The following is a 54,523-nucleotide window of genomic DNA, read 5'->3' as shown; positions in this document are numbered from 1 at the left end:
TCAGGCCGGCGTCGGAGAGGGCGCGGTTCAGGGCGGCGCTGCCGTGGAGGATGATCGGGCCGCCCTCGGTCTCCTTCAGCGCGGCGACCTCGTCGAGCGAGCGCAGGATGGTGGTCTCGCCCCAGTTCGACACCAGGTCGTCCTCGGTGAGGGTGGTGGAGACGACGTACTTCGGCAGCGCCTTGTAGCGGGCGAACTCCGCCATGTCCGGCCACACCGGGCTGAACGCCTGGTAGCTGACCCGGCCGAGCAGCATCGCGGTGGCCTCCTCCTGCTCCCGCCCCTTGATCTCGAACGCCTCGGGGAGGAACTCGATGTCCTTGAAGGTCCAGCCGGAGTTCCGGTAGCCGGGTTCGCCGCCGGGGCCCTCGACGACGCCGTCGAGCGAGATGAAGGCAGTGCTGATCAGGGTGCGCATGAGTGGTTCCTCGGTTCTCTCGCGGGTCTGGGACGTGGGGCTGGGATGTGGGGCTGAGTCCGGGTCGGGATCGGGTCTGTCGAGCCGAAGGCCCGAAGGCATGACGGCCCGAAGGCATGAAGGCTCGAAGGCGCAGGTCAGGCGAGGGCCTCGGCCAGCCACTGCTGCCAGGCGGCCTCGGCCACGGCCCCGTCCGGAACCGGGCCGAAGAGGTGGTGGAACAGCAGCACCAGGCCGGAGCCGTGGTGGAAGGTGTAGAGCCCGTCGGCGGTGCGGACCTCGACGCGCTCGTCGTCCGCCCAGACCACGTCGCCGTCCAGCGGCGGCAGGCCCGCGGGTTCCCCGTGGACCCGCGTGCCCGTGGTGACCGGGAGCGGCAGTGACAGGGCGTGGGCGAGGAGGGCCCGGACCTCCGGTTCCGGTCGCCCGGCCGACGGCGCGGCGGCGAAGACGGGGACGGCGGTGCGTCCGGGGAAGTGGGTGAGGTACTCGCGGAGCGTGTGGAGGTGGAAGGGCCAGCCGCGGCGCAGCGCGTCGTACTCGTCCTGCCAGTCGTCGCCGAGCAGGCCGCTGTGGACGACGCGGAGGACGGTGGCGCCGCCGTCCCGGCCCTCGATCAGGTACTCGAAGGCCATGAACCGGCCGTCCTCGCCGGTGGCCGTACGGGTGGCCAGGCGCTTGCCGGGCTCGTAGGCGGTGACGACCGCCTCCTCGCGGTGGCCCCCGGTCTCCATGACGGCGGTGCCGCCCTCGCGCGGGTCCAGCTCGTTGCGGCCCATGAACCAGGAGTCGATTCCCGGCCCGGTGGCGATCGCCTCCCAGACCTGTTCCGGGCTCGCCGGCAGGGAGGTCTCCAGCTCGATCTCGAACGGGTGGGTCATCGCGGGTCCTCCTGGTTCGGTGTGCTCCCGGCCTCGTCCGCCGCAGCGGCGATGTTCCCGGCCGCCATCTCGGCCCCGGCCGGTTCCGTCCCCGTTCCGGCCCCGGCCGGTTCCGTCCCCGCTCCGGCCCCGGCTCCGGCCTCGGCCTCGGGGAGTGCGGCGGGGATCTGGTGGAGTCCGACGACCACCCGGTGGCTGCGGCCCCCGGGCGCGGACTCGTCGTGGTAGCGGCTGACGAGGGTGGCCACGGACTGGGCCAGCTCCTCGGCGAAGGCGGCCCGGTCGGCGGCGGAGGCGAACCGCACCTGGGCGTCGATGCCGAAGCTGGCGACCCGCCGGTGGGCCCGGGAGGCTCCGGTCAGCAGGGCCCCGACCTCCTGCACCAGCCGGGAGCCGAGCGCCAGCAGCCAGCGGGCGGAGAGCTGGTCGGGGGAGCGGGCGGGGTCCGGACTCACGGCGGCCAGGACGCTGGGGGAGATCACGTAGGAGGCCGCGGCGGCGCGGTACACCCGTTCGGTGACGTTGCCCTTGCGGCGCTCCTCGGCGAGTTCGACGAGGCCGTGCCGCTCCAGTTCCTTCAGGTGGTAGTTGACCTTCTGCCGGGGGAGTCCCAGCCGGGCGGCCAGCATGGCGGCCGAGGCGGGCTCGGTCAGGGCGGCGAGGAGGCGTGACCGCATCGGGTCCAGCGAGGCCTCGGCCGCGGCGGGTTCTTCGATCACGGCGACTTCCAGCACCGTTCCAGCTTCTATACCGACAAAAAAATTTGTCAAGGAAAAAACACTTGCCGGTAGTCCGGCCGGGCGAGCACCGTCACCCGTCCGGCGTCACCTGTCCGGCATCGTCACCCGACGGCGCAACGGCGCCGACATACTTCCGGACCCGTCCTCCCGGTGCTCGCCGATGGCCGGCGACGGTCAGCCTGCACTGGCCGTCCTCGCAGGAGCGCTGGAGGCGGCCCCGCGAGATCGTCTGCATCAGGCCGATCGTCCAGCAGGTCGGGCAGCCGCGCAGGGCGAGCAGGCCGACCGGCAGGAGGGTCAGGGCGGCCGGCCCGACCGCCGGGATGAGGGCGACCGAGCCGACCAGCGCGCCGAAACCCACCACGCCGCGCACGACGTGTTCGGGCAGGGACCCGCTCGCGAAGTCGGGGCCGCCGGGTCCAGCGGCGGACCCGGGCTTCGTCCAACCCTTCGTACCGCCCTTCGTACCGCCCTTCGTCCTGCCCGTCGTTCCAGTCATCGTTCCCTCCGTCCGGATTCAGGTGGTGGCCCGCAGGGCCTGTTGGACCGCGGTGCGGGCCCGGTGCAGGCGCGACTTCATCGCCGCCGTGCTGAGGCCCAGCGCGTCGGCGACCGCGCGGCCGCTGTGGCCCTGGATGTCCCGCATGACCAGCACGCGGCGCTGGTCCGGGGGCAGGGCGGCGACCGCGGCCGCCACCGTGCCCGCCTCCAGGCTCCGCAGGACCTGGTCCTCGGCCGAGGCCACGGCGGTGTCCTGCCGCAACGGCACGCTGTGGTCCCGCAGTTGGGCGCGTGCGCGCCGGAGGCACTCGTTGCGGACGATGCGGAACATCCACGACGCCAGAGCGCCGGAGGCCCGCAGCATCCCGATCTTGCGGTACAGGATGATCAGGGCCTCCTGCGCCGCGTCCTCCGCGTCCTCCGGGGTGGCGCAGAGGGAACGGGCGAACCGCTGCACGTTGGGGTGCGAGCCCGACACCAGCGCGGCGATCGAGTCGATGTCACCACCCTGCGCGGCGGCGATCAGCCGCGCGCCGGGCCAGGTCGATTCAGCCACGTCCGGCTCGCCTGCGCTTCACGACCACCATGCAGGTGCAGAGCAGCACCAGGGCGACGGCGATGCCGATTCCGACGATCATCACTACCTCCGGATCCCGTGCCGGACGTTCGTCGGCACGTCTATAAGAGGTGCGCGCCGCCTCGAAGGATTCGGCCGTACCGCGGAAAAAGTCGCCCGCGTTCCCGGTGGATCGCCGTCGGCCGTGCCCCGTACCGACCTAAGGCCAAGTCCGCCGACCTGGGGCCAAGCCCACCGGCCTGAGGCCGGGCCTCGGTGGGGCCGGTTGCGGAGAGTGGCGAGTGAGGTGACCTGGGCGGACTTGAATCTTTGCGAACGAATGTTCGATCCTGGGGTTGTGCCCGTTTTCGAATCTGTTTTCGAATCCACCGCCGAGCAGCCCGCACGTCCCGTGCTCCGCCCGGTGGTGTCCCCGGCTGCCGTGCCGGGGGGGCAAGGGGAACGAGAGGGACGGGGGACGCCGGGTACCTGGCAGACGGTGGCGGGGTCCCGGGGGCTGGTGCCGGTGCCGTCCGCGCTGCGGGAGGTGCTGCCCGACGCCGGGCTGCGCCGGGGGACGGCGGTGTCGGTGGCGGGCGGAGACGCCGGGCTGCTGCTGGCGCTGGCCGCCGGGGTGAAGGAGACCGAGGGTGGCTGGGCCGCGGCGGTCGGACTACCGGACCTGGGGTTGGCCGCCGCCGAGGGGTACGGGCTGGACCTGCGACGGCTGCTGGTCGTGGACGACCCGGGGGCGCACTGGGCCGAGGTGGTCTCGGTGCTGGCCGGTGCGGTCGAGCTGATCATGCTGCGCCCGGACGGGCCGGTGCCGCCGAAGCTGGCGGCCCGGCTGGCGGCGGTGCTGCGGCGCAGCGGCTGCGTGCTGCTGGTCGCCGGACCGTGGCCGGGTGCGGCACTACGGCTGGGGGTGCGCTCGGGGCGCTGGTTCGGGCTGGGCGACGGCCACGGGCAGCTCGTCGGCCGACAGGTGGAGGTGGTGGCCGAGGGTCGCGGCTCGGCGGTGCACGGCCGGACGGCCCGGCTCTGGCTGCCGGACGAGCACGGCGCGGTGCGCCCGCTCCAGGAACAGCCGCTCCAGGAGCAGCCACAACCGGCGGCAGGTCCGGCGATCCCGGTGCTCCCGGTGCTCCCGGCGATTCCGGTGATACCGGCGGCGGAGCCGATGGCCCCCCGCGTGGCGGCGGTGGTCTGAGATGGCGGACGACAGAACCCCCCGGGTGCTGGTGGTCTGGTGTCCGGACTGGCCGGTGGTGGCCCTCACCGGCGACGACCCGGTCGCGGTGACCGAGGGCGGGCGGATCCTCGCCTGCTCGGCGGGCGCCCGGGAGGCCGGGGTGCGGCAGGGGCAGCGGCTCAAGCTGGCTCAACGGCTCTGCCCGTCGCTGGAACTGCGTGACCGCGACCCGGAGGCGGAGACTCGCCGCTTCGAGCCGGTGGTCGCGGCGGTGGAGGCGTTCACGCCCCGGGTGGAGGTGATCCGCCCGGGCCTGTGCGCGATTCCGGTGAAGGGCCCGGGCCGTTACTTCGGCGGTGAGGAGGCGCTGGCCGCCAAGGTCGGCAGAGCGGTGGCGGACGCCCTCGGGCAGCCGCTTGTCCCGGACGCCGTCCCGGGTGCGGTGGCCGTCCCGGTCGCGGTGCCCGTCGAGGCCCGCCCCGTTGAGGCCCGCCCCGTTGAGGCTCGACCGGTCGAGGTTCGACCGGTGGAGGCCCGACCGGTGGAGGCCCGACCCATCGAAGCCCGACCCGTCGAGGCCCGACCGGCAACCGCCCCGCAGGCCCAGGTCGGCGTCGCCGACGGCCTGTTCGCCGCCGTGCTCGCCGCCCGGGCCGGGGTGCTGGTCCCGGCGGGCCGGACGGCGGAGTTCCTCGCCCCGTACCCGGTGAGCGCGCTGGGCGACGAGGCGCTGGCCGAGCTGCTCGGGCGGCTCGGCCTGCCCACCGTCGGGGCCTTCGCCGCGCTGCCGGCCGAGTCGGTCGCGGACCGCTTCGGCCCGTCCGGGGCGGTCGCGCACCGGCTGGCCCGAGGCTTGCAGCCGCGCCCGCTGGTGCCACGTGAGGAGGAACCGGACCTCGCCGTCGAGCAGCGCTTCGACCCGCCGGAGCCGCTGGCCGAGCCACTGGTGTTCGTCGCCCGCGCGCTGGCCGAGCAGCTGCACCAGCGGCTCGCCGGGGCCGGGCTGACCTGCCGCAGGGTGGCCGTCGAGGTGGCCTGCGCGGACGGCCGGACGGCCTCCCGGCTGTGGCGGCACGAGGGCCGGCTGTCCGCGACGGCACTGGCCGAGCGGGTCCGCTGGCAGCTCCAGGCCTGGCAGGGCGCGGGCACCTTCGCGGGCACCTCCGAGGGCACCTCGGCGAGCAACGACCAGAGCAGTGACCCGAGCGGCGCCCGGGGCAGCGACCCGGGCGCCCAGGCCGGCTTCACCCTGCTCCGGCTGGCCCCCGACGGCCTCTCCCCGGACCAGGGCCGCCAGCTCGCGCTGTGGGGCCAGGCCGTCGCGGACGACCGGGTGGAGCGCGCGGTCGCCCGGGTGCAGGCGGTGCTCGGGCACGCCGGGCTGCGCCGGATCGAGCCGGCCGGCGGCCGCGGCCCGGGCGAGCAGGTGGTCAAGGTGCCGTGGGGCGAGCCGTACGAGGCGGCGGCGCCGGCCGGCGCGCCCTGGCCGGGGCGGCTTCCGGAGGTGTGGCCCGCCGTGGTGCTGCGGGAGCCGGCGCCGGTGCGGGTGCTGGACGGGGCCGGGCGGCCGGTCACGGTGGACGGCCGGGCGGGGGTGTCGGCCCGGCCGGCCCTGGTCGTGGTCCGGGGCCGGGAGGAGCGGGTGGACGGCTGGACCGGGCCCTGGCCGGCGGTCGAGTACTGGTGGGACCAGTCGCTGGCCCGGCGCCGGGCGCGGTTCCAGGTCGTGGTGGGCGGCGGCCGGGCGCTGCTGCTCACCGTGGAGGGGGGTGCCTGGTACCTGGAGGCCGGCTACGACTAGCGGCTCCGGAACCCAGTGGGAGGGGGGAGCAGGACGAGCACGAGAGCGACGAAGGCGACCCCGATGGGCTTCACCAGCCACCCCACCGTTCCCTGGAGCGAGCTGCACCGCAGGCTGTCCGGCGCGGCGCCGGACCGTGCGGTCGTCCCGCTGCGCGGTCCCCGTCTCGTTCCCCAGGAGCCCCCGACCCCGGGACCTGGAGCCGAACCCGAATCCGCACCCGAACCCGGCCCCGAACCCTGGGCCGAACTGCACGTCCACTCCGCCTTCAGCTTCCTCGATGGCGCCAGCGACCCGGAGGACCTGGTCGCGGAGGCGGTCCGGCTGGGCGTGGAGACCCTCGCGATCACCGACCACGACGGCCTGTACGGCGCCGTCCGGCTCGCCGAGGCGGCCCGGGGCACGGGCCTGGCCACCGCATTCGGCGCCGAACTGACGATCCGTCATGAAAAGGCGACGGAGCACCTGTTGGTCCTCGCTCGCGACCCGGCAGGCTACCGCCGCCTCTCCGCCGCGATCGCCGCCGCCCAGCTGGCCGGCGGCGCCAAGGGCAACCCGGTGTACGACCTCGAGGCGCTCGCCGGGGCGCACGACGGCCACTGGGCGGTGCTCACCGGCTGCCGCCTCGGCCGGGTCCCCGCCGCGCTGGCCGACCCGCCCACCGCCCAAGGCGCCACCCTGGGCGGCGCCCAAGGCTCCACCCAGGGCACGACCCCGGGCCCCGCCCGGAACGCCACCCCGCCCGCCACCCCGCCCGCCACCCGGAGCGAGGCCGAGCACCGGCTCCGCACCCTCACCGAGGCGTTCGGCCGCGAGAACGTGCACGTCGAGCTGATCGACCAGTGGCTGCCCGGCGACGACCGGCGCAACGACGCCCTCGCCGCCCTCGCGGCGAAGGCGGGTCTCCCCGTCGTCGCCTCCACCAACGCCCACCACGCCGGCCCCGCCCAGGGCCGCCTCGCGCAGAGCCTCGCCGCGCTGCACGGGCGCCGCACCCTCCAGGACGCGGTCGGCTGGACCCGGGCGGCCGGCACCGCGCACCTGCGCTCGGGCCGCGAGATGGCCGGCCGGCTGGCCCGCTTCCCCGGGGTGCAGCGGGCCACCGTCGAACTCGGCCGGGCCTGCGCCTTCGACTTCGCCCGGCTGGACCCGGAGCTGCCCGGCTTCCCCGTCCCCGCGGGCGAGACCGAGATCAGCCACCTGCGCGCCCTGGTCGCGGCCGGCGGCCCGGCCCGGTTCGGCCCCGGCAACGCCGCCGCCCGCCGCCAGCTCGCCAAGGAGCTGGACGTGATCGAGGACCTCGACCTGGCCGGCTACTTCCTGATCGTGCACGACATCGTGGACTTCTGCCGGAGCCGGGACATCTGGTGCCAGGGTCGCGGCTCGGCCGCCAACTCGGCGGTCTGCTACGCCCTCGGGATCACCGCCGTCGACCCGATCCACTACAAGCTGCTGTTCGAACGCTTCCTCTCCACCGCCCGGGACGGGCCGCCCGACATCGACCTGGACATCGAGAACCGCCGCCGCGAGGAGGTCATCCAGTACGTCTACGGCCGCTACGGGCGCGAGCACGCAGCCCAGGTCGCCAACGTGATCACCTACCGGCCCCGGCTGGCGATCCGCGACGCCGCCCGGGTGCTCGGCTACCCGCAGGGGCAGGTGGACGCGTTCAGCCGGCAGACCGACTTCCGCTCCGCCCCCGGCGCGGACGCCGTCATCCCCGCCGACGTGCTCCAGCTCGCCACCCAGCTCCACGGCCTGCCCCGCCACCTGGGCATCCACTCGGGCGGCATGGTGCTCACCCGGGAGCCGATCGGCGAGATCTGCCCCACCGAGTGGGCCCGGATGCCCGGGCGCTCCGTGCTCCAGTGGGACAAGGAGTCCACCGCCGGCGCCGGACTGGTGAAGATCGACCTGCTCGGCCTCGGCATGCTCGCGGCCCTGCACGACGCCTGCGACCTGGTCGCGGAGCACCACGGCCTGCGCTACGACCTGGCCACCATCCCGGATGACGACGAGGGCGTGTACGCGATGCTGCGCCGGGCCGACACCGTCGGGGTGTTCCAGGTCGAGTCCCGGGCGCAGATGGCGACCCTGCCCCGGCTCAAGCCGGACCACTTCTACGACCTGGTGGTCGAGGTCGCGCTGATCCGGCCCGGCCCGATCCAGGGCGGATCCGTCCACCCGTACCTGCGCCGCCGCGCCGGTGCGGAGCCGCCCGGCTGCCCGCACCCGCTGATGGAGAACGCGCTCGGCAAGACCCTGGGGGTGCCGCTGTTCCAGGAGCAGATGATGCAACTCGCCATCGACTGCGCCGGGTTCACCCCCGCGGAGGCCGACCGGCTGCGCCAGGCGATGGGCGCCAAGCGCTCGCACGAACGGGTCGCCCGGCTGCGCGAGCGGCTGCTGGGCGGGATGGCCGAGCGCGGCATCCCGCCCGAGGTGGCCGAGGACGTCTACGGCAAGATCGAGGCCTTCTCCAACTACGGCTTCCCGGAGAGCCATGCGATCAGCTTCGCCTACCTGGTGTACGCCAGCGCCTGGCTCAAGTACCACTTCCCGGCGGCCTTCACCTGCGCCCTGCTGGCCAACCAGCCGATGGGCTTCTACTCGCCGCTCAGCCTGGTCGCGGACGTCCGGCGGCACGGCGTGCGGGTGCGCGGGGTGGACGTCAACGCCAGCGGGGCGCGGCCCTCCCTGGAGCCGTACCGGGGGCCGACCCCCAAGCCGCCGCTGACCGCCGGGCGCCCGCAGCCGGCCATCCGGCTCGGCCTGGAGACGGTGCGCGGCATCGGCACCCCGCAGGCCGAGACGATCGTGGCCGGGCAGCCGTACGCCGACCTGGAGGACTTCGCCCGCCGCACCGGCCTGCCGGGGCCCGTCCTGGAGGCGCTGGCGACGGCCGGGGCCTTCGACTGTTTCGGGCTGACGAGACGTCAGGCACTGTGGGCGGCAGGGGCGTTCGCCGGGATCTCGGCCGAGCTGATCCCCGGCACCACTCCCGGCACCGAGGCGCCGGAGCTGCCCGGCATGAGCCCGGTCGAGGAGACCATCGCCGACCTGTGGGCCACCGGCACCTCCGCCACCAGTCATCCGCTCCAGCACCTGCGCGCCCAGCTGGAACGCGGCGGCGCCCTCTCCGCCGACCGGCTCCCGGACGTGCCGCCGGGGACGGCCGTGGTGGTCGGCGGCCTGGTCACCCACCGGCAGCGGCCGCCGACGGCCGGCGGGGTGCTCTTCCTCAGCCTGGAGGACGAGACCGGGCTGATCAACGTGATCTGCAACCGTCCGGTCTGGGAGTCCCAGCGCCGCACCGCCCTGGACCGGGCCGGGCTGCTGGTCCACGGGCACATCGAGCGCGACCGGGGCGCCACCAACCTGATCGCCACCCGGCTCACCCCCCTGCGGATCGGCCTGTGATCAGCCGACCGGGTAGCCGATCTCCGCGAGGTCCTCGGCGAGCTCCTCCAGGTCGGTGTCCGGGTTGAGCGCCGCCACCACGGCCGGGGTGAGCGGGCGCAGCGCCAGGACGTGCCCGATCGCGGCCGGGTCCAGCTCGTGCTCCGGCTCGAAGTACTCCTCGGCCCACGCCAGGTAGGCCTCCGCGGAACCGTCCAGCAGCAGCTCGAAGAGGCCCTCCGCGCCCCGCTCGGCGGCCGCGCCGTGCCAGGCGGCGTCCTGCGGCGCGCGCCAGAAGCAGACCGTCACGACCGGGCCGTCCTCGTCCTGGAAGGCGGGCTCCTCGGCGAAGCGGCGGAACTCCTCGGGGACGGCCGCGAGCAGCTCCGGACTGTTCGCGGCCCCGTGGCCGAAGCCCCGCCCGTAGACGCCGGTGGGGGAGAACACCATGAACCAGTCGGACCCCTCGCCGTCGCGCATCGAGGCCATCTCCTCGTCCTCGCCCCAGGCGGAGTCGAAGGAGTAGTACCGCGCCTCCCAGTCGTCCGGGCAGATGATCGCGTCGAGCATGGCCAGGGCGCGGCAGCGGTCGCGCAGGTCGGAGATCGCGGGCAGGGCGCTGAGCAGGGCGTTCATGCCGTCATTCAACCCCGGGGGTCCGACAGCGCCGCGCCCGGGGCCCGCGCGCCCTACGACCCGGGCTGCCGCCCCTTGCCCGGCGCCCCGGCGAAGGCCTGGGCGATCGGGAGCCAGGCGGTCGCGACCGGCCCGGTGGCGGTGAGGGCGAGGTCGTCCCGGTGGCGGCGCTGGGTCACCAGCAGACAGAAGTCCAGGGCCGGCCCGGCCACCACGTCCTGCGCCCCGGCCGGGCCGATGGACCAGGTTTCGCCGTCGGGCGCGGCCAGTTCGAGCCGGACCGGGCGCTCCGGCGCGGGCAGCCCGTGCAGGGTGAAGGCGAAGCCCAGGGTGCGCAGCCCCAGGTGGGCGATGTGCCGCAGCCGGTCGGTGGGCTCGCGGGTGGTGCCGAGCGCGTCCGCGACGTCCTGGCCGTGCGCCCAGGTCTCCATCAGCCGCGCGGTCGCCATCGAGGGGGGCTTCATCGGTGGGCCGAACCAGGGCAGCCGGACGTCGGCCGGGGCCGCGCCGAGCGCGGCCAGCACCTCCGTGCGCCCGGTCCGCCAGCGGGCGAGCAGCGCCGCGGGCGCGGCGGCCGCACCGGCGCGGGCGCCCTCCTCGACCGGGTCGGCGCCGGCCGCCGACAGCTCGGCGAAACGCCCGCCGAGCGAGGCTCCGAAGCCCTCCGGATCGCGCGCGGCCAACGCCGTCCAGTCGTCCGTCCAGGCCAGGTGGGCGATCTGGTGGGCCACCGTCCAGCCCTCGGCGGGCGTCGGGCGGGCCCAGTCCTCGGCCGGCAGTCCGGCGACCAGGTCGTCCAGCACCGCGCTCTCGGCTCGCAGGTCCGCCAGCAGCCCGCCCAGGACGTCGTCCGGGGCCTTCGGCTCGGTCATCGGTTCCCCTTCTTCCCTCAAGGCGGTTGCCGTCGTTGGCCGCCACCCGCTGCCGCCGGTGCTCACCACCCGCTGCCGTCGTTGGCCATCACCCGCTGCCGCCGGTGTTCGCTACCCGCCGGTAGCGCACGGGCGCACCCTACGCCCGGGTAGTTGCCGGCGTCCGCGACTCCACGAAACACGCATGTCAGGACTCTCGCCACCGGCTCCACCGCGTGTGACAATTCCGCGATGACCAGGGCTGCGGACCCCCACCTTGCGCAACCCCTCGACGACGCTGCGCAACCCGACGATCCCCAACTCGCCGCGCGCGCCGCCGAGCTGGTGCGGGACGCCGTGCTCGGCGACCTCGCCCGCCGGGTGGTGGCGGAGTGCGGCGTCGACGTCGGCCTGGTCGGCGTGCCCGAGTCGCTGGCCGGCAGCGGCCCCGACGCCGAGGGCATGGTGCTGCGGCACTGGGCCGGCACCCGGGCCGACCTGCTGCACGACGTGCCCGTCCCGGCGGGACTCGGCCTCGGCGGTCGGGCGCTCGCCGAGCGCGCGCCCACCTGGGTGCCCGACTACCGTGCGGCGACGACCATTTCGCACCACTACGACGCGGCCGTGGCCGCCGACGACCTGTACGCGATGCTCACCGTCCCGCTGATGGACGGCGGCACCGTGCACGGCGTGGTGTACGCCTCGCTGCGCACCGTCGTCCCGTTCGGGGACGTGCGGATCTCCGCGGTCGGCACGCTGGCGAAGGCGGCGACCCGGGCGCTCGCCGGGGCCGCCGCCTGGAGCCGGGAGCGGCCCCGGAGGGCCTCCGCCGTACCGTCGTTGACCCCGCGCGAGCACGAGGTGCTGCGCTGGGCGGCGACCGGCCGGACCAACCCGGAGATCGCCGCCCGACTGGGCCTGACCTGCAACACGGTGACGGGCTACCTCAAGTCCGCGATGCACAAGCTCGGGGTCCGCAACCGGACCGAACTCGCCCTCGCGGCACGGGAGTCGGGGCTCGTCAGTTGACCTGGCGGTCCCGCCCGGACCAGTACGGCTCGCGCAGCCGGAACTTCTGCAGCTTCCCGGTGGCGGTGCGCGGCAGGGAGTCCCGGAACTCCACCGTGGTGGGCGACTTGTAGCCGGCCAGCCGCTGCTTGCAGTGCGCGATCAACTCGGCCTCGGTGACCGCCTCGTGGCCCTCCCGGAGCACCACCAGCGCCTTCACCGTCTCGCCCCACTTCTCGTGCGGCACTCCGATCACCGCCGTCTCGGCGACCGCCGGGTGGTCGTACAGGCAGTCCTCCACCTCGATCGAGGAGACGTTCTCCCCGCCGCTGATGATGACGTCCTTCTTGCGGTCCGAGATGGTCAGCAGGCCGTCCGTGAGGGTGCCGCCGTCGCCGGTGTGGAACCAGCCGTCGCGCAGCGCCTCGGCGCTCGCCTCGGGCTGCCGCCAGTAGCCGTCCAGCACGGTGTTGGAGCGCACCAGCACCTCGCCGGAGGGGTCCACCCGCAGTCGGGTGCCGAGTGACGGGGCGCCCGCCCGCACCAGCTTCTCGGCCCGCTCGGCGGCCGGGAGCGTGTCCCACTCGGTCCGCGAGCGGTTGACCGTGACCACCGGGGAGGTCTCGGTCAGGCCGTAGAGCTGCATGAACTCCCAGCCCAGCTGCTCCTCGACCTGCTGGATCACCGAGGTCGGCGGCGGGGCGCCGGCCACGATCATCCGCACCCGGTCCCGGCCGGGCACCGGGCCGTCCCAGTCGGCGGCGGCGTCCAGCACCATCTGGACCACGGCGGGCGCGCCGGACAGGAAGGTCACCCCGTGCCGCTCGACCCGGCGCAGGATCTCCGCGCCGTCCACCTTGCGCAGCACGATGTGCCGGGCGCCCAGGCCGGTGAGCGAGAACGGCAGGCCCCAGCCGTTGGCGTGGAACATCGGCAGGGTGTGCAGGTAGACGTCCCGGTCGCCGGCGCCGTAGTGCAGGGCCATCACCGTCGCGTTCAACCAGATGTTGCGGTGGGTGAGCTGAACGCCCTTGGGGCGGGCGGTGGTTCCGCTGGTGTAGTTGATGGTGGCGGTGTCGTTCTCGTCCACCGCGTAGCGCCGCGGGGTGCCGTCGAAGTCGTACAGCACGGCGTCGCTGTCCGCGCCGAGCACGAACTTGTGCTTGGCCACCACCCCGCTCAGCGAGTCCGCGACCTCGGGGTCGACCAGCAGCACGGAGGCGCCGCTCTGCTCGACGATGTACGACACCTCCTCGGCCTTCAGTCGGAAGTTCACCGGCACCAGCACCCGGCCGTACCCGCTCACCCCGAAGAAGGAGGTCAGCAGCCGGGCCGAGTTGTGCGAGACGATCGCGACCCGCTCGCCCGGCCCGACGCCGAGCCGGTCCAGTCCGGCGGCCTGGGCCCGGGCCAGTTCGGCGACCCTGCGGTAGCTCAGCTCGCCCCAGGATTCGGCCGGCTGCACCGGCTCGTCGACGATGCCGACCCGGTCGCCGTAGACCAGCTCGGCCCGGTCGAGGAAGTCCATCACGGAGAGTGGAATCTGCATGGGGCCCACTGTCCTCCCCAGCCCGCACCCTGCACACCCCCGATCGGGGGTGTCACCCGTCCGGTGGGTACCGCGGTGCGGTCCCGCCGGGCATCGGCGCGCCTGCCACCCGCTGCCGGCCGCCTGCCGCCCGCCGCCGGGCCGGGCAGCTGGAGCCCGTCCCTCCGCTTGCTGAGCCCGGCGCGAACAGCGGGCTCACAGTGCCTCCGTCCGCGCCCTCCGCCTGCTAGGAAGGCCACAACGCACGGTTCACCCACGGGGAGCACACCTTGAACGACCACCGGCCCGGCACGCTCTACGAGGCCGTCGGCGGCATCGACGTCCTGCGGCGGCTCAGCCGCACCTTCTACCGGGGCGCCCTCGCCGACCCCCTGCTCGCCCCGGTCTTCGCCGACTTCACCCCCACCCACATCGAGCACGTCGCGGTCTGGCTGGCCGAGGTCTTCGGCGGCCCGACCGGCTACACCGACGACCTCGGCGGCCACCAGTCGCTGCTCCGCGCCCACCTGGGCCTGGCCATCACCGAGGCGCAACGGCTGCGCTGGATGGAGCTGATGGCCGAGGCCGTCCGCGCCGAGCTGCCCGAGGACGAGCTGCTCCGCCGCCGGGTGCTGGAGTACTTCGACTGGGGCACCAGGATCGCGGAGGACGTCTCCGGTTCCCCGGCCGGCACCGACCTCGGCGACCCGGGCCCGACCCCGCGCTGGGGCTGGGAGGGCCTCAAGTGACCGCCACCGCGGCCATCTCGGCCGACGGCCTGGTGCTGCGGCCCTTCGAGGACGCCGACGCGCCCGCCCTGATCGAGGCCTACCGCGACGAGACCCTGCGCCGCTACATCCGCACCCCGGTGGACGACGCCGAACAGGCCGCGCACTGGCTGCGGCTCCAGTACGACGGCCGGGCGGCCGGCACCCGGTACTCCTTCGCCGTCCTGGAGGCCGGCGAGCTGGTCGGCAACGTCGTGCTCAAGCGCGGCACCCCGGGCGGGGAGAGGGCCGAGGTGGGGTACTGGACGACCGGCCCGGCCCGCGGCCGGGGGGTGGCGCCGCGCGCGGTGGAGGCCCTCACCGCCTGGGCCTTCGCCACCTTCGCCGCCGGCGGCCTGCGCCGGATCGACCTGCTGCACGAGGGCGACAACCACGCCTCCTGCCGGGTCGCGGAGAAGAGCGGCTACACCTTCACGGAGATCGTCCCGGCCTTCCCGCCGTACCCGCTGGACGGCCACCGGCACTCCCGGAATTGGCTGGACGGATCCGATCGGCGCACTTCAGAGTAGGCCCATGGCTTCTCTGGTACGACATGTGACGATTGACTGCGCCGACCCGTACGCCCTGGCCGGCTTCTGGGTCGAGGCGCTGGAAGGCACCCTGGGTGCGGACGACAACCCCGGTGACGAGATGGCCGTGGTGGAGTCCGCCGGCGCCTCGCTGCTCTTCATCCGGGTGCCCGAGGGCAAGTCGGTGAAGAACCGGATCCACCTCGACCTCCAGCCGCAGGACCGCGGCCGGGACGAGGAGGTGGAGCGCCTGGTCGCCCTGGGCGCCACCGTCCTGGAGGACCACCGCCGCCCGGACGGCAAGGGCTGGGTCACCCTGTCCGACCCGGAGGGCAACGAGCTGTGCGTCGAGCGCAGCCGGGCCGAGAAGGCCGCCACCGGCGACGCCTGACCGACCGACCGCCCGGATCAGTCCGGCCACTCGCCGATGGCCGCCCGCCAGGTCCACGAGGACCTGCGCGGGCGGCCGTTCAGTTCCCCGCGCCCGGTGCACCAGAGCAGGACCTCCGCCGGGTGGGCGGCCGGCTCCTGCGGCGCGTGCGGGAAGAGCCGGTCGAGCGCGAAGCGGCACAGGTCGGCGGGAGGCTGCCAGGGCAGGCCGAGGCCGCCGGTGATGTCGTGGGTGTGCAGCAGCGTCTCGGCGACGCCCATCGCGGCGAAGCCGAGCGGATCGCAGGGCCCGTGGTGGTAGGCGCGCAGCTCGGGCGGGGCGGCGTCCAGGGCGGTGGCGAGGAGGTGTCCGGCGGCGGTGACCACGGTGAGCACCTGGGCCGGGTCGGCCCCGGGCCGGACGGTGAGGTCCAGCGGGAGGTAGCGGTCCCTGGGCCGGGCGGCGAGCTGGCCGGCGTAGGCGAGCAGGTCGTGGGCGATGTGGGCGGCGGTGTCGCGGCAGCTCCACTCCAGGAGTCCGGCGGGCACGTCCCAGTCGCGGTCCCCGGTGTGCGGGGAGAGGACTGCCAGCGAGGCGTCCAGGGCGGTTCGTACGGCGTCGCCGCTGCGCATGATCGTTCCTTCGGCTTCGACGTCGACTTCGGGTCCGACTTCGACGGAACGTCACACGATAGGCCCAGCGCCCCGGCCCGCGCCGGGAGTTGATCCGATGACCGGTCCGCTCCCCGGCGAGGGCCGCGACAGCCGGGCGGGTGGGGCCGCGGCGATCTCGCGGCTCAGCCCAGCTGGATCGAGCGCTTGGCCAGGCCCATCCAGAACCCGTCGATGACGCTGCGCTGGCTGTCCAGGTCGGCCTCGCCGGCGCCGAGGGTGACGAACAGCGGGGCGAAGTGCTCGGTGCGCGGGTGGGCCAGGCGCCCGGCCGGGGCCTTGTGCTCGAAGTCGAGCAGCGCGTCCAGGTCCTGGGCCGCCAGGGCGCGCCGGCCCCAGTCGTCGAACTCGGCCATCACCGAGGTGACCCGGCCGTCCCTGCTGAGCGCCCGCAGGTTGTGGGTGAAGAAGCCGCTGCCGACGATCAGTACGCCCTCGTCGCGCAGCGGGGCGAGCTTGCGGCCGATCTCCATCAGTCGCTGCGGGTCGAGGGTGGGCAGCGAGACCTGGAGCACCGGGACGTCGGCGTCCGGGTACATCTCCACCAGCGGGACGTACGCGCCGTGGTCGAGTCCGCGGTCGGGGATGTCCTGGACGGGCGTGCCGGGGGCGCGCAACAGCTTGCGCACGCGTTCGGCGAGTTCCGGTGCGCCGGGGGCGGCGTACTGGACCCGGTAGTAGTGCTCGGGGAAGCCCCAGAAGTCGTACACCAGCGGGATGGTGGTGACGGCGCCGAGGGCGAGCGGAGCCTCCTCCCAGTGGGCGGAGACCATCAGGACGGCCTTGGGCCGGGGCAGGTCGGCGGACCAGGCGGCCAGCTCGCCCGGCCAGATCGGGTCGTCGGCCAGCGGCGGGGCGCCGTGCGACAGGTACAGGGCGGGCATGCGCTCGGGGGCCGCGGTGCTCATGGCGTCCTCCTCGGGACCGTTTCGACCGGTGGGGCGGGTCTGGCAGTTCGGGTAAGCAGGTAGTTCAAATTTGAACCTCTGCTGCGATCGACGGTACACCTTCGTTCGAATTTGAACAACAGGAGTAGGCTTCACCCCATGTCCTCACTGAACGAACCCCGCTGGCTGGACCGGGACGAGGCGGCCGCCTGGCGGGGCTTCGTCACCGCGAGCAACCTGCTGAACCGGAGGCTGGAACGCCAGCTCAAGGAGGACTCCGGCCTCTCCCACCAGCAGTACGAGATCCTGGTGCACCTGTCCGCCGCCCCCGGCGACTCGCTGCGGATGACCGAACTCGCCGACAAGCTGGTCACCTCCAAGAGCGGGCTGACCTACCAGGTCACCCAGCTGGAGCGGGCGGGCCTGGTCGCCCGCCGCTCCTGCCCCAGCGACGTGCGCGGCGTCATCGCCGAACTCACCGACCAGGGACGGGAGATGCTGCGCCAGGCCGCACCCGGGCACGTCGCCCTGGTGCGCGAGCTGCTGATCGACGTGCTCACCCGCGAGCAGCTCGCGGTGCTCGCCGAGGGCCTCGGCGCGGTCAGCGCGCGGCTGCGGCTGGAGGAGAACTCCTAATCGGGGTCGGAGCCGGGGGAGGACCCCCGGCCCTCCCCACCCGGCCCCTCGCCGAGCGCCGCCGCCCGCTCCAGCAGCAGCTCCCGCTCCCGCTCGTTGCGGGTCAGCCCCGCCGCCCGCTCGAACTCCTCCCGGGCCTCCGCCGCCCGCCCCAGCCGGGCCAGCAGGTCGCCCCGCACGCTCGGCAGCAGGTGGTAGCCGCGCAGCGCCGGCTCCGCCGCCAGCCCGTCCACCAGCTCCAGCGCGGCGGCCGGGCCCCGTGCCATCGAGACCGCCACCGCCCGGTTCAGCGCCACCACCGGGGAGGGCGACAGTGCCAGCAGCCGCTCGTACAGCGCGGCGATCGTCCCCCAGTCGGTGTCCGCGTAGCGCCGCGCCCGGGCGTGACAGGCGGCGATCGCGGCCTGCACCGAGTACGGCCCGGTGCCCGCCTGCTCCAGGGCGTCGAAGCCGCGCCGGATCAGCAGCCCGTCCCAGCGGGCCCGGTTCTGCTCGGCGAGCAGTACCGGCCGCCCGTCCGGCCCGGTCCGGGCGATCGTGCGCGAGGCCTGGAACTCCAGCAGCGCGGCCAGCCCGTGCACCTCCGGCTCGGCCGGTATCAGCACGGCCAGCACCCGGGCCAGCCGCAGCGCGTCCTCGCACAGCCGGGGGCGGAGCAGGTCGTCCCCCGCGGTCGCCGAGTAGCCCTCGTTGAAGATCAGGTAGATGACCTCCAGCACCGAGGCGAGCCGCCGCGTCCGGTCCTCCCCGTACGGCACCTCGAACGGCACCCCCGCCTTCGCCAGCGCCCGCTTCGCCCGGACGATCCGCTGCGCCACCGTCGGCTCGGGCACCAGGAAGGCGCGGGCGATCTCCGGGGTGGCCAGCCCGCCGAGCAGCCGGAGGGTGAGCGCGATCCGCGCGTCCGCGGACAGCACCGGGTGGCAGGCGGTGAAGATCAGCCGCAGCAGGTCGTCGTCGATGTCGTCCGGGGCGGCCGGCTCCGGGGGCGGCACGTCCTCCGCGGACCGCCCCACCTCGGCGAGCTTGCGGGCGTAGACCTCCCGGCGGCGCACCAGGTCGATCGCCCGGTGCTTGGCGGTGGCCGTCAGCCAGGCGCCCGGGTTGTCCGGTACGCCCTCCCGGGGCCACCGCTCCAGCGCGGCCACCAGCGCGTCCTGGGCCAGCTCCTCGGCGATGCCGACGTCCCGGACGATCCGGGCGACCCTGGCGATGATCCGCGCGGACTCGATCCGGAACACCGTCTCGACAGCCGCCGTCGTGGTCCTGCGGGTAACAGCCCTCTCCGTCACGGCCACTCATCAGAGCAGCCGGTGCGGACGGAGGCAAGCGTCGACGCAGGTGCTACTTCGGCGGCTCCGGCATCTCGTCGATCTGCCGGACCTCGGCCTCCACCGGCCAGTGCACGGGGTGGCTCTGGAGGAACCGCCGGGTCCACTCCAGGGCCTCGGCGTGGTCCTTGCACTGGAAGATGGCGTAGCCGCCGACGACCTCCTTGGTCTCGGTGAACGGCCCGTCGGTGCAGCTGACCTTCCCGTCGTTCCAGGTCAGCCGGGTGCCCTGGGAGGTGGGTGTGAGGCCGCCGGTCTCCAGCATCACACCGGCCCTGGTGATCTCCTCGAACAGTGCTCCCATCCGCTGCTCGAAGCCCGGATCCGGTTCCCAGCCACCGCGGGCGTTCTCGTCGATGCGGATCAGCGTCATGAAGCGCGGCATGGTGACTCCTCGGTCGAGCGGGCGGGGCCTCTCCCCGCCTCTCACTCCTGCGTCGAACGGGCCGGCGCCGGATCGACACCGCCGTGGGGAAATCCTTCCGCCTCCTCCCGGTCCGCGCCCGGGAGACGGGCCGGGAGGGGGCGCCCTGGGCTGTGCCGTCCGGGCGGTCCGTGGTCGAATGGCCTGTACGTACGAGCTGTGGAGGGGAGACACGGATGCTCGTGGACATTCTGGGTGCGGTCGTCGAGATCCTGGGGGCGACGGTCGGCGAGTCGACGGCGGAGGAGCGCAAGGAGCACGACGCCTTCGCCGAGGGGCGGGTGGTGTTCTTCGAGGGCTGCGTCACCGGCGCCCGGCCCTACTGCCGCCCGACGGCGGAGTTCCTGCAGGCCTCGGTCGGCGCCCTCGCGATCTCGCCGCTCCGCGCGGCCGACGTGCGGGCCCGCTACCTGCCGAGCGACCTGGTGCTGGTCGAGGTCCGGAAGCGGCGTGACGGCGACCCGAAGACGGTCGAGAAGAACTGGACCGTGTTCGAGTGCCGGGACGGGCAGGACGTGGTCCTGATCGGCTGCGCCTCGGGCAACGCGGGCTACGTCCGCCGGGCGCTGCGGTTCGAGGAAGCCTGACCGCAGAATCCAGCCGACTGGAGGATCGGCCATCGCAACTGCGGAGAAATGGCTCTCAAGGCCTGGCAGATGCGAATGCCCGCCTGTCGCCTCGGGTAGTCCTCCTCGCGGGCCACGGCGCCGTGGCCCGCGAGGAGGGAGCACCCATGACCCCGGCGAGACCCACCGTCCGACTCCACGGCCACCTCGACCGCCCCGCCGAACTCACGGTCGCGCAGCTGCGCGCCCTCCCCGCCCGCCGGGTCGAGGTCGGCTTCGACTGCTTGACCGCGGGCGAGCGGCGCCACGGCTACGAGGGCCCGCGCCTGCTGGACGTGCTGCGCGCCGCCCGGCCCCGGATCGACTTCTCCGGCCGCAAGCAGCGGCTGCGCTTCCTGCTCTCCGTGGCCGGCGCCGACGGCCACCGGGCGGTGGTCTCCTGGGCCGAGATCGACCCGGACTTCGGCGACCAGGAGATCCTGCTCGCCACCAGCATGGACGGCGCCCCGCTGGACGCCACCGGGCCGCAGCTCGTCGTCCCCGACGACCACTGCGGCGCCCGCTACGTCAACGCCGTCACCGCCGTCTGGCTCGGCCCCCTCGGCGACCCGCACCCCTCCGTCTGACGCCCGCCCCTCCGTCCGACGCCCGCCCGCGGGCCTGCCGTCCCGGCCCCGTGGGCCTGCCGTCCCCGCCCCGCGGCCGCACGCCGGAAGGGGCCGGACGGCGGTCCGAAAACACTCGCCGGAGCCGGGTTTCCGTGCCAACATGCCCCATATGGGGACGATTCTGCACGGCACCTTGGTCACGCTCCGCCCCGCCACCGGCGACGACATCCCGGCACTGGCGGCCATCCGCGGCACGCCCGAGGTGTTCGCCCGCTGGCGCGGCGGCGACGACCTGCTCGGCGAGGTCGCCAACGACCTGGAGTCGCCCGGCACCGAGACCTTCGCGATCGACCTCGGCGGCAAGGTGGTCGGCGCCATCCAGTGGTACGCCAACAACGACGACGAGTACCGGCACGCCGGGATGGACCTCTACCTCGACCCGACGGTGCACGGCCTGGGTCTGGGCACCGACGCCGTGCGGACGATGGCCCGGCACCTGGTGCACGACCACCACTACCACCGGCTGGTGATCGACCCGGCCGCGGACAACCTCGCCGCGATCCGCTGCTACGCCAAGGTCGGATTCCACACCGTCGGCACCATGCGCCAGTACGAGCGCGGCCCGGACGGCACCTGGCACGACAACCTGCTGATGGACCTGCTCGCGGACGAGCTGCTCGAAGGCTGAGCCCTCCCCATCGGGCCCCGGCGTCAGCCTCTCGCCGGCCCGGGCGTCAGGCCTTGGCCCGGGCGTCAGGCCCGCGCCCTCGGCCCGGGCGTCAGTCGTCAGTCCCGCGCCTCGGCCGGCGGGCAGCCGCAGGAGCGCCGGACCACCAGCCGGGCCGGGAAGGTGCGGGCGCCCCCGGCGCGGCGCTCCGGCCCGCCGAGGACGAGTTCCAGCGCGGCGCGGGCCATCTCGTCCTGCGCCGTGGTGACGGTGGTCAGCGCCGGCCCGGCGATCACCGCCTCGGCGATGTCGTCGAAGCCGGCCACCGCGAGGTCCTCCGGCACCCGGATGCCGAGGTCGTCGGCGGCCCGCAGCAGGCCGATCGCCTGGTCGTCCGTCGCACAGAACACGGCGGTCGGCCGGTCGGGGCGGGCGAGCAGGGTGAGCGCCTCGGCGTGCGCCCGGACCCGGTCGAACGGCGCCGGGGTGAGCCGCCCCTCGGTGGGCAGTCCGGCCTCCCGCAGCGCGGCGACCCAGCCGGCCGTCCGCCCGGTGACCGGGTCGTGCGGGCTGAGCGCGAGGGTGCCGCCGAAGCAGTGCACCTCGGCGTGCCCGTGCCCGAGCAGGTGGCGGACCACCTCGCGGGCGCCGCCCTCGTCGTCCGCGACCACGGCGACGCCGTCGGGGCTCTCCGCCCGGTGGTGCAGCAGCACCACGGGCGTGCCGTCGGCCACGTCGAAGCCGGTCAGTCCGGAGGTGGCCGGGTCCTGGGTGACCAGGATCAGGCCGTCCACCTGCATCCCGAGGAAGGCGCGGATGTAGTGCGCCTCGCGCTCGTCGGCGTAGTCGGAGTTGCCGATCAGCAGCAGCCGGCCGTGCTCGGCGGCGGCCTGCTCGACGGCGTGGGCGAGCCCGGCGAAGAACGGCTGGCGGGCGTCCGGGACGACCATCCCGAGCAGGTCGGTCCGCCGCCGGGCCATCGCCTGGGCGACCCGGTTCGGCCGGTAGCCGAGCTCCTCGACGGCGGCGAGCACCCGCGCCCTGGTCGCCGGCGCCACCGGCCGCGGCCCGTCGTTGATCACATAGCTCACGACCGCCGTGGACGTCCCCGCCACCCGCGCCACATCGTCCCGCGTCACCCTCGCCATGACCGTTGAGCCTACACAGCCCCTCCGACCAGCCACGTTTGCCGAGTCTCAGGACGGATCTCCGTGCGGAAGCCCGGCCGGGCACCCCGGCCACCCCGACGGGTGCCCCGCGGTTGCGCCCCGGCCGTGGCCGCCCGGAGGGTGGCGGGACGGGCGGCCTCCCCGGAGGTCGCCACCGCTGACCGTGGGAGCAGGCCGATGAGCGCGCCGCCGCACCGGCGGGCCGTCCGGAGCACCCGCCCGGCGGCCCGGCCGCGGGTCCGCATCCACGCCAGGACGCGGGCCGCGCGGGTCGCGCCGCCGACGCCCAGGGTGGCGCCCTGGCGCTCGTACGCGGTGCTGGCGGCGATCCTGCTGTTCTGCGCGGCCGGGCTGCTGCTCTACCTCGACGAGCGCTCCAGCCGCGGCCACGCCCAGGTGGTGGGTACCGCGCCCGGGCCGGACGTCCTGGAGGTCGACGTGACGCTCCAGCGGGTGGACGCGGCCGCGCAGACGCTCACCGCGAAGGTGCTGCTCCGGCCGCACGGCGCGCTGGAGCAGCCGGACAGCCCGTTGGTCCCGGCGGGGGACGTGGTGCTGGAGACCACCTCGCTGGAGCAGACCACGCTCAGGTACCCGGCCGGCCAGCAGATCGGCTCCAGCGCGGTCTCCTTCAACCTCTTCGACGGGCGGCTCTCGGACTACCCGTTCGACCGCTACAGCGCGTTCGTCGGGTTCCGGGCCACCGTCGGCGGGCGGCCCGTCCCGGTGGTGATCGGCCTGACGGAGGCCGACCCCTTCTTCGTCTTCCGGAAGACCGGGCAGGTGAGCGAGGACTCCGGCGTCCTGGTGACCGAGCGGATCAGCCGTTCGCGCAGCACCTTCATCCTGGCCTGGTTCATGATGGCCGCGATGTGGGCCCTGGCGCTGTCCGTGCTGGTGGCGGCCTGGCTGATCGTCCGGCAGCGGCGCGGGATCATCTGGCCCGCCCTCGGCTGGATGGCGGCCACGCTGTTCGCCCTGGTCGGCATGCGCAACGCCGCACCCGGCAACCCGCCGATCGGCTCGCTGCTGGACTACGCGGCGTTCTTCTGGGCGGAGCTGCTGGTGGCCGTCGGCCTGACCATGGTCGTGGTGCGCGGCGCCCGGATCGAGGGCGGGCACCGGGGCACGTAGGCCCCGGCCGCGCGGGCCTCAGCAGGCGTAGTCGGGCGTGACGTCCGCCGACAGGCTGAGGGCGCGTTCGGCGCGGGGGCCGCGCAGGGCCGGCAGGGTCGGGGCGAGGGCGTCCACGGCGGCCAGGTGGGCGAGCCGGCCGGCGGGTGGTCTCCAGGCCGAAGACCAGGTCCTGCCCGCCCGCGACCAGGGCCGGGGTGGCCGTCCCGGTCAGCGGTGAGCGCGCGTAGGCGGTGAGCGCCGGCACCTCGGCCCCGGCCGCGCGGGCCAACCGGGCGGCGTCCACCACGTTGCGGGTGGCGCCGGTGTGGCTGACCACCAGACAGGCGGTGCCCGGGCCGAACCCGCCCGGCCCCGAGGCGCGGGGGTGCGGGCGAGTTCCGGGCGGTGGGCTCCGCGTGGTGGGCGGAGTCCGGGGCCGTTACCGGGCGGCGTCCGGTACGACGACCGTCAGCGAGGTCTCCTGCAGCAGGAAGCCCAGCGACTCGTAGAGCCGGCGGGCCGGGTTGCCCTCGGACACCACCAGGGTCACGTCGGCGAGCCCGCGCGCGGCGGCGTCCCCGACGGCGCGGCGCAGCAGGTCGGCGCCGAGGCCGCGGTAGCCGCGCTCCGGGTGGCGGAAGACGTCGGCGATCCAGGGCAGGCCGTCGCGGTCGGTGAGGGCCAGCCCGGCGACGACGCGGTCCTCGGCGTCCACCGCGAGCACGCTGGAGGGCAGCAGCGGGCCGATGACCTTCCCGGCCAGCAGCGGGCCGAGCCGCTCGGCCAGCACCTGGGCCCGCTCGCCCGGGTAGTGGTCGACGTGCCCGGCGGGGAAGGCGGCCCGCCAGGCCTCGTACAGCTCCTCGGGGGCGCGGTCGCAGGGCACCGGCCGCAGGCCCTCGCGCAGTGGCGTCTGCGCCCAGTCGGCGGGCGGGGGATCGGCGCGCAGGTCGCGGCGGAAGGTGTGGGCGTGCCGCAGCACCCGCGCGCCCTGCGCCGCCAGCTCCCGGCCGAGCCCGGGAGGGCCGGAGACCACCCAGCCGGGCAGCTCGGCCCGGATGAACCCGGCGGCGTCCACCGACTCGTCCAGGACCTCCAGCAGGTCGGCCCAGGGCCGTCCCTCCCGCTCGTCCAGCTGGTACCGCAGCACCGGCGCACCGTCGGCACCCCGCCTGACCACCCAGTCCTCTGCCATGGCCCACCCCACATTCGTACGGTCGTTCGTCGGCGGCCCATGCTCACCGAGGCCCTGCCGTCCGGCAACCGGTTATTTCCGGCCACCGCCACGGGCAGCGGCCTCGGGCCGCCGGGTCGGGCCACGGCGTCGGGCCGCCGCGACACACCGCCGCCTCGGGCCGTCGTCGCGGACGGCCTTCGGGCCGCTCGGACCGCTCGGACCGCTCAGGCAACCACCGCGGCCCGGAGGCAGAGTACGTCGGGCAGGTGGGAGAGCAGCAGTGACCAGCTCTCGCCCTCGTCCCGGCTGCCGTACACGTCGCCGGTCCGGTTGCCGAAGTAGATGCCCGCCGGGTCGGCGTCGTCGGTGCGCAGGGCGTCGCGCAGCACGATGCCGTAGTGGTCCTCGCCGGGCAGGCCCTGGGCGAGCTGTTCCCAGCTGGTGCCGCCGTCGGTGGTGCGGAAGACCCGGCAGCGGCGGCCGGGCGGGATGCGGTCGTCCGAGCCGCCGAGCGGGAAGAGGTAGGCGGTGTCGGCCCGGCGCGGGTGGGCGGCCACGGCGAAGCCGAACTCGGCGGGCAGCCCGTCCACGATCGAGTGCCAGCTGTCGCCCCAGTCGTCGCTGCGGTAGACGCCGCCGTGGTTCTGGAGGTAGAGCCGGTCCGGGTGGACGGGGTCCGGGGCGATCTTGTGCACGCACTGGCCGAACTCGGGGTACTGGCGCTCCTCCGGGAAGAACTCGGCGCGCAGACCGGTGTTGGAGGGCTGCCAGCTGTCGCCGCCGTCCTTGCTGCGGTAGACGCCGCCGCTGGAGACGGCGACCAGCAGCCGCTGCGGGTCGCGCGGGTCGGTCAGGATGGTGTGCAGGCCCTGGCCGCCGTACCCGGCCCCCCACTGCGGCCGCTGCGGGTGGTTCCAGAGCTGTTCGACCAGTGCGAAGGTCTCGCCGCCGTCGGTGGAGCGGAACAGCGCGGCCGGCTCGGTGCCCGCGTAGACGACGCCGGGGGCCTCCGCTCCGGCGGGCTGGAGCTGCCAGACCCGGGTGAGCGAGGTGCCGGTGGACTCCGGGAAGCGGATGGCCGGCTGCGGCGGTTCCGACCAGCTGGCGCCGAGGTCGTCGGAGCGCCAGACCGACGGGCCCCAGTGACTGCTGTCGGCCCCGGCCAGCAGTCTGGTCCGGCCGTCGCGCCGGTCGATGGAGACGGAGTAGATCGCGTTCATCGGGAAGTGCGGCCCGCTGAACTCCCACGTCAGCCGGTCGCGGCTGCGGCCGAGAAAGAGGCCCTTCTCGGTTCCGACGGCCAACAGCACCTCGGTCATGCCTCACACCACCTGGTCACGAGTACGCCCCCCGGACGGCCCCCGAGTGCCAGTGTCCCGCCGTCCACCGGTGGCCACACCTCGCCGCGCCGGTCACCCGGGAGGCCGACGGGAAACGCCGGCCGCCCAGGGGGCTCGTCCAGGGCTCGTTCGGGAGGCTTCCGCGCGGGCCCCTCCGGTGCTCGTTCGGGTGCTCGTACGGGGCGCTCCCTAGGGGGCCGCGCACCGCTACCCCCGGCAGTCCTCCAGCAGCCGCAGCCAGACCTCGCTGATCGTCGGGTACGAGGGCACCGCGTGCCAGAGCCGGTGGATCGGCACCTCGCCGACCACCGCGACGGTCGCCGAGTGCAGCAGTTCGGCCACCCCGGCGCCGACCAGGCAGGCGCCGACGATCACCTCGCGGTCCAGGTCGAAGACCACCCGGGCCCGGCCGCGGTAGTCGTCGCCGTAGAGCGAGGCCCCGGCGACGGAGCCGATCTCGTGGTCGACGGTCTTCACCCGCAGCCCGGCCGCCTCGGCGGCGGCCGCGGTCAGGCCGACGGCGGCGACCTCGGGCTGGGTGAACACCACCTGGGGAGCGCCCGCGAGGTCCGCGGACGCCGCGTGCGCGCCCCAGCGCGAGGTGTCCAGCGGGCGCCCCTGGGCACGGGCGCCGATCGCCGCGCCGGTGATCCGGGCCTGGTACTTGCCCTGGTGGGTGAGCAGCGCCCGGTGGTTGACGTCCCCGGCGGCGTAGAGCCACTCGCCGTCCACCCCGAGCACCGTGCAGCTGTCGTCCACCTCCAGCCAGTCGCCCGGCTTCAGACCGACCTGCTCCAGTCCGATGTCGGCGGTGCGCGGGGCCCGACCGGTCGCGTACAGCACCTCGTCGGCGGTCAGCGTCCCGCCCCCGCCGAGGGTGAGGGTCACCGGCCCGGAGCCGTCCGCCCGCTCCAGCGCGGTGACCTCGGTGCCGAAACGCACATCCACCCCGGCGGCCCGCAGGCCGTCCGCGACCAGCTCGCCCGCGAACGGCTCCATCCGCGGCAGCAGCGCGTCACCGCGCACCAGCACCACCACCTCGGAGCCGAGCGCCCGCCAGGCGGCGGCCATCTCCACCCCGACCACCCCGCCGCCGACCACGGCCAGCCGCCCGGGGACGGTCTGCGAGCCGGTGGCCTCCCGGTTGGTCCACGGGTGGGCCTCGGCGAGCCCCGGCACGTGCGCGGGCAGCACCGGGCGGCTGCCGGTGCACACCACGACGGCGTGCCGGGCGGTGAGCACCCGCTCGCCGCCGTCCTCGGCCTCCACCGTCACCGTCCGCACCCCGGCCAGTCGGCCGTGGCCGCGGACCAGCTCGATGCCGGTGTCCCGCAGCCAGCTCACCTGGCCGTCGTCCTTCCAGCCGGAGGCGAAGGAGTCGCGCCGGGCCAGCACCGCGGCCGGGTCCAGCCGCCGGTCGCCGACCGCCTCCCGGGAGCCGGCCACCGCGCGGGCGTCGGCCAGCGCGGCCACCGGCCGCAGCAGCGCCTTGCTGGGCATGCACGCCCAGTACGAGCACTCGCCGCCGACCAGCTCGGCCTCCACGATCACGGTGCGCAGCCCGGCGGCGACGGTTCGGTCGGCCACGTTCTCGCCGGTCGGGCCGGCCCCCAGGACGATGACGTCGTACTCCTCGGCGGTGCTGGTCATGCCCTGTCCTCCGTCGTCTCGATGGCCGCCCCGGCCCGTCGCGCGGGGGTGACGGCCGTGTGCTCGCAGTTGTCGAGCGACCGGGCGCGCCGGCCGCCGTGCCGGTCGTCGGCCGGGGCGACCGCGCGGGGGAGTGCGCCGCGGCCGCCTCCGGTTCCGTACCCGAGCCTGACCCGGGCCGCGCACCGCGGCCACTCGTCGTGCCCGTCGCGCGCCCCCGGGGTGAGCGGGGCGGCCGGCTCCGGGCCGCCGCCCGGCCGGAACTCCGGCACGGCGTCCGGCGGTTCGGTACGGCTGGGCTGCTCGCGCACGGGTGCTCGCTCTTCGCTCGGGTACGGCGTGGGCCCCATCCTGCCCGTCCGCGCGCGGTTGCGCGACGGACGGACACGCCGAGGGCGCCGTGGGGCACGCCGTTGGGCGCGGACGGGACAGTCCTGGGCCCGGGTCGGACGAACCGGCAGGGACGGGCCGCCACGGGCCGCCACGGACCGCCACACCACCTCGGGCCGGCACGGACCGGCCCGGCGCCGGCGGGCTCAGACCGCGGCGAGCTCCGCCAGCACCGCCGCCGTGTCGGCCGGGCGGGAGAACATCGGCCAGTGCCCGGTGGGCAGTTCGCGCAGCTCCCAGTTCGGCCCGGACATCCCGGCGAAGAACGGGTGCCCGGCGGCGATCAGCTCGTGCACCTGGGCGAGCGGGAAGGAGCAGGAGACCAGCGCCTGCGGCAGCGCGGCCCCGGCACCGGTCAGCCGCAACCGGTCCCGGAACGCCCCGGCCGGGTGCGGGGTGGAACGGGTGCGGATGCGCGCCAGCGCGGCCTCGTCCAGCCCGACCACGCTCGCGCCGTGCTCGGACAGGTACTCCCAGGAGGGCAGCGGGAGCCGGCCGTCGACCACGGAGGCCTCGGCCGTCCGCTGGTAGTCGGGCTGCCAGAGGTCGTACACCGAAGTGCCGTCGGCCAGCGGGCCGCTGTCCAGGTAGACCACCCGGCCGATCCGCTCCGGCATCCGGTCGGCGACCCCGCCCACCGGGGCGCTGGCGCCGCTGTGCGCGACCAGCACGACGTCCGACAGGTCCTCCCGGACCAGCAGCGCGGCGAGGTCGGCGATGTGCTCCTCCAGCCCGAACTCGCCTTCCTCGGAGGCGCGTTCGCCCACTCCGGGCAGGCTGACGGCGTACACGCGGTGCCCGGCCGCACGCAGCGGCGCGGCCACCTCGTCCCAGGCCCAGGCGCCGATCCAGAACCCGGGGACCAGTACGAACGTGCTCATGGCGGATCACTCCTTCATCGGTGGGATGTCCGGGGGAGGCGTCGCCGGGCCGTGAGAGGGCCCGGTGGGACACGGCGGGGTGCGGGAGGGCGTCGCCGCGGTGGGGCCTCCTCCACCGCCGACTCTAGGATCGGATCAGGACAGAAGCCGCCCGGATTTCCTCCGTGTCGGGTCTGGCGCCGGCGACGGACGGCCCGGACACGGACGGGACGCGCCCCGAAGGCGGCCCGTGGACGGGAAGGAGCACACGGTGGAGCACCCGGTCAGCCGCGTCCTCGCCCTGCTGGAACTGCTCCAGGACCGCCCCGGCCTGACCGGCGCCGAACTGGCCGCCCGGCTCGACGTGGACGAGCGCACCGTCCGCCGCTACGCCGCCCGGCTGGCCGAACTGGGCATCCCCGTCCAGGCCGACCGCGGCCGCTACGGCGGCTACCGGCTGCGCCCCGGCTACCGGCTGCCGCCGCTGATGCTCAACCCGGACGAGGCCGCCTCCGTCGTCCTCGGCCTGCTGGCGGGCCGCAGTTCGGGGCTCTCGGTGGGGGAGGGGGCCACCGAGACCGCCCTCGCCAAGATCCAGCGGGTGCTGCCGCCGCCGCTGCGCGAACGCGTCGCCGCCGTCGAGGAGACCCTCGGCCTCACCGCCGTCCCCGCCACCGGCCCCGGCCCGGCCACCGCCGCGCTCTTCACCCTGGCCGAGGCGGCCCGCCGCCGGCGCCGGGTGCGGCTCGCCTACCGGGACCGCGAGGACCGCCCCAGCGAGCGCGAGTTCGACCCGTACGGACTGGTCTTCCACTCCGGGCGCTGGTACACCACCGGGCTCGACCACCGCAGCGGTGAGCCGCGCACCTTCCGGCTGGACCGGATCGCCCGGGTCGAGCAGGGCGAGGCCGGGTTCGAGCCGCCGGAGGACTTCGACCCGGTCCAGCGGGTCGTGGAGTCCCTGGCCGGGGCGCCCTGGCGGCACCGGGTGGAGGTGGAGCTGGAGACCACCCTCGCCGAGGCCCGCCGCCGGCTGCCGCCCGCCGTCGGCACGCTCACCGAACTCGCCGGGGACCGGGTGCTGCTGCGGGCCCGGGCCCAGAACCTGGACGGCGTCGCGGTGCTGCTGGCCGGCCTGGGGTGGCCGTTCACCGTCCGGGAGCCCGCCGCGCTGCGCGCCGAGGTACGGGCGCTCGCGGCCCGGCTCGCCACCTGGGGCACCGAGCCGGCCTGAGTCCCCGAGCAGCCCGGAGCCCCCAAGCCGGCCTGAGTCCCCGAGCCGGCCTGAGTCACCGAGCCGCCCTGAGCCCCCAAGCGGCCCTGAGACGCCGCAGTCGGCCGGGGAAGCCGCGCCCGGGTACGACGAGGGCCCGGGGAGACGACGCTCCCCGGGCCCTCGGACGTGTTCGGGTCAGGCCTGGCCGCCGGCCGCCTGCTCCTGGGCGACCTTGCGCTTCACCTCGGCCATGTCCAGGTTGCGGGCCTGGCCGATCAGGTCCTCGAACACCGCCTCCGGCAGCGCTCCGGGCTGCGAGAAGACGAGCACGCCCTCACGGATGATCGCCAGCGTCGGGATCGACTGGATCTCGAACGCGGCGGCCAGCTCCTGCTGCGCCTCGGTGTCCACCTTGGCGAAGACGAGGTCCGGGTGGCGCTCGGCCGCCTTCTCGTACACCGGGGCGAACTGGCGGCACGGCCCGCACCACCCGGCCCAGAAGTCGATGAAGACGAAGTCCTTGCCCTCCGGGCCCGGGACGATGTCGTCGAAGTTCTCCTTGGTCAGCTCGACCGTGCTGCTCATCTCGCGATTCCTTCCCTTCCGGAGGGCGGTGATCCAGGCCCGTTCAGGCCATGTGCCCGCCACAACGGTCCCGGTCCGCGGGGTATTCCGGGGGGAGGATCCGGGCCGTCCCGGCGCCGGGTTGAGCAGCTGGCGGCCGCCGCCCGTACGGAAGGGTGTCCGGTCCGCCCCGGCCCCGTCCCCCGCGCGGGAGGCACCCCATGCGCAGCACATCCCGCACCCGCCGGACCGTCGCCCTGACCGCGTCCGGCATCGCGGCGGCCGCCCTGATCGCCGGCTGCGGCTCGTCCGGCGGCTCCTCGCCCCCGTCGAGCAGCCCGAGCGCCCCGGCGGCGGGTGTCACCATGCAGACCGCCCAGGACCCCAAGCTGGGCACGATCGTCACCGACAGCGCCGGTTTCACCCTGTACCGCTTCGACCAGGACCGGAACAGCCCGTCGGAGTCCTACTGCAACGGCAGCTGCGCCACCATCTGGCCGCCCGAGCACGCCGACGGCAACGTCACGGTGAAGGGCGTCGACAGCAAGCTGGTCGGCACCGTCACCCGGGACGACGGCACCAGGCAGATCACCCTCGACGGCTGGCCGGCCTACCGCTACTCGCCCGACACCAAGCCCGGCGACACCAAGGGCCAGGGCATCGGCGGCACCTGGTTCGCGCTGACCCCGAGCGGCGGCAGGGCCGGGGCCGCGAGCGGCACCACGCCGATGCCGGGCAACCCGGTGCCCGGCAACCCGACGCCCGGCACCCCCGGCTACTGACCGCTCCCGACCACCCTCGACCAGGAGGTCCGGGTGCGCAACGATGAACTGGTGACCGAGGAGCACCCTGCCGGCCGCCCCGGCGGCCACGGCACGGGGGCGCCGGACGAGGACCTGATGCGCGCCCTGTACCGGGAGCACGCCGGTCCGCTGTTCGGGTTCGTGCTCCACCTGGTCGCCGGGGACCGACAGCGGGCCGAGGACGTCGTCCAGGAGACGCTGGTCCGCGCCTGGCGCAACATCCACCGGCTCGACCCGGAGGCGGGATCGCTGCGGCCCTGGCTGGTCACGGTCGCCCGGCGGATCGTGATCGACGGCCACCGCAGCGCCCTGGCCCGGCCGCGCGAGGTGGACGCCGCGGCGCTGGAGCAGCTGCCCGCCGCGGACGAGATCGACCGGGCGCTGCGGATGATGACCATCGCGGACGCGCTCGGGGACCTCTCGCCCGCGCACCGGGAGATCATCGTCGAGACCTACCTGAAGGGCCGCACGGCCGACGAGGCGGCCGCCGAACTCGGCATCCCCGCAGGGACGGTGCGCTCGCGGGTGTTCTACGCGCTGCGCTCGCTCAGGCTCGCGCTGGAGGAACGGGGAGTGACATCGTGACCAGGCACCCCGACCCCGACCCCGACCGGGCATCCGGCCTGCCCGGCGGCGCTCCCGGCGCGTCCCGCGGCACCTCCGCCGTGCCCCCCGGCACCTTCGGCGCGCCCCGAGACACCTCCGGTCGTCCGGAGCACGTCGACGCCGGCGCGTACGTCCTCGGCCTGCTGGAGCCCGCCGAGCGCGCCGCCTTCGAACGGCACCTCGCCGACTGCCCGCAGTGCGCCGAACAGGTCGCCGAACTCGTTCCCCTGGAGCCGCTGTTGGCCGAGTACACGGCCGCCGCCCGGACGGCCGGAACGGACCCGGCCGGCCCCGCCCCGCAGCCGGACCCGCGGCTGCTGGACCGGCTGGTCGCCGAGGTCGCCACCACCCGGCGGCGGGTCCGGACCCGGCGGCTGGCGCTGGCCCTGGCCGCGACCGCGATGGTGGCGGCCGGCCCCGCCGTCACCGCCGCGGTGCTCACCGCCGACAACACCCCCGCCGTGGTCGCGGTGGCCGAGCAGTTCGGCGCCACCGACCCGAGCACCGGCGCGCACGCCACCGTCGGTCTGGACGGCACCACCTGGGGAACCCGGGTCAGTCTGCGACTCTCCGGCGTCCAGGGCCCGTTGACGTGCCGACTGGTCGCCGTCTCGCACACCGGCGAACAGCAGACCGTCACCACCTGGTCCGTCCCGGCGGGCGGCTACGGGGCCGGGGACGGCGCCGTCCGCACCACCGGCGGCGCGGCGCTCCAGCCCGGGGACATCGACCACTTCGAGGTCCGGGTCCAGGACGGCGGCGCGCTACTGGTCGCCATCCCGGCGCACCACACGTGACTCCCAGTCGACCGTGTACGACTCCAGCCGCTCCACCCGGGCCGTCCCCCGGACACCGGGCCAGTGCGGGCTCGGCTCGCCGGTGCCGGTCATGTGCTCCCGCTGCCAGGTCCGGCTCCAGCCGACCCGCAGTGCCGGCTCGAAGCTGTGCCACCGCCCGCAGTCGCACGGCGTCAGCACCCAGGCGCAGCAACGGCACAGCTCGGCGTGGCCGTGGCCGGTCGACAGGGACACCGCCGGGCCCTCCTCGCCACAGGCCGGACAGCCCGGCAGCTCGACGCCGTCCAACAGCGCGTGCTGCCGCCGGACGTAGTCGGGCAGCCGCAACGGCGGATGCAGGAACGGGTCGTGCTGCCAGGCCGAGTCCGGCGGGTTCCGCCAGGGCCGGTTCCACCAGGGCGTGTCCGTCGGCCGCCGCCGCCCGGCCCGCTTCTCCGCCCGGCGCCGCTCCGCGTACTCCTCGGCCCGGGCCCGCTGGAGCTCGCGCGCCTCGTGCAACTCGTCCACCGCGCGGACCAGCGACTCCGGATCGGCCTCCAGGAGACGCGGCATCCGGGCGCTGACGGTGAGGTGGTGGTAGGTCGCCCGCAGGCCGTACGGGGCGAAGAGGGTCAGGCAGGTGCGCAGCGCGCTGTGCCGCCGGTACGGCGGGAGCGAGGCGTCGTGCACCAGGGCCCGGCGGGTGTGGAAGCTGGTCATGACGGCGGCTCCAGGTCCAGGGCGCGGGCGAGCGCGCCGGTGACGGCGCCGGCGTACCCGGGCACCTGCCGCTCGGCCCAGCCCGCCGCGAGCGCGAGGAACCCGCGCAGGTCCCGCTCGGCCCCGGCGAGCAGCCCGCGCAGCTCGTCCACCGGCAGCTCGATCACCGGGCCCTCGCCGCCCTCGGCGTCCTGGGTCAGCCGGACGACCCGGCCGACGCACTCGGCCCGGGCGTCGGGGTCGTGGCCGAACCACGCGGTGCCGGAGCCGTCCGTGACGTCCAGCCACTCGCGCCAGTCCTCCAGGCCGTTGCAGCAGCCCGGCTCGAACACGGCGCCGGTCGCGGAGTCCGTCACCACCAGGCCGCCGGGAGCGTACGGGTACGGCTCGGTCAGCAGCCCGTGCAGGAACGCGCCCAGCGGATCCGCCGGCCGGGCGACGCGCTCCCCGGCCTGCTCGGGACCGGGCTCGACGTCGTTGCCGTCGGCCAGCAGCCACACCGCCGCACCCACCTCCGCCGACGTCATCCGCCCGCTCAGCGCGAGCTCCCCGTGCCGCCCGGGCGTGCCCGTCGGCCACAGCGTGAAGCCCTCGGGGGCGAAGTACGTCAGCACCGGTCGCATCGACATCATCCGCCGATCATCCCGAACGGAACCCCGCCCCGACCAGCGCTTTTACGCCCCACCCCGCCCAGTCGCCCACCCGCCGCCGGCCGCTCGGCGGCTGCCCCTGCCGCTGTTGCGTCTGACCGGCCGCCACCGTCGCTCAACCGGCGGCCTGCGCCGCGATCCGGGCCAGTACGCGGCCGCAGTGTCGGGCGAAGGCGCGCTGGGCGAGCGGCAGCAGCGGGCCGGCGAGGCGCGCGTACCAGGCGACCGGTCGGCTGAAGGCGGTGACGGAGAACCTGACCGCGCCGTCCGGGGTCAGCTCGACCAGGAAGGTCTCCTCGCCCCGGGCCAGGTGTCCGGCCCTGGTGCCGTAGGTGAAGCCGTACCGGTCCGGGCCGTCGACGGTGGCCAGGACGCGGTTGGGGGCGCCGGCCCGCAGGGGGCCGAGGCCGATGCCGCAGCGGACGGCGACGCCGGGGGCGGCCCGGTCGGCCGCCGCGTCGATCAGGACGCCCGCGAGCCGGTGCATCCGCCAGTCGAGCAGGGCGGCGCCGGCGGCTTCCAGGGCGGGGCGGCCGTGGCCGATGAGCGCGCTGTGCCGCAGGTGGTTGTAACCGGCGGGCAGTTCGCCGGCGCGGCTGGCGCCCTGTTCGGGGTAGCTGTAGTCGTTCATCGGGCGCTCTCCGTCGAGGCGGTCGATGGTCCGGTGGCGGTCTGTCGGGCGGCGATCCGGCGCCAGGCGAGCAGGGCGCAGAGCGCGAAGCCGAGGGCGTTGCCGACGCCGTGGGTGGCGGCCATCCAGGGCAGGGTGGGGTGGGGGAGTCCGGCGGCCCGGCCGAGTGCCCACCACAGGGCGAGCAGCATGGTGATCGCGAGGACGGCCGAGGACGCGGCGAGCAGCCGGGCGGTGACCGGATCGCCGCCGTGGGGGCGGAGTTCGCGCCAGGTGACCAGGCCGACCAGCCACATGCCGGTGGTCAGGACGGCGGCCCCGGCGAACTGCCACCAGTCGCCGAGGAAGTACCCGGCCAGCACCAGCAGGGTGCCCGCCGGGACGCTGAGCGCCGCGCAGCGGGCCGCGGCCGAGCCCGGCCGGGCGGCGCGGCAGACCAGTCCGGCGACCAGGGCGGCGGTGAACCCGGCGTAGTGGAAGTGCGGGACGGTGAGCGCCAGGATGTGCGGCTCGAAGCCGAACAGCGGGTAGCCGGAGCGTTCGGCGACCAGGGCGGTCCCGGCGACCGAGGGCGCGGCGAGCGCGGTGAGCACCGCGACCTCGGCGGGCGCGAGCGACCGGGTGCGGGCCAGCCGCAGCGGCGCGTGCAGGGCGACGGCCAGGGTGCCGAGCGCGTAGAGCGCGGCGAAGCCGGTGGCGAGGCCGCCGCGGGGCAGCCAGAGCGAGAGCGCGCCGGGTACCGCGGCGAGCGGCCACAGCCGGCGTACCCGGGCGAGGCCGGGCTCGTCGACCAGGGCGAGGCCGAGCGGGACGACGGCGCCCATGCCGAGCAGGATCAGCAGGTCGACCAGTTCCGTGGTGCCCTTCCCCATCGTGGGCACACCCCCTTGAACGCGTTCAAATGACTTGCGTCGCCGACTCTACGCGGCGGACTTGAACGCGTTCAACTCGCCCCCGGGATGCCGCCCCGACCGGCTGGCCTGGTGTTCACGGTGGGTGCGGCGCACCCTGGAGGAGTAACCGATGGAGGTGATCCGCCATGAAGACTCTGGTCGGTTGGCATATCGAGATGGAGTTCCGCGAAGAGGGGCCGCGGACCAGCGCCGCCGCGATGCTGCGGCTCGGCGACGGGAGCGAACTGCGCGCCCACGGCTACAGCAGCCGCCACCCCTCCGACCCGGAACAGCTGAGGGTCGGCGAGGAGATCGCGGGGGCCCGTGCGCTCAACGAGCTCGCCTCGCAGCTGCTCACCAAGGCCCACGGCGAGATCCAGGAGGTCAGCCCGGTCCCGACCCACCCGCTGTCCTGACCTCTCCCGCGGCTTCCCGGCCGCTCTCACGAACGGCCGCCGCCGTGAACAGCCACTGTCGCGAACGGCTGCCGTCGCGCACGGCTCCGGAAGCGCCGGGTGCCGGGGCCGCCTTCCCGGGCCCCGGCACCCGACAGCGTTCGCCGGTCCTTCAGTTGACGCAGTAGGTGGCCGGCGGCTGCCACTCCGGACCGACCAGCCGCTGTTCCAGTTCGTTCAGCGTGATCCGGATGCCGACCGTCCCGGCCAGCCCCACCCGGAGCCGGCTGCGGGCCAGCGCGATCAGCGCCGACAGGCCGTACTTGTTGATCAGCGAGGTGCGGTAGCGCGCGGTGTCGTCGGCGTCGCAGAGCCGTGCCCGGGCCGGGACCCGGCGGCCGGTGGGGCGTCCGTGGGCGTCACAGGGGCCGATCAGCACCCGGGGGTGGCGGCGGATCCGTTCGGCCTCGCCGGAGTGGGCCGGCGTCCAGACCCCGAGGGCCGTGCCGTCCGGCACCACCCAGAGCTGCGAGTCCATCCGGCTTCCGTCCTCGCCGAAGGTGGTGAGCAGGAGGTACCTGCTGTCGGCGAGCCGGTCGGTTCGGTGGTGCACCTTTCCTCCCTGTGCCGTCGGGGGCGCGGGTCAGTGCCCGTGGCCCTCGCTGATCTCGCGGTACTCCTCGGCGGTGGGCTTGGGGATCCGGCCGCCCTCACCGTGGAACCCGTGGGAGAGCCGGGTCCGGGTGCGGGTGAGCACCCCCGCCGGGCGGGCCACTCCATTCTCGTCCACCGCGGCGGGCAGTACGAGGGGGCGGGGCTGTTCGTGCGCCGTGAGCCGGTGCAGTTCCCGCTGCGGGAGCGGGGCGTGCACCTCGGTGAACTCGCCGTGCGGCAGGCGCTTGATGACGCCGGTCTCGCGCCCGTGCAGAACCTTGTCCCGGTCCCGCCGCTGGAGGCCGAGGCACCAGCGCTTGGTGACGACGAAGACCGCGACCGGGACGACGAAGAAGCCGACGCGGGCGGCGTACGTGATGGTGTTGAGCGACAGGTGCAGGTGGGTGGCGATGAGGTCGTTGCCGCCGGCCGCCAGTGCCACCAGGTACAGGCTGATCCAGGCGGCGCCGAGCGCGGTGCGGACTGGTGCGTTGCGCGGCCGGTCGAGCAGGTGGTGCTCCCGGTCGTCGTCGGTCAGCCGGCCCTCCACGAAGGGGTACACCGCGATGGCGCCCAGGACGAGGGGGAACAGCGCGAACGGGATGAGCACCCCGAGGTTGAGGGTGTGCCCCCACAGCCCGATCTCCCAGCCGGGCATGATCCGGATCAGTCCCTCGGCGAACCCCATGTACCAGTCCGGTTGGGCGTCGGTGGAGACCTGGTCCGGACGGTACGGGCCGTACGCCCAGATCGGGTTGACGGTCGCGATCGCCGACACCAGTGCGACGATGCCGAAGACCAGGAAGAAGAACCCGCCGGCTTTGGCCGCGTAGACCGGCATCAGCGGCATGCCGACGACGTTCTTCTCGGTCCTGCCCGGGCCCGCCCACTGGGTGTGCTTGTGGTGGAAGACCAGGATCAGGTGCGCCACCAGCAGCCCGAGCATGATGCCCGGGATCAGCAGCACGTGGATGGTGAAGAACCGCGGCACGATGTCGTGGCCGGGGAACTCGCCCCCGAACAGGAACATCTGGACGTACGTGCCGACCAGCGGGACGGCGAGGATCGAGCCCTCGATGAACCGGATGCCGGTGCCGGAGAGCAGGTCGTCGGGCAGCGAGTAGCCGAAGAAGCCGTCCAGCATGCCGAGGAAGAGCAGCAGGAAGCCGAAGACCCAGTTGACCTCGCGCGGCTTGCGGAAGGCGCCGGTGAAGAAGACCCGCATCATGTGGACGAACATGGCGGCGACGAAGACGATCGCGGCCCAGTGGTGGATCTGCCGGATCAGCAGGCCGCCGCGCACCTCGAAGCTGATGTCCACCGTGGAGGCGTAGGCCTCCGACATCGGGACGCCCCTGAGCGGCACGTAGGAGCCGGCGTAGACCACCTCGCCCATGCCGGGCTTGAAGAACAGCGTCAGCCAGACGCCGGTCAGGATGATGATCAGGAAGGTGTAGAGGCAGATCTCGCCCAGCATGAAGGACCAGTGGTCCGGGAAGATCTTCCGCAGGTTCGCCCTGGCCAGGGAGTAGATCCCCAGCCGGCCGTCCGCCCAGTCGGCGGCCCGCTGCCCCCGCCCAGGGCTCTGATTCCGGGTCATGTGCACGCACCTCGGTCCCAAGGAAACGGGGAGAGGTCCCCGATTCGCACTGGGGCCACCATAATCGGGGAGTGATCCCCACTTCTACCCGGGTGCCCCCTCGGGGTGTCCTCCTCCTCCCTCCCTCCGGAAACGTCCTCTCCGGAAACGTTCTCTCCGGAAACGGCGAGCGGCCCGCCCGGTGTCGTGGAAGACACCCGACGGGCCGCGTATGCACCCGAGTCCACCCCGGAGCCTGTCGTCAGGGACAGGCCCCCGGCGTCAGTGCACCAGCACCGGCACCTCGTTCTCCTGCGCCGAGCCCGCGCCCGAGCCCGCCGCGGCACCCGGTCGGCCGGCGTTGACGAAGGTGAAGGCGACGGCGGCGGCCGCCACCAGGATCCCGAAGGACACCCAGATCGCCGTCGAGAAGCCGTGCACCATGCCCTGGAACTGGAGCACCTTGGCGGCCTCCGGCGAGGCGACCGCGCCGGAGGCGTGCGAGGCCAGCCAGGTGGTGGTCGCGCTGGCCGCGATGGTGTTCAGCAGCGCGGTGCCGATGGCGCCGCCGACCTGCTGCGAGGTGTTGACCATCGCCGAGGCCACACCCGCGTCGCGCGGCTGGACGCCGTGCGTGGCCAGGCTCATCGCCGGCATGAACGCGGTGCCCATGCCGAGGCCCATCAGGACCAGGCCGGGCAGGATGACCGCCGGGTAGGAGGTGTCCAGACCGATGTGGGCCAGCAGGAACATGCCGACCGAGGCGACCAGGAAGCCGGGCGCCATCAGGTAGCGGGCCGGGATCCGGGTCATCAGCCGGGCGCCGATCTGGGTCGAGCCGGTGATCATGCCCGCCACCATCGGCAGGAAGGCCACGCCGGTCAGCACCGGGCTGTAACCGAGCACGATCTGCAGGTAGTAGGTCAGGAAGAGGAACAGACCGAACATGCCGATCACGGCCATGCCCAGCGACAGGTACACCCCGCCCCGGTTGCGGTCGAGGACCACGCGCAGCGGCAGCAGCGGGGCCTTGACCCGGCGCTCCACCAGCACGAAGGCGGTCAGCAGCACGGCGGCCGCGACGAACAGGCCCACGGTGCTGCCGGCCGACCAGCCGTCGGACTCGGCGCGGGTGAAGGCGTAGACCAGCGAGACCAGGCCGGCGGTCACCAGCAGCACGCCGGGGACGTCCAGCTTGTTGCGGTTGCGGCCCTCGGCGGGCTCGCGGATCACCAGCACGGCGCCCGCGGCGGCCACGATGGCGAACGGGATGTTGACGAAGAAGGTCCAGCGCCAGTTCATGTACTCGGTGAGCAGGCCGCCGAGGATCAGACCGATGGCGCCGCCGCCGCCGGCGATCGCGCCGTAGATGCCGAAGGCCTTGGCGCGCTCCCTGGCCTCGGTGAAGGTCACCGCGAGCAGCGACAGCGCGGCCGGCGCGAGCAGCGCGCCGAACACGCCCTGGAGCGCGCGGGCGCCGAGCAGCATCGCGGTGTCGGCCGCGGCGCCGCCGAGCGCGGAGGCCAGGGCGAAGCCGGTCAGGCCGACGATGAAGGTCCGCTTGCGGCCCCAGAGGTCCGCGATCCGGCCGCCGAACAGCAGCAGGCCGCCGAAGGCCAGCGCGTAGGCGGTGATCACCCACTGGCGGTTGCCGTCGGAGATGCCCAGGTCGTGCTGCGCGGACGGCAGGGCGATGTTCACGATGGTGGCGTCGAGGACGACCATCAGCTGGGCGAGGCCGATGAATATCAGCGCCTTCCAGCGCCGGGGATCGGGCAGCGTCGCCGGTCGGGCGTCGGTTTGAGGCATGGGGGTACTCACTTCACGGTGCGGGTGCCGTACGGGAACGGCAGGTTGCCGTACGGGAAGGGGTGCGGTGGGAGAGGGGGCCGGGCACGCGTCAGGGCGCGGCCGGGCGGTCGGTGCCGGCGGTCGGTGCTGGTGGTCGGTCAGTTCTCGGGCTGGAAGTCCTCGAAGGTCGCGGCTCGGCCGGGCAGGACCGAGGCGGCCGGCGCGCGCAGGCCGTCCAGGAAGATCTGCAGGTGCCGGTGGACGAACCCGTCGTGGAGGCGGCAGGAGGTGTTCGGCAGCGGGCGGGTCAGCTGGCTCAGCGCGATGAACAGGTCACCGCTCTCGACGTCCGGCCGCAGCTCGCCCGCCACCCGGGCGCGCTCCATCAGTCCGCCCACGGCGGCCTGCAGGCGCTTGCGGATGTCGGTCAACTCCGGGTCGTACGGGTCGACGTGGTTGCTGAACAGGGCGCAGAGGCCGCCGACCTTCTCCTCGACGGACGCGTGCGCGAACCGCTGGAGGGCATCGAACGGGCCGTCGCCGTCAGGGGTGTCCGCCTCCGCCGTCGCCGTCTCGGCGAGGGCCAGGACGCGGTTCTTGACGAGCACCGCCACCTCGTGGATCAGCGCCACCCGGTCCGGGAAGTTCCGGTACAGCGTGGCGTTGCCGACCCCCGCCCGCTTCGCGATCTCGTCCAGCGCCGTATCGGCACCGTGCTCGACGAACGCGTCCCGGGCCGCCAGCACGATCCGCTCCCGGTTCCGGCTCGCGTCCGCACGCAACTTCGGCGTGCGCGCGCTCCCCGCGGGACGGGCCGACTCGGCGGTGGTGGTCACGGCGACTGCTCCTGATCAAGGTACCGGGGAACTTCTCCCCGTTTCTGCCAACGTACTCCGAAACGGGGAATCCATCCCCGGAATTTCCTCCCACACTGTGACCTGCCTCACGTTTGAATCGTCGCCGGCGGAGGCGTGTCGCAGCCTGCTACGAGACCATCCAGGCCCTCCCCTTCGGCGGGACCGTCCACCTCCCCGACCCCGTGGGCATCTCCCTGGAGACCGAAGCCCTCAGGAACCGGGTGCGCTGATCCCGGGCATGGCTTCCCCGGGGCGGTGCGGGTGGCGGCCTAGGCTGTGGGCGTCCCGGGCGGCCGGTGGGTCGTCGGAGCCGGGAGGGGCCCGGCGGTCGGGTGGGCGGAGGAGGTTCGCGATGGGCAGCGGTGAGAAGGTCGCCAGGGTGCGCTGTGTGGCGGCCGTGCCGTGCTGGGTGAGCCTGACGGCCCGGAGCCTGGAGGACGCCGAGAAGTTCTACGGGCCGCTGCTGGGCTGGGAGTTCGAGCCCGGACCGGACCGCTTCGGGCCGTACGTGCACGCGGTGACGGGCGGGGAGGCGGTGGCCGGGCTGGGGGTCGGCGGCGCCGGGGCGATCCCGCTCGCGTGGACCAGCTACTTCGGGACGGAGAGTGCCGACGCCGCCGCCGACGCGGTGCGTGAACGCGGCGCGACGCTGGCGGTCGGGCCGCTGGCCTTCGACGCCGGGCGGGTGGCCTTCGCGGCGGACCCGGCGGGCGCGGCGTTCGGCATCTGGGAGGGGCCGCTGGGCCGGGCCCGGAAGCTGGACCTGTTCGGCGCGCCGGTCTGGATCGAGCTGCGCACCCCGGACCCGTTCGCGGCGGCGCTGTTCTACGGCGAGGTGTTCCGCTGGGACGGCCGCGACCCGGAGCGCTTCGACGTTCGCTGGGAGCACGACCGGGTGGTGCTGCGCGCCGAGGGTCACAGTGTCGCCGCGCTGGCCAGGGAGCAGGCGGGCGGCCCGGCCGGGATGCCGCCGCACTGGGAGGTGTCCTTCGCCGTCCCGGACACCGACCGGGCGCTGGCCCGGGCCGTGGAGCTGGGCGGCGGGGTGATCGGGCCGGCCTTCGACTCCCCGTACGGGCGGGTGGCCCGGCTGCGGGACCGCGAGGGCGCCCGGTTCGCGGTGATCAGCCCCAAGGACTGACCGGCCCCAAGGACTGAGCGGCCTCAAGGACTGACCGGCCCCAAGGACTGACCGGGCCGGAGGTCCGGCCGATCCGGAGAGCCGGCCGGGCCGCAGCCCCTCAGGAGGCGTCCAGCTCGGCCCGCTCCGCCCGTAGCCGGTCGCCCAGCGCGGTGCGGGCGGCGGCGGGCAGGGCCTTGCGGGCGGCGGGGAAGAGCTGCTTCTCCTCGCCGCGCAGGTGGCGCCGCAGGGTTTCGGCGAGGCCGCGCAGCAGGGTGTCGAAGGCCGGGTCGTCCGGTCCGAGGCCCTGGAGGTCGGCGAGGTACTGCCCGATCGCCAGGTGGTCGTGGATGCTGCGGAAGACCAGGTCCCCGCCGTCGGGCACGTCGTGCTGCACCACCGGGAAGAGGTGTTCCTCCTCGGCGGCGCAGTGGGTGAACAGCAGGTCGGTCAGCCGGCCCAGCAGCTCGCCGCGTCCGGGGTCGCCGGCCGGTGCGGCCTCGATCCGGTCGAGCAGCTCGGTGACCGCCCGGTGGTCGGCGGTGAACTCGCCGAGGATGTCAGGCCTGCGGCTCATGGCCCGCCCGCCTCTCGCACGGAAGACTTCCCCCGCCGCCTTCCAGTATCCGGCGCCGGGCCGCCCGCCCGGATACGCCCCCGGTCACCCTCCGCCCCGCCGCCCCGTGAGGGCGAGCAGCCGGGTCTGCGGGCCGGCGTCCTCGGGCACCGGCAGCGGTGGGTCGAAGAGCCCGCTGCCGGAGAGGTCCCCGTACCCGGCGAACTCGCCGAGCGCGAACTCGACGAGCCCGTCCGGGAGCCGGGTGTGCCGTCCGATGCCCTCGGCGAGGTCCCAGGAGTGGATCACCAGGTCGGTGGTGAGCTGGTCCAGGTAGTACTGCCCCGAGGTGTCGCCGAAGGAGAGGTGGACGGTCAGCTCGGTGGCGCCCGGGACGGCCCAGGCCTCCTTGGCGGCCTCGGCGGCCTCGGTCCAGGCGGTGAGCGGGTCGTCGCCGAGCACGTCGCCGTCGAAGCGCCCGCCGACCTCGCCGATGGTGGCGCCCATCAGCAGTTCGGGCACCCAGAGCTGCTCGCCGGTGAGGTGGTTGACCAGGTCGCGGACGGACCAGTCGCTGCAGGGGGTGGGGGAGTCCCACTGGCCGGGGGTGATCAGCCGGACGCGTTCGCCGAAGGCGTCCAGCGCCTCGGGGTAGGGGGTGCCGGTCCGGGCTCCCCGTCGGTGCTGCCTGTGCTGGGCCATGTCTCCACCCTCCCCGGCCCGGACGGGCGCCGCGAGTCGTCGACGGGCCGTCAGTTGTTCAAATTCGAACTTCGGGGTACGGTCGAACGAGCGGCGGTTCAAATTTGAACAATGGCGCCGGGTGACGACCCCGCCTGCCGCACCACCACACCCCGTCATCGCGTCCGGCCGCGCCGGACGACGACCGCACCCCGATCGACACCGATGGAGACGCGCATGCCGAGCAGCAGCCCGAGCACGACCGCCGCCACCACTGCCGTCAGCCCGGCCCGGGACACCGCCGGGCCCGCGACGACCTCCCCGCACGCCTACGACGCCGGACTCCTGCTCCTGCGCCTCGCCCTCGGCCTGACCATGGCCGCGCACGGCAGCCAGAAGCTGTTCGGCTGGTTCGGCGGCGGCGGCATCGACGGCACCGGTCAGTTCTTCACCATGAGCGGCTACCCGGCCGGCCATGCCATGGCCGTGGTGGCGGGCCTCACCGAGACGCTGGGCGGACTCGCCCTCGCCGTCGGCCTGTTGACCCCGCTGGCCGGTGCCGCGATCGTCGGCACGATGGTCAACGCGATAGCCGTCACGTGGGGCGGCGGCTTCTTCGCCCCGAAGGGCAGCGAGTACGAGCTGCTGCTGACGGCCGCTGCGGCCGCGCTCGCCCTGACCGGCCCCGGCCGCTACGCCGTGGACCGCTTCCTGCCGGTACTGCGGGCGCACCGCCTGGCGTACGGCGCGGCCGCCGTCGTGGTCGGCCTGGTGACGGCGGGCGTGATCCTGCTGCTGCGCAAGTAGCCGGCGGCCGTTCCCCGGACGGACAGGGCATGGTGACGACCCGTCGCCATGTCCTCTCCGTCATTTCGGATGAGTAGACCGTGGGTAAAGGCCTTCACAATGTTGTGTGATGTGTGCAATGGTACATGTCACATCCCCACTTCCTCGACGGAATCGCCCCACGCGGTGCCGTCGCGGTCGGTCCTCGCTCCACCGCAGGCCGCGCCCCAATCGCGGCCATCGACGGCCCGGAGGCCCCCACGTGAATGGCCACCGCTTACTGCGGTTTCCGCAGTCGGCAAGACTGTTGACGTTCGTCCTGTCCCTGTTCCTGCTGGTCGGCCTGTTCGCCCCGCAGTCCCAGGCAGCCCCCACCACTCCCGCCCCCGGCGGGACGACCCCCACCGGCGTGCCCGCCGGCACGGTGCCCGCCCACCTGGCGCCGCCGCCCGCGATCGGCGACAGCCGTGCCGACACCGCCCCGGCGAAGCCGGACGGCCGCAAGAGGCTCAGCCCGGAGGACCTGGTACCCCAGTCGCCGACGACCCCGCTCACCGACCTGTCCGCGGCCGAGCAGCCGCAGGCCAAGGCCCTCGGCCTCGGTGCGGCGGCCGGAACGCCCTGCAACGTCGGCGACTTCACCGGCAGGACCGGCAGTGCGCTGGTCCAGCAGATCAAGTCCGTCGACCTCCAGTGCGTCAACTCGCTGTTCAAGATCGGCCGCGGTGACGCCGCCGACGCCTTCCGCGAGTCGCAGATGATCACCGTGGCGAACGCGGTGCGCGACGCAGCGAACGGCTACCAGGGCAACAACAGCGCGTCGATCTCGCAGCTGATGCTCTACCTGCAGGCCGGCTACTTCGTGCACTTCTACAACCCCGACGTGGTGGGCTCCTACGGCAACGGCCTGAAGGACGCCTCCCGCGCCGCGCTGGACGCCTTCTTCGCCAACTCCCGCTCGCGGGACATCTCGGCGGACAACGCCGGCCCGCTGGCCCGGGCGACCACGCTGATCGACAGCATCAAGGACAGCGCCCGCTACCTGCCGGTCGCCAAGCGCCTGCTGACCGACTACGACAGTGCCACCTGGAACCCGACCGGCATGGTCTACGCGGTGACCCCGGTGCTCACCCAGCTCTTCGCCGGGCACCGGCAGGCCGACTTCCTCCCGGCCGTCAAGGCCGACCCGACCGTGCTGGACGCCCTGTACACCTTCATCTCCCGCAACCAGGGCCTGCACGGCGGCACCTACGGGCGGACGGTCTACGAGGCGACCAACGAGCTCACCCGCTTCATGCAGTACCCGGAGCTGCTGCCCAGGCTGCGCCCGTACGCGCGGACCCTGGCCCAGCAGTCCGCGCCGAGCGGTCCCACCATGTACCAGCGCGGCTCGGTGACGCTCGCGGTGGGGTGGTGGGACAAGGACAACTGCTCGTACTACGGCACCTGTGACGACCCCGCGAAGTTCAAGGCCGCCAACCTGACGGTGAAGCACACCTGCAGCCCGAGCATCAACATCCTGGCCCAGTCGCTGGACGCCACCCAGCTGGCCACCGCCTGCGCCAGCCTGAACGGCCAGGACGCGTTCTTCCACGCGGTGGCCAAGGACAGCGGCCCGGTCAAGGACGACAACAACGGCACGATCGAGGTCGTGAACTTCCACTCCTCGCTCGACTACCAGGTGCTCGCCGCGGTCATCTACGACATCAACACCAACAACGGCGGCATGTACCTGGAGGGCGACCCGGCGACGGTCGGCAACCAGCCGCGCTTCCTCTGCTACGAGGCCGAGTGGGCCCGCCCGTCCTTCGAGATCTGGAACCTCAACCACGAGTACACCCACTACCTCGACGGCCGGTTCAACGTGTACGGCGACTACGACGCCGGCCAGGTCCAGCCGATCGACTGGTGGGTGGAGGGCTTCGCGGAGTTCGTCTCCTACTCCTACCGCAAGGTCGTCAACGACGGCGCCATCGCGGTGGCCCCGCAGCACACCTACAAGCTGAGCGAGCTGTTCGACACCGTCTACCGCACCAGCGATCAGGACCGGGTCTACCGCTGGGGCTACCTGGCCGTGCGCTACATGCTGGAGCAGCACCGCTCCGACATGGACGCGGTGCTCGCCAAGTACCGGGCGGGGGACTGGAACGGTGCCCGTGCCATCCTGAAGACCACCATCGGCACCCGCTACGACGCCGACTTCGACAGCTGGCTCACCAAGTGCGCCGCCGGCGCCTGCGCCACCGGCACCCCGGGCCAGCCGCAGCTGCCGGAGTGCGCGGACGGTGACGTCCGGAAGCTGGACGCCGACTGCGTGCGCACCAACGTCGCGGCGACCACCGGCAACTACGCGCACTTCTACCTGCTGGTGCCCGCCGGCACCAAGCAGGTGAAGATCACCAGCAAGGGCGGCACCGGCAACGGCGACCTCTACTACAACCCGGGCAGCTGGGCGTACACCAACTCCTACGTCACGCGCTCGGCCGGCCCGGACAACTCCGAGACGCTGACCGTCGACAACCCGCAGGCCGGCTACGTCTTCTTCAGCCTCTACGCCCAGCAGGGCTTCAGCGGGGTGAGCGTCACGAGCGAACTCTGAGCCGAACCGGCAGACCGGACAGGTGACCGCCCCGGGCGGAGCGCTACGGCGCCCGCCCGGGGCAGTCCATTTGACGGACCGTCATCACCGGTCCTTCCTGAGTTCCCCGCAAACCGTGCACAACGCCCCGGGTTCCCAAGGCCATGTGAGATGTGCCATGGTACATGTCACATCCCCCACCGCGCCCGACGGAGTCGCCCCCATGCGGCGCCGTCGCCAACGGTCCTCGACCACCCCATCGTCCGCGCCCCAACTCGCGGTCGACGACGGCCCGGAGGCCCCCACGTGAGTCCTTCACGGCTGCTGCGAATCCCGCAGCCGGCACGATTGATGACGCTCCTCCTGTCCCTGTTCATGGCGATCGGCCTGTTCGCCCCGCAGTCCCAGGCCGCCCCCGCCACCCCCGTCCCGGGCGGAAAGCCCGCGCCCGTCCCTGCCGGGCCGGCCCCGCAGCCCGCCACCGGATCCGCCGAACGAGCCGACAGCGGGCAGCAGTTGGCCTCGGTCGACCAGCGCGCCCCGCTCCCGGTCGACACCCGGCCGGCCGAGGTCCGGCCGGCCGCCAAGGCCCTCAGTCTCGGCGCGGCGGCCCAACAGGCCTGTACCATCGGCGACTTCACCGGCCGGACCGGCAGCGACCTGGTCCAGCACATCAAGGCCGCCGACATCCAGTGCGTCAACAGCCTCTTCCAGCTCACCGGCGGCGACGCGCGCGGCGCGTTCCGCGAGGAGCAGATGAGCACGGTGGCCTACGCGCTGCGCGACGCGGCGGCCAACTACCCGGGTGACAACAGCACTTCCGTCGAGCAGCTGGTGCTCTACCTGCGCGCCGGCTACTTCGTGCAGTGGTACCACAAGGATGACGTCGGCGAGTACGGCGCCGGCCTCAAGACCGCGATCCAGTCCGGGCTGGACGCGTTCTTCAACAGCGCGCACTCGCGCGACGTCGTGGCGGGCAACGCGCCCATCCTGGGCGAGACCGTCACCCTGATCGACAGCGCGCAGGAGAACGTCCGCTACCTGCCGGTCGTCAAGCGGCTGCTGGGCGACTACAAGGCCGACACCTGGAACCCGGCCGGCATGGCGTGGGCCGTCAACCCGGTGTTCACCGTGCTCTTCCGCGGCCACCAGGTGCCCGGCTTCGACGCGGCCGTCGAGGCGGACCCGAGCGTGCTCGACGCGCTCTCCGACTTCGCGACCCGCAACAACGCCCTGCTCGGCGACACCTACGGCGTGCTGGTCTACAACGCGACCAAGGAGCTGACCCGCTTCCTGAAGGACACGGCCCTCCAGGCCAAGGTCCGCCCGCTCGCCAAGGGGCTGGTCGCCGCGTCGGAGCCCAAGGGCCGCACCGTCTACCAGTGGGCCGCGGTCGCCGAGGCCGTCGACTACTACGACAGCGGCAACTGCTCGTACTACGGCACCTGCGACAAGGCCGACCAGCTCAAGGCCGGCGTGCTCACCGTGACCTCCACCTGCAGCCCGAGCATCAAGCTGATCGCCCAGGCGCTGGACAGCACCCAGCTGGCCACCGCCTGCACCAGCCTGACCGGCCAGGACGCGTTCTTCCACGCGGTGGCCAAGGACAGCGGCCCGGTCAAGGACGACAACAACGGCACGATCGAGGTCGTGGTCTTCCACTCCTCGCTCGACTACCAGGTGCTCGCCGCCGCGATCTACGGCATCGACACCAACAACGGCGGCATGTACCTGGAGGGCGACCCGACCAAGGCCGGCAACCAGCCGCGCTTCCTCTGCTACGAGGCCGAGTGGGCCCGCCCGTCCTTCGAGATCTGGAACCTCAACCACGAGTACACCCACTACCTCGACGGCCGGTTCGACATGTACGGCGACTTCAACGCCGGCATGACCACCCCGACCATCTGGTGGGTGGAGGGCTTCGCCGAGTACGTCTCCTACTCGTACCGCAAGGTCAACAACGACGGTGCCATCGCGGCGGCCGGCCGGCACACGTACAAGCTGAGCGACCTCTTCGACACCGCCTACGGCGACCAGGACCGGGTCTACCGCTGGGGCTACCTGGCCGTGCGCTACATGCTGGAGCAGCACCGCTCCGACGTGGACGCCGTGCTCGCCAAGTACCGCGCCGGTGACTGGGACGGTGCCCGCACCATCCTGAAGACCACCATCGGCACCCGCTACGACGCCGACTTCGACAGCTGGCTCACCAAGTGCGCCGCCGGCGCCTGCGCCACCGACGGGGGCGGCACGCCGCCCACCCCGCAGCTGCCGGAGTGCACCGGCGCCGACACCCGGCAGCTGGCGGCCAACTGCGCCCGCAGCAACGTCGCGGCGACCACCGGCAACTACGCGCACTTCTACCTGCTGGTGCCCGCCGGCACCAAGCAGGTGAAGATCACCAGCAAGGGCGGCACCGGCAACGGCGACCTCTACTACAACCCGGCCGGCTGGGCCTACACCGACGCGAACACCGCGCGGTCGACCGGCCCGGACAACTCCGAGACGCTGACCGTCACGGACCCGCCGGCCGGCGGCTACGTCTTCTTCAGCCTCTACGCCCAGCAGGGCTTCAGCGGGGTGAGCGTCACGAGCGAATTCTGAGCCGACAACGGCAGCTGGACAGGTGACCGCCCCGGGCGGAGCGCTGCGGCGCCCCGTCCGGGGCGGGTCCGTGTCCCGGCCCGGGGGCTACGCGCCGACCCGCACCAGCGCCAGGGTGATGTTGTCCGGCCCGCCCGACTCGATGGCCGCCCTCCACAGCTCGAACGCCGCCCTGCCGTCCGAGCGGTCCGCCCCCTCCAGGGACCGCGCCAGCAGCGCGGCCAGCTCCTCGTCGGGCACCGGGTCGGTCAGGCCGTCGCTGCACACCAGGTACCGGTCCCCGGCGGCCAGCGGCGCGGCCCGGACGTGCGGTTCGACGTACGTGAGGCCGAGCGAGCCGCCCAGGGTCTGGGTGACCGCCGAGGTGGTGCGTCGGCCTGGCGGCAGCGGGGGACTGTCGTCCACGCTCACCCGGCGCAGCCCGTCCCCGGAGATCCGGTAGACCCGGCTGTCGCCGACGTTGAAGGCCAGCGCCTGCCCGGGCAGCAGCACCAGCCCGGCGACGGTGGTGCCCATCGCGGCGAGCCCCGGCTCCCCGGCGGCGGCCGCGTAGACGGCCCGGTTACAGGCCTGGAGCTCCTCGCGGACGGCCTCCTCGCCGTCCAGCGCGCCCCCGTCGGCGGCGAGCCGGCGGGCGACCAGCGCGCTGGCCACCTCGCCGCCCGGGTGGCCGCCCAGGCCGTCGGCGACGGCGACCACACAGGGCGGGCCGAGCGGGAAGAGCAGGGTCTGGGGGTTGGTGGTCACGGTGGCGCAGAGCGTCCACGGCCCGACCGTGAGGCTGTCCTCGTTGTGCTCCCGCACCAGGCCCTCGTGGCTCAGCGCGCTCACCGCGATGTACGGATCCATCGTCCGCCGCCCTTCCGGAGGGATCCCCGGCTTCCATTGTCGGCGGGAGTCGGCTGCCGGGGGGAGTCGGGGGAGCCGGGGGAGCCGGCGGGAATAGCCGCGCGCACCCCGGTGCTAAGGTGGTTGAAAGTTTTACTACCTGGGATGTGGTGATCAGCATGCAGTTCGGAATCTTCTCCGTCGGCGACGTGACGACCGACCCCACCACCGGCCGCACCCCGACGGAGCACGAGCGGATCAAGGCGATGGTGGCCATCGCCCGCAAGGCCGAGGAGGTCGGCCTGGACGTCTTCGCGACCGGCGAGCACCACAACCCGCCGTTCGTCCCGTCCTCCCCGACCACCATGCTCGGCTACATCGCCGCGCAGACCGACCGCATCATCCTCTCCACCTCGACCACGCTGATCACCACCAACGACCCGGTGAAGATCGCCGAGGACTTCGCGATGCTCCAGCACCTGGCCGAGGGCAGGGTGGACGTCATGATGGGCCGCGGCAACACCGGCCCGGTCTACCCGTGGTTCGGCCAGGACATCCGCCAGGGCATCCCGCTCGCGATCGAGAACTACGCGCTGCTGCACCAGCTGTGGCGCGAGGACGTGGTGGACTGGCAGGGCCGCTTCCGCAGCCCGCTGCAGGGCTTCACCTCCACCCCGCGCCCGCTGGACGACGTCGCGCCGTTCGTCTGGCACGGCTCGATCCGCAGCCCCGAGATCGCCGAGCAGGCCGCCTACTACGGCGACGGCTTCTTCGCGAACAACATCTTCTGGCCCAAGGAGCACTTCCGGAAGCTGATCAACCTCTACCGCGAGCGCTACGCCCACTACGGCCACGGCACGCCCGAGCAGGCGATCGTCGGCCTCGGCGGACAGGTGTTCATGCGCAAGAACTCCCAGGACGCGGTGCGCGAGTTCCGCCCCTACTTCGACAACGCGCCGGTGTACGGCCACGGGCCCTCGCTGGAGGAGTTCACCGAGCAGACCCCGCTGACCGTCGGCAGCCCGCAGGAGGTCATCGAGAAGACCCTGACCTTCCGCGAGACCTTCGGCGACTACCAGCGCCAGCTGTTCCTGATGGACCACGCCGGCCTGCCGCTGAAGACGGTGCTCGAGCAGCTGGACCTGCTCGGCGAGGAGGTCGTGCCGGTGCTGCGCGAGGAGTTCGCCAAGGGCCGCCCGGCCGGGGTGCCGGACGGGCCGACCCACGCCGCGCTGGTCGCGGCCCGGGACGCGCAGGAGAACGAGAAGACGGAGGTGGCCAAGTGACCGCGTTCAAGCTGGTGGTGGTGAGTGCCGGACTGAGCAAGCCGTCCTCGACGCGGCTGCTGGCCGACCGGCTCGCCGACTCGACCGTGCGCCGACTCGCCCAGGAAGGGCGCGAGGTGGACGTCACCGTGGTCGAACTGCGGGACCTGGCGGTGGAGATCGCCAACAACTTCGTCACCGGCTTCCCCGGCGCCGGGCTGCGCGCGGCGATCGAGGCGGTGACGGAGTCGGACGCCCTGATCACGGTGACGCCGATCTTCACCGCCTCGTACAGCGGCCTGTTCAAGTCCTTCTTCGACGTGATCGACAACGACGCGCTCACCGGCAAGCCGGTGCTGATCGCCGCCACCGGTGGCACGCCCCGGCACTCGCTCGCCCTGGAGCACGCCGTCCGCCCGCTGTTCAGCTACCTGCGCGCGGTGGTGCTGCCGACCTCCGTCTACGCGGCCACCGACGACTGGGGCGCGGCGGGGGACGGGCTCACCGACGGCCTGCCGCGCCGGATCGACCGGGCGGCCGGCGAGCTGGCGGCCCTGCTGGCCGGGCGCGGCCCGGCGGCGGCGGACCTGCCCGAGCAGGTGGTGCCGTTCGCCGAGCAGCTGGCGGCACTGCGGGTGTGAACCCGGGCCGGCAGGTCGGCCGAGGGGCGATCCAGGGCGGACCGAGGGCCGATCGAGGGCGGGCGTGCGAGGAAGCGCGCCCGCCCCTCGGCGTACCCGCCCCTCGGTGCGCTCGTACGGGAAGCACGGAGCGCCCGTGCGGGAAGCACCCTCCCGGGCCGCAGGCCGTGCCGAAATGTCCGCCCCGGGGTGTAATCGTACGGATGATCAGGCCCGGAGACCGGAGGCCGTCCATGCCGCTCGCACCGCCCCCGCCCACCCCGCAGCCCGTCCTCGCTCCGCTCACCGCGGCGGCCGTCTTCCTGGTCCTCACCGTCGAGCCCGGCCGCGAGGCGGCCGTCCGCGAGCTGCTGCCCGAACTCGCCGCACTGCGCCGCGCGGTCGGCTTCCGGGCGCCCGAGGGCGGCCTCACCTGCGTCACCGGCATCGGCTCCGAACTCTGGGACCGCCTCTTCACCGGCCCCCGCCCGGCCGCCCTGCACCCCTTCCAGGAGGTGGCCGGCACCCGCCACCGGGCCCCGGCCACCCCCGGCGACCTGCTGCTGCACCTGCGGGCCGCACGGATGGACCTCTGCTACGAGCTGGCCGCGCAACTCACCGGACGGCTCGCCGGCGCGGCCACCGTCGTCGACTCCGTCCAGGGCTTCAAGTACTTCGAGGACCGGGATCTGCTCGGCTTCGTGGACGGCACCGAGAACCCGGAGGGCCGGGCCGCCGAGCACGCCGCCCTGATCGGCGCGCAGGACCCGGCGTTCACCGGCGGCAGCTACGTCGTCGTGCAGCGGTACGTGCACGATCTGGACAAGTGGAACGCGCTGAGCGTGGAGGAGCAGGAGGGGGCGGTCGGCCGCACCAAGCTCGCCGACATCGAGCTGGCCGACGACGTCAAGCCCGCCGACTCGCACGTGGCGCTCACCGTGATCACCGGGCCGGACGGCGAGGAGCGCAAGATCGTCCGCTTCAACATGCCGTACGGCACCTTCGGCTCCGCGGGCCGCGGCGGCGAGGCCGGCACCTACTTCATCGGCTACGCGGCCGACCCGGGGGTGACGGAGGAGATGCTGCGCAACATGTTCGTCGGCAACCCGCCCGGCACCACCGACCGGCTGCTGGACTTCTCCACCGCCGTCACCGGGGGGCTCTTCTTCGTGCCGACCGCCGACCTCCTCGACTCCCCGCCGCCTCCGCCCTCCACCGCCTCCGCCCCTGCTCCCGGGGACGGCTCGCTCGGCATCGGCAGCCTCAAGCCGACCACCTGAACAGGACCGCGCCCATGAACAACCTCCACCGGGACCTCGCCCCGATCTCCGCCGCCGCGTGGGAGGAGATCGAGGAGGAGGCCCGCCAGACCTTCAAGCTCCACATCGCCGGCCGCCGGGTGGTCGACCTCAGCGGTCCCGACGGCGCCACCCTCGCCGCCGTCGGCACCGGCCACCTGACCGCCGTCGACCCCCCGACGGACGGCATCGAGGCCCGTGCCCGCACCGTCCAGCCGGTGGTCGAGCTGCGCGTCCCCTTCACCGTCCGCCGCGACGCCGTGGACGACGTCGAACGCGGCTCCCGGGACTCCGACTGGCAGCCGGTCAAGGACGCGGCGCGCAAGCTCGCCCTGGCCGAGGACCGCGCCGTCTTCGAGGGCTACCGCGCCGCCGCCATCGACGGCATCCGCGCCGCCTCCACCAACCCCCCGGTCCAGCTCCCCGACGACGTCCGCGAATACCCGGAGGCCGTCAGCCGCGCCCTCACCGCCCTGCGCCTCGCCGGCGTCGGCGGCCCCTACTCGCTCCTGCTCGGCGCGGCCGCCTTCACCGCCGTCAACGAGACCAGCGACCACGGCTACCCGGTCCACAACCACATCGCCCGCCTCCTGGACGGCGACATCATCTGGGCCCCGGCCATCGAGGGCGCCTACCTGCTCTCCGCCCGCGGCGGGGACTTCGAACTCTTCCTCGGCCAGGACACCTCGGTGGGCTACCTCTCCCACGACGCCGAAACGATCAGCCTCTACCTCCAGGAATCGATGACGTTCCGCGTCCACACGGGAGAGGCCGCGGTCGTCCTGCGCGGCTAGAGCCCCGGCCTTGCCGGGTTCGCGCCGCCGGCCGCCCTCGGAGGTCCCGAAAGGGTACTGAGTTCCTTTACGAGGGGTACTGAGTGCCGTATCCTCTCCGTGGAGCCTCTGACGCCAGTCGACGGGAGTCGACCCGGTCTGCCGGTCCAGGTGGCGCTTGCGGTGCGCGGGTCGCGCCCGGGCCGGACTTGGCACTCAGTACCCTCGGCATGCCTGAGGCCATGGATCCAGTGCATCCGTGCACCCGTGACAGGAGAACCACTCATGAGCTTGAGGATCGTCGTCTGTGTGAAGTACGTGCCGGACGCGACGGGTGACCGTCGTTTCGCGGACGACCACACCACGGACCGGGAGGGTGTGGACGGCCTCCTGTCGGAGCTGGACGAGTATGGCGTGGAGCAGGCGCTGCGGATCGCGGAGGCGAACGAGGGCGCCGAGGTGACGGTGCTGACGGTGGGGCCGGACGACGCGAAGGACGCGCTGCGCAAGGCGCTGTCGATGGGTGCGGACAAGGCCGTGCACGTGAACGACGACGACATCCACGGCACGGATGTGATCGGGACGTCGGCGGTGCTGGCGAAGGCGCTG

At 74.0% G+C, this 54,523-nt stretch carries 56 protein-coding genes (1 of these 56 cut by a window edge); 26 read left to right on the top strand and 30 right to left on the bottom strand.

The window, feature by feature from the left end; all coding sequences use genetic code 11:
* The 5 genes from ACIQ87_RS32230 to ACIQ87_RS32210 all read right to left on the bottom strand — a co-directional run.
* Positions 1 to 418 carry the 5' portion of a dihydrofolate reductase family protein gene (locus ACIQ87_RS32230; RefSeq protein ID WP_402413691.1) on the bottom strand. It extends 155 nt beyond the left edge of the window, so 418 of the gene's 573 nt are visible here — the first part of the coding sequence; the start codon lies at positions 416 to 418; its stop codon lies off the left edge, out of view.
* A gap of 137 nt (positions 419 to 555) precedes the next feature.
* Positions 556 to 1,299: an SRPBCC domain-containing protein gene (locus tag ACIQ87_RS32225; RefSeq protein ID WP_402413688.1), complete on the bottom strand. Its 744-nt coding sequence runs from the start codon at positions 1,297 to 1,299 to the stop codon at positions 556 to 558.
* Positions 1,296 to 2,033, bottom strand: coding sequence for an ArsR/SmtB family transcription factor (locus ACIQ87_RS32220; RefSeq protein WP_402413686.1), 738 nt, complete (start codon positions 2,031 to 2,033; stop codon positions 1,296 to 1,298). The genes ACIQ87_RS32225 and ACIQ87_RS32220 overlap by 4 nt, the downstream gene beginning before the upstream one ends.
* Positions 2,034 to 2,109: 76 nt before the next feature.
* Positions 2,110 to 2,538: a hypothetical protein gene (locus ACIQ87_RS32215; protein ID WP_402413683.1), complete on the bottom strand. Its 429-nt coding sequence runs from the start codon at positions 2,536 to 2,538 to the stop codon at positions 2,110 to 2,112.
* 18 nt (positions 2,539 to 2,556) lie between these two features.
* A complete protein-coding gene (locus ACIQ87_RS32210) occupies positions 2,557 to 3,096 on the bottom strand; it encodes an RNA polymerase sigma factor (RefSeq protein WP_402413682.1) in 540 nt (179 codons plus the stop codon).
* Between the two features lie 499 nt (positions 3,097 to 3,595).
* Here ACIQ87_RS32210 and ACIQ87_RS32205 point away from each other — a divergent pair, with 499 nt between their 5' ends.
* The 3 genes from ACIQ87_RS32205 to ACIQ87_RS32195 all read left to right on the top strand — a co-directional run bounded on the left by ACIQ87_RS32205 (position 3,596) and on the right by ACIQ87_RS32195 (position 9,509).
* On the top strand, positions 3,596 to 4,306 hold the full coding sequence (locus tag ACIQ87_RS32205; RefSeq protein ID WP_402413679.1) for a hypothetical protein: 711 nt from the start codon (positions 3,596 to 3,598) through the stop codon (positions 4,304 to 4,306).
* 1 nt (position 4,307) lies between these two features.
* Positions 4,308 to 6,089, top strand: coding sequence for a DNA polymerase Y family protein (locus ACIQ87_RS32200; RefSeq protein WP_402413678.1), 1,782 nt, complete (start codon positions 4,308 to 4,310; stop codon positions 6,087 to 6,089).
* 63 nt (positions 6,090 to 6,152) lie between these two features.
* The gene (locus ACIQ87_RS32195; RefSeq protein ID WP_402413676.1) at positions 6,153 to 9,509 is read left to right on the top strand and encodes an error-prone DNA polymerase; all 3,357 of its coding nucleotides are present in this window, start codon (positions 6,153 to 6,155) and stop codon (positions 9,507 to 9,509) included.
* Here the strand turns inward: ACIQ87_RS32195 and ACIQ87_RS32190 are convergent, their stop codons facing one another.
* Complete coding sequence (locus ACIQ87_RS32190) at positions 9,510 to 10,124, bottom strand: hypothetical protein (RefSeq protein WP_402413674.1); 615 nt, start codon at positions 10,122 to 10,124, stop codon at positions 9,510 to 9,512.
* Positions 10,125 to 10,177: 53 nt separating this feature from the next.
* Positions 10,178 to 10,996: a TIGR03084 family metal-binding protein gene (locus ACIQ87_RS32185; protein WP_402413672.1), complete on the bottom strand. Its 819-nt coding sequence runs from the start codon at positions 10,994 to 10,996 to the stop codon at positions 10,178 to 10,180.
* Positions 10,997 to 11,227: 231 nt separating this feature from the next.
* Between ACIQ87_RS32185 and ACIQ87_RS32180 the strand changes: the two genes are divergently transcribed.
* A complete protein-coding gene (locus ACIQ87_RS32180) occupies positions 11,228 to 12,004 on the top strand; it encodes a LuxR C-terminal-related transcriptional regulator (protein ID WP_402413669.1) in 777 nt (258 codons plus the stop codon).
* On the opposite strand, the gene ACIQ87_RS32175 is transcribed toward ACIQ87_RS32180, so the two are convergent.
* On the bottom strand, positions 11,997 to 13,532 hold the full coding sequence (locus tag ACIQ87_RS32175) for an AMP-binding protein (protein ID WP_402413667.1): 1,536 nt from the start codon (positions 13,530 to 13,532) through the stop codon (positions 11,997 to 11,999). The two genes, ACIQ87_RS32180 and ACIQ87_RS32175, sit on opposite strands and share 8 nt — an antisense overlap.
* A gap of 269 nt (positions 13,533 to 13,801) precedes the next feature.
* Here ACIQ87_RS32175 and ACIQ87_RS32170 point away from each other — a divergent pair, with 269 nt between their 5' ends.
* From ACIQ87_RS32170 to ACIQ87_RS32160, 3 genes are read left to right on the top strand one after another with little or no spacing between them, the layout of a single operon-like run.
* Positions 13,802 to 14,260 (top strand): group II truncated hemoglobin, encoded by a 459-nt coding sequence (locus ACIQ87_RS32170; protein WP_402413664.1) that lies wholly within the window; start codon positions 13,802 to 13,804, stop codon positions 14,258 to 14,260.
* Positions 14,257 to 14,808 (top strand): GNAT family N-acetyltransferase, encoded by a 552-nt coding sequence (locus ACIQ87_RS32165; RefSeq protein ID WP_402413661.1) that lies wholly within the window; start codon positions 14,257 to 14,259, stop codon positions 14,806 to 14,808. The genes ACIQ87_RS32170 and ACIQ87_RS32165 overlap by 4 nt, the downstream gene beginning before the upstream one ends.
* 25 nt (positions 14,809 to 14,833) lie before the next feature.
* Positions 14,834 to 15,199, top strand: a complete 366-nt coding sequence (locus ACIQ87_RS32160) for a VOC family protein (RefSeq protein WP_402413660.1) — start codon at positions 14,834 to 14,836, stop codon at positions 15,197 to 15,199.
* Positions 15,200 to 15,216: 17 nt separating this feature from the next.
* Here ACIQ87_RS32160 and ACIQ87_RS32155 read toward each other — a convergent pair whose 3' ends face one another.
* Positions 15,217 to 15,810 carry a maleylpyruvate isomerase N-terminal domain-containing protein gene (locus tag ACIQ87_RS32155; RefSeq protein ID WP_402413658.1) on the bottom strand — a complete coding sequence of 198 codons (594 nt, stop codon included), beginning with the start codon at positions 15,808 to 15,810 and terminating at the stop codon, positions 15,217 to 15,219.
* Between the two features lie 164 nt (positions 15,811 to 15,974).
* A complete protein-coding gene (locus ACIQ87_RS32150; protein ID WP_402413656.1) occupies positions 15,975 to 16,757 on the bottom strand; it encodes a dioxygenase in 783 nt (260 codons plus the stop codon).
* Between the two features lie 147 nt (positions 16,758 to 16,904).
* Here ACIQ87_RS32150 and ACIQ87_RS32145 point away from each other — a divergent pair, with 147 nt between their 5' ends.
* On the top strand, positions 16,905 to 17,372 hold the full coding sequence (locus tag ACIQ87_RS32145; RefSeq protein WP_402413781.1) for a MarR family winged helix-turn-helix transcriptional regulator: 468 nt from the start codon (positions 16,905 to 16,907) through the stop codon (positions 17,370 to 17,372).
* Here the strand turns inward: ACIQ87_RS32145 and ACIQ87_RS32140 are convergent.
* Together ACIQ87_RS32140 and ACIQ87_RS32135 are read right to left on the bottom strand one after the other, a co-directional pair.
* Positions 17,369 to 18,664 carry an RNA polymerase sigma factor gene (locus tag ACIQ87_RS32140; protein WP_402413653.1) on the bottom strand — a complete coding sequence of 432 codons (1,296 nt, stop codon included), beginning with the start codon at positions 18,662 to 18,664 and terminating at the stop codon, positions 17,369 to 17,371. The two genes, ACIQ87_RS32145 and ACIQ87_RS32140, sit on opposite strands and share 4 nt — an antisense overlap.
* 52 nt (positions 18,665 to 18,716) lie before the next feature.
* Complete coding sequence (locus tag ACIQ87_RS32135; RefSeq protein ID WP_402413651.1) at positions 18,717 to 19,088, bottom strand: YciI family protein; 372 nt, start codon at positions 19,086 to 19,088, stop codon at positions 18,717 to 18,719.
* 215 nt (positions 19,089 to 19,303) lie between these two features.
* Between ACIQ87_RS32135 and ACIQ87_RS32130 the strand changes: the two genes are divergently transcribed.
* From ACIQ87_RS32130 to ACIQ87_RS32120, 3 genes are all read left to right on the top strand, one after another.
* On the top strand, positions 19,304 to 19,714 hold the full coding sequence (locus tag ACIQ87_RS32130; protein ID WP_402413648.1) for a hypothetical protein: 411 nt from the start codon (positions 19,304 to 19,306) through the stop codon (positions 19,712 to 19,714).
* Between the two features lie 146 nt (positions 19,715 to 19,860).
* Positions 19,861 to 20,319: a molybdopterin-dependent oxidoreductase gene (locus ACIQ87_RS32125; RefSeq protein WP_392868819.1), complete on the top strand. Its 459-nt coding sequence runs from the start codon at positions 19,861 to 19,863 to the stop codon at positions 20,317 to 20,319.
* A gap of 151 nt (positions 20,320 to 20,470) precedes the next feature.
* Positions 20,471 to 20,989: a GNAT family N-acetyltransferase gene (locus ACIQ87_RS32120; protein WP_402413644.1), complete on the top strand. Its 519-nt coding sequence runs from the start codon at positions 20,471 to 20,473 to the stop codon at positions 20,987 to 20,989.
* A gap of 98 nt (positions 20,990 to 21,087) precedes the next feature.
* Here ACIQ87_RS32120 and ACIQ87_RS32115 read toward each other — a convergent pair whose 3' ends face one another.
* Positions 21,088 to 22,116 carry a LacI family DNA-binding transcriptional regulator gene (locus tag ACIQ87_RS32115; protein ID WP_402413641.1) on the bottom strand — a complete coding sequence of 343 codons (1,029 nt, stop codon included), beginning with the start codon at positions 22,114 to 22,116 and terminating at the stop codon, positions 21,088 to 21,090.
* Positions 22,117 to 22,314: 198 nt separating this feature from the next.
* On the opposite strand from ACIQ87_RS32115, the gene ACIQ87_RS32110 reads away from it, so the two are divergent.
* Positions 22,315 to 23,271 carry a DUF4436 family protein gene (locus tag ACIQ87_RS32110; RefSeq protein WP_402413638.1) on the top strand — a complete coding sequence of 319 codons (957 nt, stop codon included), beginning with the start codon at positions 22,315 to 22,317 and terminating at the stop codon, positions 23,269 to 23,271.
* 421 nt (positions 23,272 to 23,692) lie between these two features.
* Here the strand turns inward: ACIQ87_RS32110 and ACIQ87_RS32105 are convergent, their stop codons facing one another.
* The 5 genes from ACIQ87_RS32105 to ACIQ87_RS32085 form a co-directional block, all read right to left on the bottom strand.
* Positions 23,693 to 24,448 (bottom strand): GNAT family N-acetyltransferase, encoded by a 756-nt coding sequence (locus tag ACIQ87_RS32105; RefSeq protein WP_402413635.1) that lies wholly within the window; start codon positions 24,446 to 24,448, stop codon positions 23,693 to 23,695.
* Positions 24,449 to 24,654: 206 nt separating this feature from the next.
* Positions 24,655 to 25,749, bottom strand: a complete 1,095-nt coding sequence (locus tag ACIQ87_RS32100) for a WD40/YVTN/BNR-like repeat-containing protein (protein ID WP_392868805.1) — start codon at positions 25,747 to 25,749, stop codon at positions 24,655 to 24,657.
* 228 nt (positions 25,750 to 25,977) lie between these two features.
* Complete coding sequence (locus ACIQ87_RS32095) at positions 25,978 to 27,420, bottom strand: dihydrolipoyl dehydrogenase family protein (protein ID WP_402413631.1); 1,443 nt, start codon at positions 27,418 to 27,420, stop codon at positions 25,978 to 25,980.
* Positions 27,417 to 27,731, bottom strand: coding sequence for a hypothetical protein (locus ACIQ87_RS32090; protein ID WP_402413628.1), 315 nt, complete (start codon positions 27,729 to 27,731; stop codon positions 27,417 to 27,419). Before ACIQ87_RS32090 ends, ACIQ87_RS32095 begins: the two co-directional genes overlap by 4 nt.
* Before the next feature lie 225 nt (positions 27,732 to 27,956).
* Positions 27,957 to 28,691: an alpha/beta fold hydrolase gene (locus ACIQ87_RS32085; protein ID WP_402413626.1), complete on the bottom strand. Its 735-nt coding sequence runs from the start codon at positions 28,689 to 28,691 to the stop codon at positions 27,957 to 27,959.
* 250 nt (positions 28,692 to 28,941) lie between these two features.
* On the opposite strand from ACIQ87_RS32085, the gene ACIQ87_RS32080 reads away from it, so the two are divergent.
* A complete protein-coding gene (locus tag ACIQ87_RS32080; protein ID WP_402413624.1) occupies positions 28,942 to 29,904 on the top strand; it encodes a helix-turn-helix transcriptional regulator in 963 nt (320 codons plus the stop codon).
* A 177-nt stretch (positions 29,905 to 30,081) separates the two neighbouring features.
* Here ACIQ87_RS32080 and ACIQ87_RS32075 read toward each other — a convergent pair whose 3' ends face one another.
* Positions 30,082 to 30,471 (bottom strand): thioredoxin family protein, encoded by a 390-nt coding sequence (locus tag ACIQ87_RS32075; RefSeq protein WP_392884557.1) that lies wholly within the window; start codon positions 30,469 to 30,471, stop codon positions 30,082 to 30,084.
* Between the two features lie 200 nt (positions 30,472 to 30,671).
* Between ACIQ87_RS32075 and ACIQ87_RS32070 the strand changes: the two genes are divergently transcribed.
* Genes ACIQ87_RS32070 through ACIQ87_RS32060 form a run of 3 tightly spaced genes read left to right on the top strand, consistent with a single transcriptional unit; the run spans position 30,672 to position 32,656 of the window.
* Positions 30,672 to 31,232: a hypothetical protein gene (locus ACIQ87_RS32070; protein WP_402413621.1), complete on the top strand. Its 561-nt coding sequence runs from the start codon at positions 30,672 to 30,674 to the stop codon at positions 31,230 to 31,232.
* A gap of 33 nt (positions 31,233 to 31,265) precedes the next feature.
* On the top strand, positions 31,266 to 31,838 hold the full coding sequence (locus ACIQ87_RS32065; RefSeq protein WP_402413618.1) for a sigma-70 family RNA polymerase sigma factor: 573 nt from the start codon (positions 31,266 to 31,268) through the stop codon (positions 31,836 to 31,838).
* A complete protein-coding gene (locus ACIQ87_RS32060) occupies positions 31,835 to 32,656 on the top strand; it encodes a zf-HC2 domain-containing protein (RefSeq protein ID WP_402413615.1) in 822 nt (273 codons plus the stop codon). Before ACIQ87_RS32065 ends, ACIQ87_RS32060 begins: the two co-directional genes overlap by 4 nt.
* On the opposite strand, the gene ACIQ87_RS32055 is transcribed toward ACIQ87_RS32060, so the two are convergent.
* The 4 genes from ACIQ87_RS32055 to ACIQ87_RS32040 form a co-directional block, all read right to left on the bottom strand.
* A complete protein-coding gene (locus tag ACIQ87_RS32055; protein WP_402413612.1) occupies positions 32,624 to 33,355 on the bottom strand; it encodes a hypothetical protein in 732 nt (243 codons plus the stop codon). The genes ACIQ87_RS32060 and ACIQ87_RS32055 overlap by 33 nt on opposite strands.
* Positions 33,352 to 33,987, bottom strand: coding sequence for a hypothetical protein (locus tag ACIQ87_RS32050; RefSeq protein ID WP_402413609.1), 636 nt, complete (start codon positions 33,985 to 33,987; stop codon positions 33,352 to 33,354). Before ACIQ87_RS32050 ends, ACIQ87_RS32055 begins: the two co-directional genes overlap by 4 nt.
* A 133-nt stretch (positions 33,988 to 34,120) precedes the next feature.
* The gene (locus ACIQ87_RS32045) at positions 34,121 to 34,636 is read right to left on the bottom strand and encodes a DUF1990 family protein (protein ID WP_402413607.1); all 516 of its coding nucleotides are present in this window, start codon (positions 34,634 to 34,636) and stop codon (positions 34,121 to 34,123) included.
* Positions 34,633 to 35,508 (bottom strand): YndJ family protein, encoded by an 876-nt coding sequence (locus ACIQ87_RS32040; RefSeq protein WP_402413779.1) that lies wholly within the window; start codon positions 35,506 to 35,508, stop codon positions 34,633 to 34,635. The genes ACIQ87_RS32045 and ACIQ87_RS32040 overlap by 4 nt, the downstream gene beginning before the upstream one ends.
* Positions 35,509 to 35,675: 167 nt before the next feature.
* Here ACIQ87_RS32040 and ACIQ87_RS32035 point away from each other — a divergent pair, with 167 nt between their 5' ends.
* A complete protein-coding gene (locus ACIQ87_RS32035) occupies positions 35,676 to 35,945 on the top strand; it encodes a DUF1876 domain-containing protein (RefSeq protein WP_392884550.1) in 270 nt (89 codons plus the stop codon).
* Positions 35,946 to 36,096: 151 nt separating this feature from the next.
* On the opposite strand, the gene ACIQ87_RS32030 is transcribed toward ACIQ87_RS32035, so the two are convergent.
* From ACIQ87_RS32030 to ACIQ87_RS32015, 4 genes are all read right to left on the bottom strand, one after another.
* Complete coding sequence (locus ACIQ87_RS32030) at positions 36,097 to 36,537, bottom strand: PPOX class F420-dependent oxidoreductase (RefSeq protein ID WP_402413604.1); 441 nt, start codon at positions 36,535 to 36,537, stop codon at positions 36,097 to 36,099.
* Positions 36,538 to 36,567: 30 nt separating this feature from the next.
* A complete protein-coding gene (locus ACIQ87_RS32025) occupies positions 36,568 to 38,178 on the bottom strand; it encodes a cytochrome bc complex cytochrome b subunit (RefSeq protein WP_402413603.1) in 1,611 nt (536 codons plus the stop codon).
* Positions 38,179 to 38,439: 261 nt separating this feature from the next.
* Positions 38,440 to 39,966, bottom strand: coding sequence for an MFS transporter (locus tag ACIQ87_RS32020; RefSeq protein WP_402413600.1), 1,527 nt, complete (start codon positions 39,964 to 39,966; stop codon positions 38,440 to 38,442).
* A 140-nt stretch (positions 39,967 to 40,106) separates the two neighbouring features.
* A complete protein-coding gene (locus ACIQ87_RS32015) occupies positions 40,107 to 40,784 on the bottom strand; it encodes a TetR/AcrR family transcriptional regulator (protein WP_402413599.1) in 678 nt (225 codons plus the stop codon).
* A gap of 373 nt (positions 40,785 to 41,157) precedes the next feature.
* Between ACIQ87_RS32015 and ACIQ87_RS32010 the strand changes: the two genes are divergently transcribed.
* Positions 41,158 to 41,946, top strand: coding sequence for a VOC family protein (locus tag ACIQ87_RS32010; RefSeq protein WP_402413598.1), 789 nt, complete (start codon positions 41,158 to 41,160; stop codon positions 41,944 to 41,946).
* A 100-nt stretch (positions 41,947 to 42,046) separates the two neighbouring features.
* On the opposite strand, the gene ACIQ87_RS32005 is transcribed toward ACIQ87_RS32010, so the two are convergent.
* Both ACIQ87_RS32005 and ACIQ87_RS32000 read right to left on the bottom strand, forming a co-directional pair.
* On the bottom strand, positions 42,047 to 42,502 hold the full coding sequence (locus tag ACIQ87_RS32005; protein ID WP_402413596.1) for a hemerythrin domain-containing protein: 456 nt from the start codon (positions 42,500 to 42,502) through the stop codon (positions 42,047 to 42,049).
* Between the two features lie 84 nt (positions 42,503 to 42,586).
* Positions 42,587 to 43,183, bottom strand: a complete 597-nt coding sequence (locus ACIQ87_RS32000; RefSeq protein WP_402413594.1) for a TIGR03086 family metal-binding protein — start codon at positions 43,181 to 43,183, stop codon at positions 42,587 to 42,589.
* A gap of 216 nt (positions 43,184 to 43,399) precedes the next feature.
* Between ACIQ87_RS32000 and ACIQ87_RS31995 the strand changes: the two genes are divergently transcribed.
* From ACIQ87_RS31995 to ACIQ87_RS31985, 3 genes are all read left to right on the top strand, one after another.
* Positions 43,400 to 43,969 carry a DoxX family protein gene (locus ACIQ87_RS31995; RefSeq protein WP_402413591.1) on the top strand — a complete coding sequence of 190 codons (570 nt, stop codon included), beginning with the start codon at positions 43,400 to 43,402 and terminating at the stop codon, positions 43,967 to 43,969.
* A gap of 286 nt (positions 43,970 to 44,255) precedes the next feature.
* Positions 44,256 to 46,547 (top strand): collagenase, encoded by a 2,292-nt coding sequence (locus tag ACIQ87_RS31990; protein WP_402413588.1) that lies wholly within the window; start codon positions 44,256 to 44,258, stop codon positions 46,545 to 46,547.
* Between the two features lie 330 nt (positions 46,548 to 46,877).
* Complete coding sequence (locus tag ACIQ87_RS31985; RefSeq protein WP_402413585.1) at positions 46,878 to 49,130, top strand: M9 family metallopeptidase; 2,253 nt, start codon at positions 46,878 to 46,880, stop codon at positions 49,128 to 49,130.
* Positions 49,131 to 49,217: 87 nt separating this feature from the next.
* Here the strand turns inward: ACIQ87_RS31985 and ACIQ87_RS31980 are convergent, their stop codons facing one another.
* Entirely contained in the window at positions 49,218 to 49,979 is a 762-nt protein-coding gene (locus tag ACIQ87_RS31980; protein WP_402413583.1) for a PP2C family protein-serine/threonine phosphatase, read from the bottom strand.
* A 158-nt stretch (positions 49,980 to 50,137) separates the two neighbouring features.
* Here ACIQ87_RS31980 and ACIQ87_RS31975 point away from each other — a divergent pair, with 158 nt between their 5' ends.
* From ACIQ87_RS31975 to ACIQ87_RS31955, 5 genes are all read left to right on the top strand, one after another.
* On the top strand, positions 50,138 to 51,244 hold the full coding sequence (locus tag ACIQ87_RS31975) for an LLM class flavin-dependent oxidoreductase (RefSeq protein WP_392920118.1): 1,107 nt from the start codon (positions 50,138 to 50,140) through the stop codon (positions 51,242 to 51,244).
* Positions 51,241 to 51,864: an FMN reductase gene (locus ACIQ87_RS31970; protein ID WP_402413579.1), complete on the top strand. Its 624-nt coding sequence runs from the start codon at positions 51,241 to 51,243 to the stop codon at positions 51,862 to 51,864. The genes ACIQ87_RS31975 and ACIQ87_RS31970 overlap by 4 nt, the downstream gene beginning before the upstream one ends.
* A 233-nt stretch (positions 51,865 to 52,097) precedes the next feature.
* Positions 52,098 to 53,123, top strand: a complete 1,026-nt coding sequence (locus tag ACIQ87_RS31965; protein ID WP_402413576.1) for a Dyp-type peroxidase — start codon at positions 52,098 to 52,100, stop codon at positions 53,121 to 53,123.
* A gap of 14 nt (positions 53,124 to 53,137) precedes the next feature.
* Entirely contained in the window at positions 53,138 to 53,935 is a 798-nt protein-coding gene (locus ACIQ87_RS31960; RefSeq protein WP_402413574.1) for a family 1 encapsulin nanocompartment shell protein, read from the top strand.
* Positions 53,936 to 54,199: 264 nt separating this feature from the next.
* On the top strand, positions 54,200 to 54,523 hold a 324-nt coding region (locus tag ACIQ87_RS31955), incomplete at its 3' end, for an electron transfer flavoprotein subunit beta/FixA family protein (protein ID WP_402413572.1).

It is taken from the genome of Kitasatospora sp. NPDC096204 (genome assembly GCF_044763205.1).
Lineage (GTDB): Bacteria > Actinomycetota > Actinomycetes > Streptomycetales > Streptomycetaceae > Kitasatospora.
The sequence above is the reverse complement of the archived record's forward strand: the minus strand, read 5'-3'. Positions and strand labels throughout refer to the sequence as shown.

Bases quoted from the DNA above. Each gene is read 5' to 3' on its own strand.
- ACIQ87_RS32225 (WP_402413688.1), bottom strand. From the start codon at position 1,299: ATGACCCACCCGTTCGAGATCGAGCTGGAGACCTCCCTGCCGGCGAGC.
- ACIQ87_RS32215 (WP_402413683.1), bottom strand. From the start codon at position 2,538: ATGACTGGAACGACGGGCAGGACGAAGGGCGGTACGAAGGGCGGTACG.
- ACIQ87_RS32200 (WP_402413678.1), top strand. From the start codon at position 4,308: ATGGCGGACGACAGAACCCCCCGGGTGCTGGTGGTCTGGTGTCCGGAC.
- ACIQ87_RS32195 (WP_402413676.1), top strand. From the start codon at position 6,153: ATGGGCTTCACCAGCCACCCCACCGTTCCCTGGAGCGAGCTGCACCGC.
- ACIQ87_RS32190 (WP_402413674.1), bottom strand. From the start codon at position 10,124: ATGAACGCCCTGCTCAGCGCCCTGCCCGCGATCTCCGACCTGCGCGAC.
- ACIQ87_RS32185 (WP_402413672.1), bottom strand. From the start codon at position 10,996: ATGACCGAGCCGAAGGCCCCGGACGACGTCCTGGGCGGGCTGCTGGCG.
- ACIQ87_RS32180 (WP_402413669.1), top strand. From the start codon at position 11,228: ATGACCAGGGCTGCGGACCCCCACCTTGCGCAACCCCTCGACGACGCT.
- ACIQ87_RS32175 (WP_402413667.1), bottom strand. From the start codon at position 13,532: ATGCAGATTCCACTCTCCGTGATGGACTTCCTCGACCGGGCCGAGCTG.
- ACIQ87_RS32155 (WP_402413658.1), bottom strand. From the start codon at position 15,810: ATGCGCAGCGGCGACGCCGTACGAACCGCCCTGGACGCCTCGCTGGCA.
- ACIQ87_RS32150 (WP_402413656.1), bottom strand. From the start codon at position 16,757: ATGAGCACCGCGGCCCCCGAGCGCATGCCCGCCCTGTACCTGTCGCAC.
- ACIQ87_RS32135 (WP_402413651.1), bottom strand. From the start codon at position 19,088: ATGCCGCGCTTCATGACGCTGATCCGCATCGACGAGAACGCCCGCGGT.
- ACIQ87_RS32130 (WP_402413648.1), top strand. From the start codon at position 19,304: ATGCTCGTGGACATTCTGGGTGCGGTCGTCGAGATCCTGGGGGCGACG.
- ACIQ87_RS32125 (WP_392868819.1), top strand. From the start codon at position 19,861: ATGACCCCGGCGAGACCCACCGTCCGACTCCACGGCCACCTCGACCGC.
- ACIQ87_RS32120 (WP_402413644.1), top strand. From the start codon at position 20,471: ATGGGGACGATTCTGCACGGCACCTTGGTCACGCTCCGCCCCGCCACC.
- ACIQ87_RS32115 (WP_402413641.1), bottom strand. From the start codon at position 22,116: ATGGCGAGGGTGACGCGGGACGATGTGGCGCGGGTGGCGGGGACGTCC.
- ACIQ87_RS32110 (WP_402413638.1), top strand. From the start codon at position 22,315: ATGAGCGCGCCGCCGCACCGGCGGGCCGTCCGGAGCACCCGCCCGGCG.
- ACIQ87_RS32105 (WP_402413635.1), bottom strand. From the start codon at position 24,448: ATGGCAGAGGACTGGGTGGTCAGGCGGGGTGCCGACGGTGCGCCGGTG.
- ACIQ87_RS32100 (WP_392868805.1), bottom strand. From the start codon at position 25,749: ATGACCGAGGTGCTGTTGGCCGTCGGAACCGAGAAGGGCCTCTTTCTC.
- ACIQ87_RS32095 (WP_402413631.1), bottom strand. From the start codon at position 27,420: ATGACCAGCACCGCCGAGGAGTACGACGTCATCGTCCTGGGGGCCGGC.
- ACIQ87_RS32085 (WP_402413626.1), bottom strand. From the start codon at position 28,691: ATGAGCACGTTCGTACTGGTCCCCGGGTTCTGGATCGGCGCCTGGGCC.
- ACIQ87_RS32075 (WP_392884557.1), bottom strand. From the start codon at position 30,471: ATGAGCAGCACGGTCGAGCTGACCAAGGAGAACTTCGACGACATCGTC.
- ACIQ87_RS32070 (WP_402413621.1), top strand. From the start codon at position 30,672: ATGCGCAGCACATCCCGCACCCGCCGGACCGTCGCCCTGACCGCGTCC.
- ACIQ87_RS32055 (WP_402413612.1), bottom strand. From the start codon at position 33,355: ATGACCAGCTTCCACACCCGCCGGGCCCTGGTGCACGACGCCTCGCTC.
- ACIQ87_RS32050 (WP_402413609.1), bottom strand. From the start codon at position 33,987: ATGATGTCGATGCGACCGGTGCTGACGTACTTCGCCCCCGAGGGCTTC.
- ACIQ87_RS32045 (WP_402413607.1), bottom strand. From the start codon at position 34,636: ATGAACGACTACAGCTACCCCGAACAGGGCGCCAGCCGCGCCGGCGAA.
- ACIQ87_RS32040 (WP_402413779.1), bottom strand. From the start codon at position 35,508: ATGGGGAAGGGCACCACGGAACTGGTCGACCTGCTGATCCTGCTCGGC.
- ACIQ87_RS32035 (WP_392884550.1), top strand. From the start codon at position 35,676: ATGAAGACTCTGGTCGGTTGGCATATCGAGATGGAGTTCCGCGAAGAG.
- ACIQ87_RS32025 (WP_402413603.1), bottom strand. From the start codon at position 38,178: ATGACCCGGAATCAGAGCCCTGGGCGGGGGCAGCGGGCCGCCGACTGG.
- ACIQ87_RS32020 (WP_402413600.1), bottom strand. From the start codon at position 39,966: ATGCCTCAAACCGACGCCCGACCGGCGACGCTGCCCGATCCCCGGCGC.
- ACIQ87_RS32010 (WP_402413598.1), top strand. From the start codon at position 41,158: ATGGGCAGCGGTGAGAAGGTCGCCAGGGTGCGCTGTGTGGCGGCCGTG.
- ACIQ87_RS32005 (WP_402413596.1), bottom strand. From the start codon at position 42,502: ATGAGCCGCAGGCCTGACATCCTCGGCGAGTTCACCGCCGACCACCGG.
- ACIQ87_RS32000 (WP_402413594.1), bottom strand. From the start codon at position 43,183: ATGGCCCAGCACAGGCAGCACCGACGGGGAGCCCGGACCGGCACCCCC.
- ACIQ87_RS31995 (WP_402413591.1), top strand. From the start codon at position 43,400: ATGCCGAGCAGCAGCCCGAGCACGACCGCCGCCACCACTGCCGTCAGC.
- ACIQ87_RS31985 (WP_402413585.1), top strand. From the start codon at position 46,878: ATGACGCTCCTCCTGTCCCTGTTCATGGCGATCGGCCTGTTCGCCCCG.
- ACIQ87_RS31980 (WP_402413583.1), bottom strand. From the start codon at position 49,979: ATGGATCCGTACATCGCGGTGAGCGCGCTGAGCCACGAGGGCCTGGTG.
- ACIQ87_RS31975 (WP_392920118.1), top strand. From the start codon at position 50,138: ATGCAGTTCGGAATCTTCTCCGTCGGCGACGTGACGACCGACCCCACC.
- ACIQ87_RS31965 (WP_402413576.1), top strand. From the start codon at position 52,098: ATGCCGCTCGCACCGCCCCCGCCCACCCCGCAGCCCGTCCTCGCTCCG.
- ACIQ87_RS31960 (WP_402413574.1), top strand. From the start codon at position 53,138: ATGAACAACCTCCACCGGGACCTCGCCCCGATCTCCGCCGCCGCGTGG.